Here is a 51,380-nt window from a genome sequence, read left to right as displayed (position 1 = left end):
CACACCCGTTCCCATACCGAACACGGAAGTTAAGCTCTTTAGCGCCGATGGTAGTTGGGGGCTTCCCCCTGTGAGAGTAGGACATTGCTAGGCAAAGACAGTCAACTATGTGTTGGCTGTTTTTTTGTTTTTAATGGAAAAATCTTTTCCAATCTATCAACTTTTTCAAAAAAATTGTTCAAAATACTAAATATAGCAGAGTACAAGGTAGTAATTAAATACTAAATGAAGTAGAAGAATTTAAAGATTAGAACTTACCATCATCATTTATTTGAAGAGCTAAGAGTAAATTTGTTGCTAAATTTACCGCCTTTAAAAATCTGAATTGTCTTTCTTTTATAAGTTTCTTGACAGTAGCTTGGCACGTTGTTAATCTTACAATTAATATTCTTTTAACTATAGGAGGACGTTACGAAAATGTGGGAAACTAAATTTGCCAAAGAAGGTTTAACTTTTGATGATGTATTATTAGTACCAGCTCATTCCGAAGTATTACCGAAAGATGTTGATTTATCAGTTCAACTAACACCAAAAATTAAATTAAACATTCCAATGGTTAGTGCTGGCATGGATACAGTTACAGAGTCTAAAATGGCAATTGCTATGGCACGTCAAGGTGGTATCGGTATTATCCATAAAAACATGGGAATTGATGAGCAAGCTGAACAAGTAGAAAAAGTAAAACGTTCTGAAAATGGTGTTATTACAAACCCATTCTTCTTAACTCCGACTCACCAAGTTTTCGATGCTGAGCACTTAATGGGCAAATACCGAATTTCTGGTGTACCAATTGTTGATAGTATGGAAAATCAAAAATTGGTAGGAATAATTACAAACCGAGACTTACGTTTTATCTCTGACTATTCATTAAAAATCGAAGATGTTATGACAAAAGAAGATTTAATTACAGCTCCTGTTGGAACGACTTTAGAGGATGCTGAAAAAATTCTTCAGCAATATAAGATCGAAAAGCTGCCAATTGTAGATGAAGAAGGTAAATTAACAGGGTTAATTACGATTAAGGATATCGAAAAAGTAATTGAATTCCCTAACGCTGCAAAAGACATACATGGTCGCTTATTAGTAGGTGCTGCAGTTGGTGTCTCAAAAGATACGATGGTACGTATCGAGAAGCTTGTAGAGGCTCAAGTTGACATCGTAGTAATTGATACAGCTCATGGGCATTCTGAGGGCGTATTACAAACAATTCGTTCAATCCGTGAAGCATATCCAGAGCTAGAGATTATCGCTGGTAACGTAGCGACAGGTGAAGGTGCACGTGCATTATTTGAAGCTGGTGCGGATGTAGTTAAGGTTGGTATTGGTCCAGGCTCTATTTGTACTACTCGTGTTGTAGCTGGTGTAGGTGTACCACAAATTACAGCTGTTTACGATTGCGCTACAGTGGCTCGTGAGGTTGGCAGAACAATTATTGCCGATGGAGGTATTAAATACTCTGGAGACATCGTAAAGGCTCTTGCAGCGGGTGGTAATGTTGTAATGCTTGGTTCACTTCTAGCAGGTACTTCAGAATCTCCTGGTGAAACAGAAATCTTCCAAGGACGTCGCTTCAAAGTTTACCGTGGTATGGGTTCAATTGGAGCTATGGAAAAAGGATCTAAGGATCGTTATTTCCAAGAAGATGCGAAAAAATTAGTACCAGAAGGAATTGAAGGTCGACTTCCTTATAAAGGACCTCTAGCAGATACAATTTATCAACTTATCGGTGGTATTCGAGCAGGTATGGGCTATTGTGGATCACCAAGCCTAGAGTTCTTACGAGAAAATGCTCAATTCATTCGAATGACAGGTGCAGGTTTACGTGAGTCGCATCCACATGATGTACAAATCACAAAAGAATCACCGAATTATTCGATGTAATATATTACTAGCAACTTTTATGCTCTCGAATCGTCTACAAAGATGGCGCGAGAGCTTTTTTTATGTTAGAGAAGTACCCACGTAAGTTACTATCTGTGATAAAATGTCGTGGACAAGATTATTTTTTTTGGAGGGTTTTAAAGGTGAAAAAGACAATGAATACTGTCATTCGCTTGCTCCTAATCCCTGTTTTGTTATTTAGTGTGTTTGCAGGTATTCCTGTGAAGGCAAAAGCAGAAACAGATTTAGGACTACACGTGGATGCTGCGATTTTAATTGACGCAGATTCAGGAAAAATTTTATATGAACAAAATGCAGATACTTCACTAGGTATTGCAAGTATGACAAAAATGATGACAGAATACCTGTTATTGGACGCAATTGATGCAGGTACAGTTAAGTGGGATCAGGAATATCATGTAACTGATTATACGTATCGTATGTCACAAAACCGTGCGTTAAGTAATGTACCATTACGTAGGGATGGAACTTACACAATTCGTGAATTATATGAGGCAATGGCGATTTATTCAGCAAATGCTGCTACAGTAGGTATTGCAGAAACAATTGCTGGAACTGAAGCTGAGTTTTTAAAACTGATGAATAAAAAAGCTGAAGAGCTTGGTCTTAAAAACTATAAATTCGTGAACTCTACTGGACTTAACAATGCAGATTTATTTGGAATGCATCCAGCTGGTACTGGGCCAGAAGATGAAAACGTGATGCCTGCTAAATCTGTAGCCAAATTAGCATATCATTTACTTAAAGATCATCCAACCGTATTAGAAACTTCTAAAATTGCAGAAAAGACGTTCCGCGAAGGTACAGATGATAGAATTGAAATGAGGAACTGGAACTTAATGTTGCCTGGGTTAGTGCACCAATATGAAGGCGTCGACGGATTAAAAACTGGTACAACAAATTTTGCTGGACATTGCTTTACAGGTACTGCAGAGCGTAATGGTACACGTTTAATTTCTGTTGTTATGAAGGCTGTAGATGCAAAAGGGCAGGAATCAAAGAAAGCTCGATTCGACGAAACAGCTAAATTATTTAACTACGGCTTTTCACAATTCTCAAAACAAGAAATTATTCCAGCGAAGTATACGTTTAAAGATCAAAAAACAGTAAAAGTTACGAAAGGTAAAGAAAAGAAAGTAGCAATTGCTGTAAAAGAACCTGTATCATTTATGATGAAGTCATCTGATAAAGATCTATATAAACCAAAACTAGTATTAGATAAAAAGAGTCTAGAAGCAGAGGTTAAAAAGGATACAGTTGTCGGAAAGGTAGTTATTGAGCGCTCAGAGGGTACCGATTACGGTTTCATTGATGGTAAGGAACTAACAGCTGATGTTGTCACTACAGAGGCTGTGGAGCGTGCTAGTGGCATCTCATTATTCTTCCAAGGTATAGGTAACTTCTTTGGCAACTTATGGGGTGGTATCTCCGACTTTGTTGGTGGCTTATTTTAATAATCAATCATTCAAGAACACGTAAATCATTACGTGTTCTTTTTCACGTTTTAGTACATTACTGCATACGCTAATAGGCGAAAGGATGTGGCTAAATGTGTGGAATTACAGGATGGGCTAGCTTTCAAAAAGATTTAAGAACAAGTGAAAAAATCATAAAGTTGATGACGCAAACTTTAAATAAGCGCGGTCCTGATGATGATAATATTTGGTGTAATGAGCATATAGCATTTGGCCATCGAAGGTTAGCCGTTATTGATTTAATCGGCGGCAAGCAACCAATGATGAAAAGTCATGAAGGTGCAAATTATGTCATTACATACAATGGCGAGCTTTATAATACAGAGGAATTACGTAAGGAGCTTCAAAATCGAGGATATACTTTTACTACACATTCAGATACGGAAGTTTTGCTAACGGCTTATATCGAATGGAAAGAGCAATGTGTAAATTTTTTAAATGGTATCTTTGCTTTTGGGGTGTGGGATGAACAATTACAATCACTATTTTTATGTAGAGATCGACTTGGGGTAAAACCTTTGTATTATACAGAGCAACAAGGTAGTTTGCTTTTTGCATCTGAGGTAAAAGCATTATTAGCACATCCTATGGTGAAAGCAACTGTAAATGCAGAGGGATTGGCCAATATTATGGCTGTAGGGCCTTCTAGAACACCAGGGAAGGCGCTTTTTCAAAATATTAACGAATTGCGTCCTGGATATGCAATACGTTTCTCAAGGGAAGGTATACGAATTTGGCAATATTGGCGTTTGCAGAGCGAGCGTCATAATGAATCTTTAGAAGATACAGTAGATCATGTCCGTTTTTTATTGACTGATGCAATTGAACGTCAACTTGTTTCGGATGTACCAATTTGTACCTTTCTTTCAGGTGGCTTAGATTCTAGTATTATTACAGGCATTGCAGCGAACAGTTTTCAGCAACAGGGGAAAGATAAGCTTCATACGTACTCTATTGATTATGAGGATAATGAGCGTTTTTTTAATCCACATGCATTTCAAACATCGACAGACACTTATTGGATTGAACAAATGAGAAATACATTTAAAACAGATCATCATGCTGAGGAAATCTCGCAACAGCAATTAATTGATTTGTTAGTGGAGTCTGTGCTTGTTAGAGATTCACCAGGAATGGCAGATGTAGATTCATCACTATTATGGTTATGCCGAGAAATTAAAAAGGACTTTACAGTTGCATTATCAGGTGAATGTGCAGATGAAATCTTTGGTGGATATCCATGGTTTACTGAGACGACAACAGGTTTCCCTTGGATTCGTTCACTTGGTGAAAGAGCAACAATGCTACAAGATCGATGGCGTAAGAAATTAGCAGTTGAATCATATACACAGCATGTTTATACACAAACAATTGCAGAAGTACCATATTTCGAAGGAGAAAGTATAGAGGAAGCAAGGCATCGTGAAATGTTTTATTTAAATATGGTGTGGTTTATGCAAACGTTGTTAGAACGAAAAGATCGTATGAGTATGGGAGCAAGTCTTGAGGTTCGAGTTCCATTTGCTGATCATCGTCTTGTGGAATATACATGGAATATTCCTTGGGAAATGAAAAATTTAGGCGGAATGGAAAAGGGATTACTTCGAAAAGCAATGGACCACTTATTGCCCAAAGAAGTATTGTATCGTAAAAAGAATCCGTATCCTAAAACCTATCATCCGCTTTATACGATGGGTGTTCAAAAATGGCTAGGAGAAATAATGAAGGATAAAAATTCGATTCTTCATGAGTTATTTGAAAGGCAGAAGCTGATTGAGCTAATTGATTCTGGTGGTAGCTCTTTTAAAGTTCCTTGGTACGGGCAATTAATGGCAGGGCCTCAACTTTTGGCATATCTAGGGCAAATTCATACATGGTTTGAACATTATAATATTCAATTAATTGAGCCCTAATTGAAAAGAAACACCAATCAGCCCGCATTTTAACGTGAGGGTGATTGGTGCTTTTTTATATCCCAACAATCCATAAGTTTCTCAATGGATTGTTCAATTTCATGTACAGGTATACCTCCAAAGCCTAGTAAAAATTGAGCCTGCGATGTTACAGTGCGATCTAGTCGGTAGTCCGATAATGGATAAATACCAATCTCTGCATTAGAGGCGAGCTGTTGTAAATGTTTTTCAGATAGTGCATGCTGTACCTCTAATAATATATGCATTCCCGCTTGCTCCCCAGTAATTTTAATTTGATTAGAATAGTTTTCTAAAATAGAAGTAAGCTTATCGTGTTTTTTACGGTAAATTTTCCTCATCCGGTTTAAATGTTTAGCAAAATGACCATCCCGCATGAAATTAGCAACAATATGTTGATCGAATCTAGGTACTGTTGATGAGTAGTAATTAAATACTTCATTATAGGTCGCGAGCAATTTTGGCGGGAGAACAAAATAAGCAACACGTAAGGATGGCATTAATGATTTTGTAAAGGTACTCATATAAATGACTTTATCGTTTCGATCAAGTGCATGTAGTGCAGGAATTGGTTTTCCAGTATAACGAAATTCAGAATCATAGTCATCCTCAATTATATAGCGAGAGGTGCTCTGTGTAGCCCAATTTAATGCCTGTGCACGTCTTGTAGCTGACAATACTGCACCTGTTGGAAACTGATGGGATGGTGTGATATACACAACGTCAGCGCTCGTTTTTTCGAGTTCATGAATTAAGATGCCTTCTTCATCGACAGTAATTGGATAGACCTTTCGTTTATGCTGAGAAAACATACGATGGACAGCTGGATAACCAGGATTTTCAAGAGCAAAGTAAGTGTCGTCACTAAAGAGGCGTAAAATCATTGGAAGTAGCTGCTCCGTCCCTGAACCCACAACTATTTGCTCAGGGCTACAAACAACTCCACGCGATTGATATAAATAATTAGCAATCTCAGTACGTAAAGATAGCTCTCCCTGAGGTTCTCCAGTTAATAATAATTCCTTTGAAGTATCATCAAAAAGCTCTTTTGCATATTTACGCCATGTTTGAAAGGGAAATGCATGAATATCGATAGAAGCAGGATTAAAATCTATTTTGTATGTTTTTTTCCTAGGCAGATCACTTAAGGTAGCTACCGTGTCTTGATGAATATAGGGAAGCTCGTCAATCTCCTCTACAAAATATCCAACGCGTGCTTTAGACATTATATAGCCCTCAGCTAGTAGTTGTGCATATGCAATTTCAATTGTTGTTTGAGAAATATTCAAAAAATCGGATAATTTTCTTTTTGATGGTAATTTTTCTCCTACTGTAATTTTCTTTGTAATGATAGCTTCTTTAATGCCGCTATAAAGCTGATCATAGAGCGGTTTTCCGCCATCTTTTTCTAGCTGAAATAATAGCATGTCCACGTTTACGTTTCCTCCTGACCTTATAGATATTAATAAAACTGGATATTTCGATATAGTCAATTTCCATTATACTAGACTTCATCATAAAGATGGAGGTTAGAAACATGAAACAAACAGGCACAGAGCTAGTAAAAAGAGGAATGGCAGAAATGCAAAAGGGTGGCGTCATTATGGACGTAATAAATGCAGAGCAGGCAAAAATTGCTGAAGCAGCAGGAGCTGTAGCTGTCATGGCATTAGAAAGGGTACCATCAGATATTCGTAAGGCGGGCGGCGTTGCACGTATGGCTGATCCTAGAATTGTTGAGGAGGTTATGGGGGCAGTCTCTATACCTGTGATGGCTAAGGCACGTATAGGGCATATAGTCGAAGCAAGAATCTTAGAGGCAATGGGTGTTGATTATATTGATGAAAGTGAAGTATTGACACCTGCAGATGAAGAGTTTCATTTATTAAAAAGTGATTACACTGTACCATTTGTTTGCGGCTGCCGTGATTTAGGAGAAGCCGCTCGACGCATTGGTGAGGGAGCTTCAATGCTGCGAACAAAGGGTGAACCAGGAACAGGGAATATTGTAGAGGCTGTACGCCATATTCGTAAAGTGAATGCGCAAGTTCGTAAGGTGGTCGGTATGACAGAGGATGAGCTAATGACAGAGGCTAAATTACTTGGAGCTCCGTTTGAATTATTAAGAGAAATTAAACGAAATGGGCGTTTACCAGTGGTGAATTTTGCAGCTGGTGGTGTCGCTACGCCTGCTGATGCAGCTTTAATGATGGAGCTTGGGGCTGACGGGGTGTTCGTTGGTTCAGGTATTTTTAAATCAGAAAACCCAGAGAAGTTTGCAAAGGCAATTGTAGAGGCTACGACACATTATAAGGACTATAAGCTTTTAGCCGAAATATCAAAAGAGCTAGGGGTTCCAATGAAAGGCATTGATATTGCACAGCTTGGTCAAAATGAGCGTATGCAGGAGCGAGGCTGGTAACATGAAACGAATTGGTGTATTAGCATTGCAAGGAGCGGTACGAGAGCATATGCAAATGTTAGAGTCACTAGACTGTGAGGTTGTTTTGGTAAAACAGCACAATAACTTGCAGCAACTAGATGGACTTGTGCTACCTGGTGGGGAGAGTACTACAATGCGAAAGTTGCTGAATCGATACGAGCTGTTAGAGCCAATTCGCACACTTGCAAAGACTGGATTGCCAATGTTTGGAACATGCGCAGGCTTAATTTTATTGGCAAATGAAGTAGTGGATTATGAGCCGCATTTAGCAGTTATGAATGTAGTAGTAGCAAGAAATTCTTATGGGCGTCAGGTAGATAGCTTCGAAGTAGACCTTAATATACCTAAAATAGGTGACTCAATTCCTGCTGTTTTTATACGTGCACCTCATATTGTATCAGTTGGTGAAGGTGTTGAAGTCCTAGCAGAGCATGAAGGGAAAATTGTTTTGGCGCAGGATGATCATTTATTAGGCTGTTCTTTTCACCCTGAATTAACAACAGATACACGTATTCTCAAATATTTTGTATCGTCTATGGTTTGACTTGCAAAATGTCGTTTCGTATAGTACAGTATGGATAAAATTTAAATAACTGAACACGATGATGGGAAGTAGTAGCAGGATCGTTTTTTTTAGAGAGTCAGCGGTTGGTGGAAGCTGATAAAAACACTTGTGAATCCGTCCTGGAGTTGCGCAGTCGAAGTTAATGAAGTAGGCTGTCGCCGGCTGAAATGCCGTTATGAAATAAGTGGATTAGACATGGTGTCTAGTCAATTAGGGTGGCAACGCGGGTAGCTCTCGTCCCTTTTATGGGATGAGGGCTTTTTTGTGTTCACCTGACTTATTATTTCCCATCATTTAGAATCTATTGGAGGTATGAACGATGTTAGATATTAAACGCGTGCGCGATAATTTCGCTGAAGTTAAAGAAATGCTATTAACACGTAATGAGGATTTAGGAAACTTAGACGATTTTGAAGTATTAGATGCTAAACGTCGTGAATTAATTGCAAAAACAGAAGAGCTTAAAGCTGAGCGTAATAAAGTATCTGAACAAATTTCTGTGATGAAGCGTAATAAAGAAAACGCCGATGAAGTAATTGCTCGTATGCGTCAGGTTGGCGATGAAATTAAGGAGCTAGATGTCCAATTAAATGATGTAGAAGACCGTTTTAAAGATATGATGATGCGTTTACCAAACATCCCGCATGAATCTGTACCAGTGGGCACAACAGAGGATGACAACGTTGTGGAATATACTTGGGGTGAGGTACCGACATTTGATTTTGATATTAAAGCACACTGGGATATTGCAACAGATTTAAAAATTGTAGACTTCGAGCGTGGAGCAAAAGTGACAGGTAGCAGATTTTTATTCTATCGTGGTCTTGGAGCTCGCTTAGAACGTGCATTAATGACATTTATGATGGATTTACATGCAGAAGAGCATGGTTATGAGGAAATGCTGCCACCTGTGATTGTTAATCGTGATAGCTTAACAGGTACTGGTCAGCTTCCGAAGTTTGAAGAAGATGTATTTAAATTAGAAGAAACAGATTATTTCCTAATTCCAACTGCAGAGGTACCTGTAACAAATTTCTATCGTGATGAAATTTTATCTGTAGAAGCATTACCACAGGGCTTTGCTGCATATAGTGCATGTTTCCGTTCAGAGGCAGGCTCTGCGGGACGTGATACACGTGGTTTAATTCGCCAGCATCAATTTAACAAAGTAGAATTAGTACGCTTTGTAAAGCCAGAGGAATCATATGAACAGCTAGAGCTATTAACTGGTCATGCTGAAAAGGTACTACAATTACTTGGCCTACCTTACCGTAAATTAAAGATGTGTACAGCAGATTTAGGCTTTACGGCAGCAAAAAAATATGATTTAGAGGTTTGGATTCCAGCACAAAACATGTATCGTGAAATCTCTTCTTGCTCTAATTTCGAGGATTTCCAAGCACGTCGTGCAAATATTCGCTTCCGTCGTGAAGCAAATGCAAAACCAGAGTATGTGCACACATTAAACGGCTCAGGTCTTGCTATTGGACGTACAGTAGCGGCTATCCTAGAAAACTATCAGCAAGCTGATGGAAGCGTAATAATTCCTGAGGTATTAAGACCTTATATGGGCGGGAAAGAAGTAATAGCCCCAAAATAATCTGGGTCGAAGCGGCAAGTGCAGAGAATTAAAGAAGTAAATAGAAAAATAAGCTACCGTTGGAGATATTCGATGGTAGCTTTTCTTTGTAAATATATTTTAAAGGAGACGCATGCGATGCTTTATAGAGATCGTTATGTCTGAGTAAATATAAGTATGAGATATAAAATAGATTTATTACCCAAATGAAATTTCAAAACAATTGCTTTCCTTTTTAAAATGTTCATTCTATGGAGTTTTGGTCTGTTATTTCTACGGGGCAAGCAAAGATCACGTTCCTAGAAGCACATTTTTTATATAGGTAAATTTGATTAATTGCCATTTTTAGTAAACAATTCTAAAAAATTCAGTGCATATTTTGCTAAATATCGTTCTTTTGGCCAAACTATCGTCGCCTTTGACTGGATATAACAATTAGAAAATTCAATAATTTTAATGCCATCAATAGAAAACTTATCTAGACTTGTTTTCGGCAAAATGGTCACACCTACTCCTTCTCTAATTAAGGAAGAGACCATGGCAATATTAGTACACTCACAAATAATATTTGGTTCAAATCCATGAGTTTTAAATTCATCTAAAATAATACGAAGTGTATTACAGTTATGATGACGATAAAAAGAAAGAAATGGTATATTCTTTAAATCTTCCATATGAATCGGGCTCTGTAAATTCCATTTCGATGGTGTAGCAAGTACAAATTCCTCAACACCTAAGCCTAACGAAAAAAATTTTTCATCTTCAATGGGCTGCTGTAAAATAGCTACGTCGATTTCTTTACTTAAAAGGCTCTCTGTTAAGAATAATGTATCACCTTCGATAATTTTAAAGCATAAATCGGGGTATCGGTCGAGCATAATCTTGATTTTTTCAGGTATATAGGATAAACAAGTTTGATCTGCGCCTATGGATAAAACACCTTTTAAGCCTTCTCCTACTTCCTTTATTTCAGAAATAGTATCCTCGAAATTAGATAATAAAGTTTTCCCTTTTTCATATAACACTTTTCCGGGACCCGTCATATCAAGTGTCCTACCATTTCGATCTAGTAGTTTACAATTCAATTCTTCTTCCATCATTTTTAACTGCTGGCTAAGTGGAGGCTGTGCCATATGAAGTTTTTTTGCAGCTTTCGTAATTTGTCCTTCCTCGACAATTGTTATGAAGTAATTTAATTGCCTAAGATCCATAAAATTTCCCACCTTTATACTTAAAATGCAGTATTTTGTCGAATAAGTATATTTATTATGTATAATAACATATTTTCAGATTTTTTAGAATATAACGTTTTTTATATTTAATATGTTTCTTTCCTTTATATTTGCAAGGAAAATGCAATTTTACTAGAGGTGGCAAGGGTTTTATAAGTCAAATTATATGATTTAATTTGATTAAAAATATAACAAAATAAAAACGGATATATAAAAAACGTATATATAATGATTTGATGTGTATATTTTTAGTATTTATCATTTATTACAATACATGTTATTCTTTGGACTAATAAAAGCAGATTTTTTCTACTTTATAGTTATTAAAATCTAGAATGTGTGATTTTTTTCTTGGAAAATAAAATTAGTTGTTATCTTAAGAAACCTTTGTATTACAAAAAAAATGTAATTAAATAATTTTCGTTATGTTTTTTATTCATGAGGAGCTATACATACCGTCATTTTTAATAGGGATGCGGTTTATATAGGTATAAAAATAATTAAGGGGTGTAGTATTTTATGAAAAAGACTTTACTATCACTTTTCCTATTGGTGAGTGCGTTATTTTTGATAGCGTGTGGTTCATCATCTGATTCAGGAAAAAACAATTCATCATCATCAGCAGGATCTTCTAGCTCAGAATCTGGTACAGGAGCAACAGCGGATTCAATAAAAATTGCAGGGATTTTTTCAGCATCTGGTGGAGCAGCTGCTCTTGGGGAACCAGAAATGCAAACACTTAAAATGTTAGTAGATCAAAAAAATGCAGAAGGCGGAATTAACGGTCAACAAATTGAATTAGTAACTTATGATGATAAATCAGACCAAAATGAAGCAATTCTTGCAATGAAAAAAGCATTAACTCAAGACAAAGTATCACTTGTAATAGGCGGTACAACTAGTGGTAACTCATTAGCTATGTTGCCTTTAGCAGAACAAAATCAAGTACCTTATATCTCGGTTGCTGCAAGTAAACAAATTTATGTAGGTGAAGATGGCAAAGCGCGTAAATGGGTATTTAAGATGCCACAAGACGACCAACAAGCAGTAGAACGTATTTTACAATATTTAAAAGATCATAACTTATCAAAAGTAGCATGGTTAAATGTTGCGAATTCTTATGGTACAGGTGGTCATGACGAATTCGTTAAACATGCCCCTAAATACGGTGTAGAGTCAGTGATTGAAGATGAATTCGAAACAACAGTCACAGATGCAAAACCATTATTAACACGTGTGAAAAAAGCAAATCCAGATGCAATTATCGTTTGGGGAACTGTACAGGAATCTGCAGTTGTTATTAAAAACATTCGTGAATTAGCACTAGATATGCCTGTGCTTGCAAGTCATGGAATTGCAACAAATCAATTTATTGAAGTCGCAGGCGAAGCAGCGAATGATGTAATTTTACCAACAGGAAAATTATTAGTTGCAAATAGTTTAGAAGATTCAAATCCACAAAAAGAACTATTAATAACGTACAACGAATCTTACACAGCGAAATACAATAAATCGGCAAGTACGTTCGGTGCATATGCAGCAGACGCTTTCACTATTGCAACAAAAGCAATTGAAGCGAAAGGTACTGATAGCGCCGCTCTTCGGGATTTCATTGAGCAAGAACTGGGGGAATTTGTAGGCCTAACAGGTACATTTAACATCAATGCTGAAAACCATATGGGATTAAGTCCAGATAGTTTTGCAATAGTACGTATTGTAGACGGAAAATGGACTTTAGAAAACTGATAAAAATAATACAAATTCAATGAACAGTGGTGTCTCCCCATCACTGTTCATTCATTATCAATTTAGTTACATCGAAATGAAATGGAGTGAATGATATCATGGAAACATTTTCTCAAATGTTGCAATTATTATTTTCAGGTTTAACAATAGGAGCAATTTATGCACTGATTGCAGTGGGATTCGTTATTATCTATAACGTGACAGGTATTCTTAACTTCGCACAGGGTGAATTTGCTATGTTTGGTGCTTTAATCAGTATTTCACTTGTAAAAGCAAATCTACCCTTATGGTTAGCCATTATTTTAAGTATCGCCATTGTAGCGGCTATTGGCGGAATATTTGAACGAACAGCCATTCATACCGCTCGTAAATCATCCATGACAACACTAATTATCATTACAATTGGGGTTTCGATAGCATTCCGTGGGATTGCGATTTTAATTTGGGGGACACAAGCCCAAACATTACCGCCATTTATGGATAATACACCAATTCAATTTTTAGATGCCGTATTACTTCCGCAAAACCTCTGGGCAATTGGTCTTTCTATCATAATTTTAATCGTCATGATGTACTTTTTTAACTACACATTTACAGGAAAATCATTAACAGCTTGTGTGGTCAATCCTTTTGCTGCTCGTTTAATGGGAATAAACCCAAATAAAATGTCATTACTTGCGGTTGTTGTAAGTGCTGCAGTAGGAGCCTTAGCGGGTACAGTAATCGCTCCAATATCCGGTGCATCCTATGATATGGGAATGATGCTTGGCATAAAAGCATTTGTAGCAGCGGTTGTAGGTGGATTGACAAATGCCCCAGCTGCAATTGCAGGTGCCTTTTTAATCGGAATTATTGAAGCGTTTACAGAAGGATTGTGGTCTTCAGGTTTAAAAGATGTAGTGAGTTTCTCTTTATTGCTATTAATTTTATTTGTAAAACCTGAAGGTCTATTTGCTAAAGCTTCAGGAAAACGCGTATAAGGGGTACAAAAGCTATGACAAAAAAAAATTTAAAACTAATTTATAATAACAGCTTGGTTGGACCTTGTATTTTCTTTGCACTGCTATTTTGTATCCCGCTTGTGGGATCTACTTATACACTTGCCATTTTTACAATGATTGGATTTTATGCATTAGTATGTATCGGGTTAACAATGCTAACGGGATACGCAGGACAAATTTCTTTAGGTCACGCAGCCTTTTATGGAATCGGTGCCTACACATCCGCTTTTATGACAGGTACACATGGTTTATCTCCTTGGTTAGCAATTATTGTAGGTGCACTAATTTCTGCGCTTGTTGCTTTACTAATTGGTATTCCAACATTTAAATTGAAGGGCTATTATTTAGCATTAGCAACATTAGGGTTTGGTATTATTGTCTATACCGCATTCAAGGAGTTAACACAGATTACTGGAGGCTCAAACGGCTTTTTTGGTATTCCGTCTATTAGCTTATTTGGCTTTGAATTCGTCACAGATCGTAGTTACTTCTATCTTATTTGGGTATTTGTTTTTGTCGCACTGTTTATTGCACGTAACATTATTCACTCACGTATTGGCCGTGGTTTACGTTCCATTGAGGGAAGTGAAATTGCAGCAGATGCAGTTGGTGTTAATTTAATGAAATATAAACTACAAATCTTCATGACGAGTGCTATTTTCACATCTATCTCTGGCTCCTTATTAGCCCATTATGTATCATTTATTAATCCAGATTTGTTTACAGCAAATACGTCGATTTATTTTTTAATAATGGTCATTATCGGGGGATTAAGTAATATTTGGGGTGCCATTATTGGCTCTGCAACGTATGTTTTACTGGGAGAAATATTAAAGCACTATGTACCATTGATTTTACCGAATGTTGGGGGAGAATTTGAAATCGTATTCTTCGGTTTATTACTTGTTTTAACATTAATTTATATGCCGAATGGTTTAGTACCACAATTCGAGAAAATTTTCTCCAAATTTAAAAAGAAGGGTAACACTACTCACATGACTTTAACTATCAATACCCAAGCAACAGGAGGGAAAACTAATGACTAACAAAGAACTTATATTAAGCGTAGAAAACTTAACAAAGATTTTTGGCGGTGTTGTTGCTGTAGACAATGTATCCTTCACAATTAATAAAGGTGAAATTTTCGCTGTTATTGGTCCGAATGGAGCTGGTAAAACGACTCTTTTCAATATGATTACTGGAGTATTGCCTAGTTCATCTGGAAATGTGTACTTCCAAGGTAAGCGATTAACACGTAAAAAACCATATCAAATAGCACAAGCTGGTGTGACAAGAACATTTCAAAATTTAGAAGTCTTTGATAATATGACCGTCATCGAAAATGTGATGACTGGGGCACATATTACGATGAAAACAAACATTTTAACGGCAGGTTTACGATTACCGGCTGTCGTCAATGAAGAAGTTCAAACAATGGAAAGGGCATTGCAATGTTTAAAGGACGTAGGAATTGCCGAATTCGCCTATGAAATGTCAGATAAATTGCCTTATGGTAATCAGAGGTTGCTTGAAATTGCGCGTGCAGCAATTTCAAAACCACAACTAATATTATTAGATGAGCCAATGGCAGGTCTGAACGCTGAAGAATCTAGACAATTAGTCGACGTAATTTTGAAAATGCGGGCGGATGGTATGACATTTTTATTTGTTGAACACGACATGGAAACGGTTATGTCCATTTCAGATCGTTTAGTAGTTTTGGATAATGGTGTAAAAATCGGAGAAGGCACTCCTGAAGAGATTTATCAAAATCCACAAGTCCTGGCAGCATACTTGGGCGATGATGAGGAAGAAGGTGTGGAGTATGCTTAAAGTCGAAAATCTACATACCCACCATGGGTATTTACACGTCCTTGAAGGTATAAATTTTGAGCTATTAGAAGGAGAATTACTGTCAATTGTCGGATCAAATGGTGCAGGGAAAAGTACGCTACTTGGTACTCTAGCTGGTGTATATACGCCAACTGAGGGGAAAATCGAATACAAGGGGTTTGATATTACTAGAGATGGTGTACAAAGGACAGTTGCCAAAGGAATCTGTTTAGTACCTGAACGAAGACAAATTTTTTCTTCGTTATCTGTAAAAGACAATCTTATGCTTGGTTCTTATCATCGTTATAAGAAAGATAAGAAAACGATTCATCGTGACTACGAGGAAATCGTAGAATTATTTCCACGCTTAAAGCAAATGCTCAATCGTCCTGGTGGCTTACTTTCAGGAGGGGAACAACAAATGGTAGCTATTGGAAGAGGTTTGATGGCCAATCCTAAAGTATTAATGCTAGATGAGCCCTCATTAGGACTCGCGCCTTTAATTGTGAAAGATATCATGAATATTTTACGTAAACTGTGTGATGAACGAGGTGCAACGATTATTTTGGTAGAACAGAACGTAAAAGCGGCCTTAAAGGTTGCTGACCGTGCCTGTGTATTAGCGCATGGTCAAATGACAATTTCAGGTACAGCCCAAGAGTTATTAAATGATTCAAAAGTACAAGAGGCGTACTTTGGTATACCGCAGAAAAAACCAACTGCGCTAGCAAAAGTAAAGGGATAAGAAGACAACTTCAAGATCCCTCCTTGTCACTAAACTAGAGATGGATTTAAGCGTAATAAAAGATGTGTATGAAACCTATTCATCACTCAAAAAGGTTTCATACACATCTACTATAACAAGCAACCGGTGGATATTTGATAGATTGCTCCTTCAATCACATCAGCATTGCCATTTCACTTTTGATTACTTTATCTTCATTCAGCAGAAGACTCCCATCTCTACAGGTGGAGAGATGAATGCGGTTTTGGTTCCTTTTCAGTAGTTGTCCAAACACCTACTGAATGAAGATACAGCCTCCGGCGGATGTCACGGATTTTCAAAGGAATGAATTGTGCGGGCACAATTCAAAATCCAGACGCAATTACGCCAAGGCGAAATTGATTACTCTTATCCAATAAAACTTTCATTTTTACGATAAACCATCGCTTCCATTGTTGCGCATAATTCATCGTTACTTAACACATCGATGCGATACCAAGCTAAGCGGCGTGTCTTTTTCACTTCCTGAGCGATAGCTGTTAGTTTGTGATCAGCAAAACTCGCGCTCATGTAGTTAATCGTATTTGTCACACCAACAGCAGTTGTTCCATAAGAATTACTTGCCACTGCAAAGGCATAATCAGCTAGTGAAAAAATAATGCCCCCGTGTACAGTACCATGTGTGTTCAGCATATGAGTAGCTGGTGAAAGTGTCACTTTCGCAAATCCTGCTTTCAATTCTATTAATTCCATCCCTAAATAATTAGCGTAAGGTTCGTTTTTTAAAGCGTCAAAAATGTCGTCGTAATATTGTTCGTGTTGTTGTGTTTCAGATAACGTCAATACAAATTCCCTCCTTTTAATTGTAAATATATTCCTTATTCGAACAGAATGTACCCAACGATTGTATTGCACATATTAATACATAATAATAACGACTGTAATAAAAGTGAAATATAAAATCAATTTAACATTGGTTATTTAAAAAGTAAATAAGGAATTAGGTAATATGTGTGCTATGTAGAATTATATTGATTTTCCGCATGTATTTTCGGTAAAAATTATTTAGGAATGCTATTACTGTTATACGGACTATTAGAAATATAATTAACATAACTAAAAGAAAATAGCTTGAGAATTAGAAATAAGTAACTTTAAAGAGATAAAACAAAATATATTGACAATTCAGATTAATTTGTTTATCTTATAAATAGATTACAGTATAAATACTGTCGTTATTAAAATGTTATATAAAGTTTTGTATTGTAATGAACTGTAAAAGCTAAAAGGGGGATTAGGGAATGTATCATCCAGAAATTGAAACAGCATCAAGGGGAGAAATGGAAAAGATTCAACTGACACGTTTAAAAAAAACAGTCGAACGAGTATACAATAATACATCTTTTTACAAGGAACAATTCGATCTGCTAGGAGTAACGCCTGCTGATATTCAAAGTTTAGCGGATATCCGAAAATTACCATTCACAAAAAAAGTAAATTTGCGTGAACAATATCCATTTGGACTTTTCTCAGTTCCTATGGATGAGGTAGTCCGTATTCACGGCTCCTCAGGTACTAGTGGAAAACCAACAATTGTCGGCTATACAAAAAATGATATCGATATGTGGTCGGGACTTTTAGCTCGTGCTATTGTTGCCGCAGGGGGACGCAAATCAGATATTTTCCATAATGCTTACGGATACGGCCTATTTACAGGTGGAATTGGTTTACACTACGGGGCTGAAGCATTAGGCGCAGCAGTTGTACCGATTTCAGGAGGCAATACAGAACGACAAATTACATTACTTGAAGACTTCAAACCACGTGGCATTGCAGGTACACCATCCTATATTTTGACCATCGCTGAGAAGATGGAAGAAATGGGGATTGATCCAGAAACAAATGGCATTGAGTACGGGATATTTGGTGCAGAACCTTGGTCAGAGGAAATGCGCCGTGCTATAGAGAACAAATTAAAAATTCGTGCTTTAGATATTTACGGTTTAAGTGAAGTCATGGGGCCTGGTGTATCAATAGAATGTTATGAAGGTCAAAATGGCTTACATATCGCAGAGGATCATTTCTTTGTGGAAATTATCGATCCTGAGACATTAGAACCTGTAGAGGCTGGCAAAGATGGTGAACTGGTTATTACAACCTTAACAAAGGAAGCGCTACCAATTATTCGCTATCGAACTGGTGATATTACTTCAATTACACATGAAAAGTGTAAATGTGGACGTACAACAATACGCATGGCTCGTGTTAAAGGACGTACGGATGACATGTTGATTATTAGAGGAGTGAATGTTTTCCCGTCAGAAATTGAGCGTGAATTGCTACAAGTTGAAGGTTTAGCCCCACACTATCAAATTCATATATTGAAGAAAGGGAATATGGATGAGCTAGAGCTACATGTGGAGTTGACACCAAAATTATATAAAGAAATTGGCGGAAACTTAAACCATCCGCTGATTCAAATGTTATCAAGAAAAGTCAAACATGATTTAAAAAATGCGTGTTTAGTTTCTGTTAGTCTTGTGATTGAAAACATCGGTTCTATTCCTCGATCAGAAGGAAAGGCAATTCGTGTTATTGATCGGAGAAATGAGAGGCGGGAGGTTATTCAATGATTGAAAAAGAACAAATAAAAGATGTGACGATTATTGGGGGAGGACCTATTGGCATGTTTGCCGCCTTTTATGGCGGTATGCGTGGCATGAGCGTAAAAATTATTGAAAGTCTCCCCCAATTGGGGGGCCAGCTAGCAGCGCTTTATCCAGAGAAATATATTTATGATATTGCTGGTTTCCCTAAAATACGTGCTCAAGATCTTATCTACAACCTAAAAGAGCAAATGGATACATTTCCAGTAGATGTCTGTACAAAAGAATCTGTACTAACCATTAAAAAAGATGAAGATGGTATTTTCACACTTGTTACGACAAGTGGAATTCATTACTCTCGTACAATTCTTATCACTGCAGGAAATGGTGCTTTCAAAGTTCGTACACTTGAGTTCGACGGGGAAGAGAAGTATGCAGAACATAATTTACATTACTTCATCAATGATCTTAATGCTTTCAAAGATCGTAACGTCATGGTATTCGGAGGTGGAGATTCGGCAGTGGATTGGGCTATGATGCTAGAACCAATCGCTAAAAAAGTAACAATCGTACACAGACGCGACAAATTCCGTGCACATGAACATAGTATAGAAAATTTGATGAAATCTTCTGTCGAGGTGATTACACCTTATGTCCCTGAAGAGCTAATTGGGGAAAAAATCATTACTCATGTCAAATTAAAACATGCGAAAGATGAAACAATAGAACCAATCTATGGGGTAGATGATGTGATCGTAAACTTTGGCTTTGTCTCATCATTAGGTGCAATTAAAGACTGGGGCTTAGAAATTAGCAAAAACTCCATTGTAGTCAATTCTCGCATGGAAACGAACATCCCTGGTATTTACGCTGCTGGTGATATTTGTACGTATGATGGAAAAGTAAAGTTAATTGTCAGTGGTTTCGGGGAAGCACCAACAGCTATTAGTAATGCGAAAGTTTATATTGACCCAACATCTAAAGTACAGCCGTTGCATAGTACGAGTTTAATGGAAGAAAAGACCTGATGCAGAAGGTTTTTGAAAGGAACAAATAAGTATGGCTAAATTCACAAGAGTAGATCAGACTACATGCATTGCATGTGGCGCTTGCGGTGCATCAGCTCCGGAAATCTTTGATTATAATGATGAGGGTATTGCATATGTTATTTTAGATGATAACGAAGGCTGTCAAGAAGTACCTGAAGATTTATATGATGATTTAGAGGATGCAATGGAAGGTTGCCCTACAGAATCCATTAAAGTAGCAAGTAACTCTGAAAGACTGCTAGACGAATAATTTTTTTGGTTTTTAATATAACGAAATAAGAACGGGTAATTAAAATTAGTTATAAGGAGGCTTTTACAATGAGTGTAGCAACACAATTATCTGAACAAAAATTACAAGAGCAGTTTGAGGCACGTATTGCTGCAGGAGACAAAATCGAAGTAGATGATTGGATGCCAGAAGAATACCGATTAGCGTTAATCAAGTTGATTTCTATGCATGGTATCAGTGAAATCATGGGTGCTCTTCCTGAAAAAGAGTGGGTTCCTAAAGCCCCTACTTTATATCGAAAGCTAGGTATTATGGCAAAAGTACAAGATGAAATGGGTCATGGCCAATTATTATTGCGCGTAGCAGAAGACTTACTAAAACCATATGGGAAAAACCGTGGCGATTTGATGATTGATTTATTCGAGGGCCGTCTTAAATTTCATAATGTATTTCATATGGAAACAAAATCCTGGGGTGATGCAGGATTAATCGGATGGCTTGTAGATGGTTCAGCTATCATCTCACAAACAAATATGTTAGGTGCTTCTTACGGACCATATGCACGTGCTTTACAACGAATTTGTGCAGAAGAAGTGTTCCACGCACAGCATGGTGAAGCCATCATAATGGCGTTAGCAGAAGGAACACCTGAACAACGTGAACTAGTGCAAGATGCATTAAATCGCTGGTGGGAATCATTGTTATTCTTCTTTGGTCCAGAAACAAAGGATACAACAGGCACAAGCAAACAGGATGTAACAATTAAATACAAAATTCGCGTGTTATCAAACGAAGAATTACGTCAAAGTTTCTTAACAAAGTACATTCCGCGTATTCAATCGTTAGGTTTAACAGTTCCAGATCCAACTTTACACTTTGATGAGGCACAACAAAAATGGATTTACGAACAACCAAACTGGGAATATTTCAAGAAAATTCAACGCAATGAAGGTCCATGTTCACAGGAACGTCTAACACTTCGTCGCTCATCGTACGAAAATAACGCTTGGGTACGTGAAGCATTAACTGCACTAGCAAATTAACTCTTAGAGGGAGGTACTATCGTGGAAAAAGAATCTTTCTATCAAGAATTTGAAGTATTTAGTAAACGAACACCAACATCCCATTTTCAGCATCAATTCAGTCTCCTAGCTCCAAACGGAGAAATAGCCCTAGTGATGGCTCAGGAAAACTTTATGCGTCGTGAACCTGTCGTAGACATTTGGGTAGTAAATCGTAAACATGTACATGGCTTAACACAAGAAAGCAAACAAGCATTGCAACGCTTAGATAATAAAGACTATCGTACAACAAAAGGCTATGGATATTTAAAGAAAAAATGGCGGCACTATGAGCAAGGCATGCTAGATGAAAAAGAAATCCTATCTTGGGCTGGAGGAGGTAAAAAAGATGAGCAAAGAAGTAACTCCTGAATTTAAAAAATCAGTAACTACGTTGCTATATCAATTAGCAGATGATGATTATTTATTCTCTTATCGCGGCTCAGAATGGCTTGGGTTAGCACCTCATATTGAAGAAGATGTGGCTTTCTCATCTATTACACAAGATACAATGGGGCACGCAAAACTATACTACACATTGTTAGAAGAACTTGGTGAAGGCAATTCAGATTCTTTAGCACAGCTTCGACCAAAAGAAGAACGTAGCAATAGTCTACTTGTTGAACGTCCAAATGGTGAAGGCTACTACAAAGAAGCACCTAATTATGATTGGGGCTATGCGGTTGCACGTAATTATATCTATTCAACTGCAAAAAAAGCAAAAATTGAAGCCTTAAAAGCAAGCAGCTATAGTCCAATCCAAGAAATCGTTACAAAGATTAGTGCCGAACTATACTACCACCAAATGCACTGGACAGCTTGGTTTACTCAATTATTTACAGCAACAGAAGAATCACGTTCACGTATGATTGCAGCATTAGAAGAAGTCATCAAAGATGCAGGCGATTTATTCTCATACGGGGATGTAGCACCTCGCCTAGCAACATTTGATTTAATCGAATCTGAAGAAGCCTTAAAAGAACGCTGGTCAGCGATTATTAAACCAATATTTGAATCAATAAAAATTGCCGTACCTGTATTACCAACACCTACAATCAATGGTCGTAACGGTCAGCATACAGATGATTTAACATCAGCGATTGAGACAATGTCAGAGGTTTATCGTTCTGATTTAGCAGCAAGTTGGTAATGTCAATTTACAAAGGAGGGTGACTATGCCGACTATTGAATTGCACGAGACACACATCTATAAAGTACTTGATACAGTAAAAGATCCTGAAATCGATACGGTAAGCATAATTGATCTTGGCATGATTGAGCGTGTTCAAATTAATGATGGTCATATTCGTATTGAAGTGCTACCAACATTTTCAGGTTGTCCTGCACTGACAATCATTCAACAAAATATCGAAAAAGCGATTTCTCAATTAGAAAACGTTCGTGAAGTAGCTGTCGTTTTTATTAATAATCCTACTTGGACTTCCGATCGTGTAACAGCAAAAGGTCGAGAGGGCTTAAAGCAATTCGGCATAGCCCCTCCACCTCGGTTTTTAAATGAAGACGGTTCTTGGCATGTCGATTGCCCATACTGTGGTTCTACGTATGTCACGCTTGAAAATATATTTGGTCCCACAGCATGCCGCAGTATTTTATATTGCAAGAGCTGTAAAAACCCGTTTGAGGCAATGAAATTAATTTCTACTTCAATGTAGACAAAGGAGCGTATTCAACTATGGCTAAATTAGTCGCATTATATAAACACCCTGCAGATAAGGCAGCATTTGACGAGCACTATGAAAACGTACACACACCAATTACAGCAAAAATTCCAGGCTTACGTGAAATGAAAATCACAAAGTTCAGTTCAACACCGATGGGCACAGATTCACCTTATTATTTAATGTGCGAAATGACATATGATAGCGCAGAAGATTTAAAAAATGGACTACGTTCCCCAGAGGGCAAAGCATCAGGAAAAGATTTAATGAGCTTTGCGAGCGACATTGTCACACTTATTATCGGTGAAGATGCGTAATGACAGCATTCACATTTATTGAAGTAACGATTGAAAACGGGGTTGGGTATATCTATTTGAACCGTCCTCGCCAATACAATTCATTAAATCGTGCAATGATACGCGAAATTATGTATGCGATGGAACAATTTGACCATGACAACTACGTACAAGTGATTGTCGTAGCAGGGCATGGAAAAGCTTTTTCATCGGGTGCAGATATCGACGAAATGGCTACAGACAATACTGTTCATTTAGAGTTACTAAATCAATTCGCTGACTGGGATCGTATCGCGCAAGTTAAAAAACCTATTATCGGTAGTGTCAAGGGGTTCGTGTTCGGTGGTGGCTTTGAATTAGCACTTTGTTGTGATTTATTAATTGCAGCGGAAGGCACTGAATTTAGTTTCCCAGAAATTAACCTCGGTGTTATGCCTGGTGCAGGTGGTACACAACGTCTAACAAAATTAGTAGGACGTACAAAAGCATTGGAGTGGATTTGGAGTGCCGCCCGCATTACGGCCGAAGAAGCACTCACACATGGCATTATCAACAAAATTGTACAACCAGAAATATTAATGGAAGAAACACAGAAAGTAGCGATAATGCTCACGAAAAAACCAGCACTCGCTGTCCGCCTCATTAAAGAGTCCGTCAACAAAGCTGTTGACTACTCACTTTATGAAGGTATGCAATTTGAACGGAAAAATTTCTATCTATTATTCTCTTCAGAAGATCAAAAAGAAGGCATGCAAGCATTCGTTGAAAAACGTCAACCGAACTTTAAGGGGAGATAATTATGTTTGAAACTATTCGATATGAGCTAAGAGAATCTGTGGCGTATATTTCGTTAAATCGCCCTGACACATTAAATGCATTTACAGTACAAATGAATCATGAAATTCGCACTGCTGTTAAGCAAGCCTCTGCAGATGCTACCATACGATGCATTGTATTACGTGGTGAAGGACGCGCATTTTGTTCAGGTCAAGATTTGTCCGCCATCGATAAAGGTACGAAACTTGGTGATATTTTAACAGATCACTATGGCCCTATGGTGCAACAAATACATAGCTGTGAAAAACCGATTATCGCAGCTGTGAAAGGTGCCGCAGCAGGTGCTGGCTTTAGTCTAGCACTTGCCGCAGATTTTCGTGTAATGGCAGAAAAATCCTTCTTTATGAATGCCTTCATTCATGTAGGTCTTATTCCAGATTCAGGGAATTTATACTACTTAAAACAATTAGTAGGTGATGCCAAAGCACTTGAAATTTCTATACTTGGGCAACGTATTAAACCAGATGAAGCCAAACAATTAGGATTAGCAACCGCTATCTATAGCGATGACACATTTGAAGATGAAGTCCATACGTTTGCCCAACAGATTGGACAGCTACCTACTAAAGCAATTGGCTTAATTAAACGAAATATGAAGGCAGCAGAACACCTAAAGTTTGAAGACTTCCTTAAGTATGAAGCACAAAGTCAAAGTATTGCAGGCACTACAGATGATTATCAAGAAGGTATGAAAGCTTTTACAGAAAAAAGACAGCCTCAATTTAGCGGACAATAAGAAGGAGTGAATGGCAATGACACAACAAGTACAAGAGCAAGTATCAGTGAAGCGTGATTTTTACCATTTAATTATTAATGGTGAAAAAGTTGAAAGCAGTAATGGTGGGACATTCCAAACGATTAACCCTGCAACAGGTGAAGTCGTTGCAACCGTCGCAAAAGCATCACAAGAAGATGCCGAGCGTGCAGTACAAGCGGCTCGCGAGGCTTTTGATCACGGCAAATGGAAACAATATCCTATTAATCGCCGTGCACAAGTACTCAACAAGATTGCTGCCATTATGCGTTCACGCTTCAATGAAATTGTAGAACTTGAAATGCTTGATACAGGAAAATCACTTGGCACAGCACAAGGTCAAGTACACCAAGCAATCGAAGATTTTGAGTTTTATGCAGGTGCAATCGTTGGTCACCGTGGTACAGTGAACAACTTGCCAGGTCAATTCCATAACTATACGGAGAAAGAGCCTGTCGGTGTATGCGCTCAAATTGTTCCTTGGAACTATCCACTAATGATGACTGCATGGAAAATTGCCCCGGCTATTGCTGTTGGCTGTTCCGTTATTGTCAAACCAGCTTCTTTAACACCTTTAACTGCAATTATTTTAGGAGAAATTTGCTTAGAAGCAGGCGTTCCAAATGGTGTTGTGAATGTTATTCCTGGATCAGGCAAAGATGTAGGGAATTACTTAGTGGAACATAAACAAGTCGACAAAGTAGCATTTACAGGATCTACACCAGTCGGTAAAGGCATTATGGAAAAAGCATCTCAAACGTTAAAACGTGTCACATTAGAACTCGGTGGTAAATCACCTAATTTAGTATTCGAAGATGCAGATATTGATGCTGCAGTAGATGGTTCACTATACGGTATTTTCTATAACTCCGGTCAATCATGTGAAGCACGTTCTCGCTTATATGTACACAAAGACATTTATGAAGAGTTTTTAGAAAAATTTGTTACAAAAACAAAAGCGATTAAACTAGGTGATCCCTTTGATAAGGGCACACATATGGGTGCGATTATCGACTTAGATCAATTAAACGTCATCGATGGCTATGTACAATCTGCCATTGAAGAAGGCGCTACAATTTTAACAGGTGGAAAAGTTGCGACAATACAAGGCTTTGAAAATGGCTTTTGGTATGAGCCAACTGTTATTACAGATGTGAATCAATCTATGAAAGTTGTACGTGAGGAAATATTCGGTCCAGTGGTAGTGGTGATGCCATTTGGTGATGAGAAAGAAGCGATTCGCTTAGCAAATGATTCTGAATTTGGTCTAGGCTCAGCGGTTTGGTCAAAAGATGGTGCACGTGCTACACGTGTCGCAAATCAAATCCAAGCAGGTATAGTAATGGTTAACTGCCCATTCTCTGCAATGCCAGGTACACCATTTGGAGGTTATAAGCAATCTGGTTTCGGTCGCGAGTTATGTATTGAAACATTAGATTTATATACAGAAACTAAAAGTATCATTTCATATTATGGTAGCCGCCCACTAAACCCACTGGGCGTTTAACCACCACAAAAACCATATGCGATGAGCTATCCCCACTCTTCGTATATGGTTTTCACAACAAGGAGGTAGCTTTCATGAAAAAAGTCATTGTCATCGGATCAGGCGTTATGGGTCGTGGAATTGCGTACGTAAGCGCAGTCGGTGGTTTTGAAACAGCTATTATCGATATTAATGAACAAGCGTTGGAAAATGCCCAAAATGAACTTACATCTATTTTTGAAAAATCCGTTACACGTGGAAAATTAACAGTTCAACAAGCTCAAGAAGCTAGATTACGTCTTGCTTATGTGACAGACTTAGCGGCTGTTGCAAAAAATGCAGATTTAATCATTGAAGCTGTGCCAGAGAAAAAAGACATTAAAAAAGCTGTGTTTGAACAAATGGAACAGTTTGCATCCCCCTACTGTTTATTTGCGACAAATACCTCAACAATGAGTCCAACAGAAATCGCTTCTTATGCGAAACGACCCGAACAAACAATCGCTATGCACTTCTTTAATCCCGTACATAAAATGGAGCTAGTCGAGATTATAAGAGGTCTTGAAACAAGCGATGAGACTGCACAAACAATTCGAGAAATCGCTGAACAAATGGGTAAACAAACTGTTATCATTAACGAATTCCCAGGTTTTGTTACTAGTCGTATCAGTGCACTCGTTGGTAATGAAGCATTTTACATGTTACAAGAGGGTTTAGGTACACCCGAAGATATTGATAAAGCAATTAAACTTGGCTTAAATTACCCAATGGGTCCATTTGAGTTGGTAGATTTAGTTGGTCTTGATGCACGCCTAAATAATTTGCGTTATTTACATGAAAAACTCGGTGAAAAATACCGTCCAGCACCACTACTTGAACAATATGTACAAGCTGGGCGTTTAGGACGTAAAAGTGGAAAAGGTGTTTATGACTATACCGAGCAAAAAGAGGTGATAAGAAAATGAGGGAAGTCGTTATCGTAGATGCTGTACGTACACCAATTGGACGATATAAAGGCGTATTAAAATCTGTACGCCCTGACGATTTAGCTGCCATAGTGATTAAAGCACTTGTGGAACGAAATCCCAAAGTGCCCGCTGAACAAATAGAAGATGTGATTTTCGGAAACGCTAACCAAGCTGGTGAAGATAATCGAAATGTTGCACGTATGGCCGCTTTACTTGCAGAGCTACCAATTGGGGTTGGTGGAACAACCATAAATCGATTATGTGGTTCAGGAATGGATGCTGTACACTTCGCAGCCCGTGCTATCAAAAGTGGTGAAGGTGATATTTTTATAGCGGGTGGTACAGAAAGCATGACACGAGCACCATTTGTCATGGGTAAACCTGAAGTAGACTATCCGCGTGGCGATCAAAAATTATTCGATACAACGATTGGTTGGCGTTTTACAAACCCAAAGCTACAAGCCATGTATGGAGCTGATACAATGCCACAAACAGCTGAAAATGTGGCACAACGCTTTAACATTAGCCGTGAAGAACAAGATGCCTTTGCCTTTGAAAGCCAACAACGTGCGAAAAAGGCGGTTGAAGAAAATCGTTTCGCAGATGAAATCGTACCCGTGCGCATTAAAGATAAAAAAGGCAATGAAACGATTATTGATACAGACGAACATCCGCGTCCAGAAACGACACTTGAAGCACTGGCCAAATTACGTCCCATTTTCGAAAACGGCACAGTAACAGCTGGTAATGCTTCTGGTGTCAATGACGGCGCATCTGCTCTATTGTTAATGAGTGCTGACAAAGCAAAGGAACTGAATATCATACCTTTAGCACGTTATGTAACAGGAGCTATTGCGGGATTAGAGCCTGCTGTTATGGGATTAGGACCGATTTATGCTTCTAAAAAAGCGCTACATCGTGCAGGGCTAACAACAAAGGATATCGGGCTTTATGAACTAAACGAGGCATTCGCTTCACAAGCATTAGAATCCATGAAACAGCTTGAACTAGACCCAGCCACGGTGAACGTAAACGGTGGTGCGATTGCATTCGGCCATCCACTAGGTGCAAGTGGTGCTCGTATTTTAACAACGTTACTTTACGAAATGAAGAAACAAAACGTACATTACGGACTGGCTTCTATGTGTATCGGTGTTGGTCAAGGAATCGCAACAATTATAGCAAATATAGAATCTTAGAGAGGAACCGGCACATTCAATGTGCCGGTTTTTACTAAAATAGGATTAAAAAAAGAGGGGTTTGCATATGAATACAATTTCATTTAAAATAAACAATTATATTGCTTATATAACAATAAATCGACCAGAGACGTTAAATTGTTTCAATTATACAACGTTATCTCAATTACAACAAGTTGTTGATGAGATACATATAGCTGATAACGTCCATACCGTCATCTTTACAGGTGCGGGTGAGAAGGCATTTAGTGCAGGTGCAGATTTAAAAGAGCGAAAAACATTAACACCACAGGAAGTACGTCGGAATGTACGAGCGATTCGAGACGTGTTTAATAGTATCGCAGGTTTACCACAACCCACTATTGCAGCGGTTAATGGACATGCACTAGGTGGTGGCTTTGAATGGTTATTAGCCTGTGATTTTGCGATTGCTGTTGAAGAGGCATTGCTTGGTTTAACTGAAACGAGTTGGGCAATTATTCCTGGCGCAGGTGGAACACAACGACTGCCGCGACTAGTTGGTGAAATGAAGGCAAAAGAAATGATTTTAACAGCGGCAAAAATTACAGCTATAGAAGCTGTACAGCTAGGTATCATTTTAAAAACGGTGCCACGTGAATTGTTATTATCTGAATGTGAGGCACTTGCAGCACGTATTATGCAAAATGGTCCAGTAGCCGTTCGTCAAGCAAAATACGCCATTTCACAAGGAATGAACACAGATTTACAAACAGGTCTTGCCATCGAATCAAAGGCGTATGAGTTAGTCATTCCGACAGAGGATCGCCTTGAAGCATTGCAGGCATTCAGTGAAAAACGTCAACCTGTATTTCAAGGGAAATAAGTAAGAAAGTTGGGGGATAAGATGGGCGCTAATACACAGTCAATGATTTTTACACTCTATGGTGATTATATTATGCGCTACGGTTCTAAAATTTGGATTGGTAGCTTAATTCGTTTATTGAAGGAATTTGGTCATACAGAGCAAAATGTACGTGTATCCGTATCTAGAATGGTCAAACAAGGGTGGTTACAATCTGAAAAACAAGGGAACCGTAGTTATTATTTTTTAACAAAACGAGGTAAAAAACGAATGGAAGAAGCGGCCAATCGTATTTTTAAACTGAAACCCAACAAATGGGACCAAAAATGGCGACTTCTGATGTATACTATTCCAGAAGACAAACGTCAGATTCGAGACGAATTACGTAAAGAACTCTTATGGAGCGGATTTGGTTCTTTTTCAAATGGCTGCTGGATATCGCCCAACAACTTAGAAGAAGAAGTTAAATTGCTTATTCAAAAATATGATATTGCTGATTACGTAGATTTCTTTTCAGCCGAATATATTGGGCCGCATAATCATGAAGCACTTATTGAAAAAAGCTGGTCATTGACAGAAATTGAAGCGCGATATGAGGAATTTATGAATCAATATAGCAAGCAATATATCGTGCATCAAAGTGCCATCTCTAAAGAAGAAATGTCAGATGCTGAATGTTTTGTAGAGCGTACAAATCTTGTTCATGAATATCGTAAATTTCTATTTATCGATCCAGGTCTTCCACAAGAATTATTACCTCCTATGTGGAGTGGAAATCACGCAGCATTATTGTTTCAACAATACTATAAATTACTGGAAGAGCCATCCTATCGTTTCTTTGAGGAGATTTTCCACGCTGATAATTAAAAACACAAAAGAGCTCATCCAATATAAGGGGAGCTCTTTTAATTTTAAAGAATCATTATAGAAGACGTTACTTTAGCGACATATTTTTCATTTTGTGAAACTATCGCCTCCACATAACAAGTTTTCCGTCCTTTTTTTATGATCCTTGAATCAACAGTGGCAATACCTACGTGAAGAGGTCGTAAAAATGTTGTTTGTAAATTAATGGTTGAAAATACTTGATTTTCTTCTAGTACAGAAGCCATCGAATATGCCATCGTAATGTCAGCCGCAGAAGCTATATATCCACCCATTACTATTTGATGACCGTTTAAAAAATTTTCGTTAATCTCCCATGAGCAAATAGCATCTCCAGCAATAGCCGAGATTAATTTAATACATAACGTTTGATCACATGCGGGTGGTTCAACTGCCCCGTTAATAACTTGTTTTAAGTCAATCATGGTAGCTTATGTCCTTCCTTTTATTGAGACTGAAAATTAGTAAGCAATGCGCGATTTAAACATTTCTGTGCATCGGTCATCATATTGTTGATAAGCGTGGAAACAGTCGGTAAGTCTTGGATCATCCCTGCAATTTGTCCACTATTCATAAAACCACCCTTTTCGTTTCCTTCAATGGCTCCTTTGATATGATACGTTTCAGATGTACGTTCTTGATAATCAGCAAGCGTTATGCCTATTCCTTCATCTGACAGAAGTTCAGCTGTGTAAGGTGATTTTAATACACGACGTATTTGCCCAACTGATCTGCCAAGAATAGCCGTTTCTACATCGGTTGCATCCAGTAGCCTTTGTTTATAGGTCTTATGTACAGGCATTTCCTGTGTAGCAATAAAACGTGTTCCCATTTGTACACCCGCTGCCCCAAGCATGAATGAAGCTGCCAATCCTCGCCCATCACCAATACCACCTGCTGCCACAACGGGAATCGAAACCGCATCAACAACTTGTGGAATCAGAGTAAATGTTGTCAGCTCTAAATTTGAATTAATCCCTGCCGCTTCAAATCCTTCTACAACAAGCACATCAGCACCGCCTTGTTCGGCCTTGATAGCGTGTTTGACGGCTGCTATAACCACCATTACACAAATATTATGGGCATGTAGCTTCTTGATAAATGGTTCGGGGTTTCCTGCTGATAAAGAAACGACCGGTACTTTAAGTGTTATAGCCATTTGTAATAATTCTTTTGCATAAGGATTAACATTAATTGGGATATTAATAGCAAATGGTTTTTCCGTCAGTTGTTTTGTAGCTTCTATGCGCTTCTCTACTTCTGCCGGTGTCATTGTCCCACAGCCGATTGTTCCTAATCCTCCTGCATTTGACACAGAAGCTACGAGTTCAGGGCTGCTGATATTTCCCATTCCTCCTTGTATAATTGGGTATTGAATCTTTAAAATCGAACATAATTGATTCAATAAGTACACCTCCCGTTTAAAATGTGTTATATTAAATTTAACAAAATAATCAGACAAATGGAAGGGTGAATTTTATGGAGATTACATACGCCACTAAAAAACCAGTTGTACACGAATCTGTATTTCAAGCTCCAGGAACATATATCATTGGGGATGTATCAATAGATGAAGAATCTTCAATTTGGTTTAATGCAGTATTACGAGGAGATGAAGATACGATCAGCATTGGAAAACGCTGTAGTATTCAGGATAATGTAACAATTCATTTATTTGAAGGGGCGCCTGTTATTGTAGAAGACGAAGTAACAGTTGGTCACCAGGTGGTCTTACATGGCTGTAAAATAGGTCGTCGTACAATTGTCGGCATGGGGTCGGTTATTTTAGATTATGCTGAAATTGGAGAGGAATGTATTATTGGCGCAAATACGCTTATTACACAAGGTACAAAGATTCCTCCACGTTCATTAGTTGTTGGATCACCAGGTAAGGTTATTCGCTCCTTACAAGATAAAGACTTTGAGCTAATTCAATTATCGATTGACACATATGTCCAAAAAGGAAGAGAGTTCAAACTGATTCTCGAGGGCTAATTAGTTGCTGGTAAACTGTGAATATTACTGAATTACGATTATGTATTGGAGCAATGTAAAATGGTTTGGATACCTATAAAGATTTTATGGTTAAATATTGATCTTTTTTGAAGTAGGGTACAATATGAAGCAGCCGAATGATTAGAACTTATATATTGATTACTATAACAAAAAAAGCCAAACATCCTTCTGCCACTGTCCCCTTGCTTTCACACAGGGACATATTGCTACTTCGGTTGTTTGGCTTTTTTATTTATTGTTGTTCAGCTAATTTACGAGCCTCTTTCTCTGCCTTTTTCCTTTCACGTAAAGCTCTGAAAAAATCAGTTAATATTTGTCCGCATTCCTCGGCTAATATACCTTCAGTTACTTCACATTCATGATTAAAGCGTGCATCATTTAACAGATGATAGAGGGAATCAACACAGCCAGCCTTTAGATCTCGTGCACCATATACAACACGAGGCACACGAGACTGTAAAATAGCACCTGCGCACATAGGGCAAGGTTCAAGCGTTACATAAAGTGTTGTATTTTCTAAACGCCAGCTACCAATTTTTTCACAAGCCTCCTGTATAACCTCCAGCTCAGCGTGTGTGGTTGCATTTTGTGTTGTTTCTCGTAAATTATGGGCTCTTGCAATAATTTCTCCATTGTAAACAAGTATAGCCCCGATAGGTACTTCTCCAAGTGCGGCGGCTTTCTGTGCTTCTTTTAATGCCTGTTTCATAAATAAACGATCTGTTTCGAAAATATTCACTAAATATCTCTCCTTAAAAGTAGTGTATCCTGCTTAATTGGTAAATGCTACTTTAAATGTTGACATTCCTAAAAGTACAATTTATATTTGTATATGAACACATGCTCATATACAAATATAAAAGATTGGGGATAAACTAAATGGATGAAAAATTAACAGAGGCTCAATTAAACAACGATCAGCATTTAGACGAGGAGACACTATTTGTTGTATCGCAAACCTTTAAGGCATTAAGTGATCCTACAAGAATTCGTATACTAAATTTATTGTGTACAGATGAACATTCCGTCAATGACATCGCGGAAATCTTAGATTTAGGCCAATCAACCGTTTCGCATCAATTACGTTTTTTAAAAAATTTACGTTTAGTGAAATTTCGAAGAGAGGGCACAACATTATACTATTCGAAGGATGATGACCACATTATGAATTTACTGAAGCAAGCGATTGAACATGCTGCACATAATTAAATATAACGGAGGGGAAAAAACATGGGACATAATCATGATCACGGCCATGATCATACACATGGCGCTAATAAAAAAGTGTTAATATTATCATTTATTATAATTACAGGATATATGGTGGTTGAAGCAATTGGTGGCTTTTTAACAAATAGTTTGGCTCTTTTATCAGATGCAGGACATATGTTAAGTGACTCAATTTCTTTAGCAATAGCATTACTTGCATTTATGTTTGGAGAGAAGGCAGCAAATTACAGTAAAACATATGGTTACAAACGATTTGAAATTTTAGCTGCGGTGCTAAATGGTGTGACATTACTCTTAATAGCATTATTTATTTTCTATGAGGCAATAGAGCGCTTTGCAAATCCACCAGAAGTGGCAACTAAAGGTATGCTCATTATTAGTACGATTGGTCTTCTTATTAATATTTTGGTGGCTTGGATAATGATGAGGGGCAGTGACACAAAGGATAATTTAAATATGCGAGGTGCATTTTTACATGTACTAAGTGATATGCTGGGATCTGTAGGAGCCATTGTTGCTGCTCTACTAATTATGTTTTTTGGTTGGGGCTGGGCTGATCCGCTGGCAAGTGTAATTGTCGCATTACTGGTATTAAGAAGTGGCTACTATGTAACGAAGGCGGCAGTCCATGTTTTAATGGAGGGAACTCCTTCAAACGTCGATATTCAAGAAATTATTCAAACAATTGAGCAAACAAAAGGTGTTCATAGTTTACATGATCTACACGTTTGGACAATAACAAGTGGAACGAATGCACTTTCATGTCACGCGGTGGTTGATGATCAGTTGAAAATTACGGATAGTGAGAATATATTACGAGAAATTGAACATAATCTTGAGCATAAGGGCATTAAGCATGTAACAATTCAATTAGAGACTGCAGCACATCAGCATGACAATTCAATTTTATGCCAATTAAAAGCAGAATCGTCTCATCATGATCATCAACATTAATAAAATTTTTTACTTTACATACCCTTCGTAGGTATAGTATGATGAAAGTGAAATAGGAGGTGTATGGAATGGAAGACATAACGAAAGAGGTTACTTGTCATACGGAGGAAACTACATCTTGTCGAAAAAGCCATCATCCTGAACGTGTAAAAAAGGATTTAACGACTCGTTTAAATCGCATAGAGGGTCAGATTCGTGGTATTAAGGGAATGATCGAAAAAGATGTTTATTGTGATGATATTATTACGCAGTTATCTGCCACACAGTCTGCTTTAAATAGTGTAGCAAAAATATTATTGGAAGGTCATTTAAAGGGTTGTGTTGTGGACCGCCTATCTGAGGGTGATGAAGCAGTATTGGATGAATTAGTAGTGACCATTCAAAAGCTAATGAAAAAATAATATTTGTAAATATATACCCCTATTTAATATAAACAAAGAGGAGAGATATTTTATGCAAAATGTAACTTTAAATGTACAAGGAATGTCATGTGGACACTGTGTAAATGCAGTTGAAAAAAGTGTGGGAACATTAACTGGTGTTGACCAAGTGAAAGTGAACCTAACAGAAGGCTTAGTAGATGTTGCATTTGACGAAGCAAAAGTATCTTTAGATCAAATTAAAGAAACAATTGATGACCAAGGCTATGATGTAAAATAAAATATGTAGGGTGCTCAAGTAGCACTCTATTATTTTAAGTGATATATACCCCCTATTGGTATAAGGAGAGGTGAAAGAAATGAGTACAGAAGTAAAAGAGGCCAACCTGCAAATAACGGGTATGACCTGTGCAGCCTGCGCCACTCGTATAGAAAAAGGATTAAATAAAATGGATGGTGTTGAACAGGCCACTGTTAATTTAGCGCTTGAAAAATCAACGATTAAGTACGATTCATCCAAACTAAGTGAAGTAGATTTTGAAAAGAAAATAGAGGCACTTGGTTATGGCGTTGTTAAACAGAAAACTGAATTTGACATTACGGGCATGACCTGTGCAGCCTGTGCTACGCGTATAGAAAAAGGATTAAATAAGCTAGTAGGTGTCTCATCCGCAAATGTAAACTTAGCGCTTGAGAAGGCAACAATTGAATTTAACCCATCTGAAGTGTCCATTGCAGATATCATTGCAAAGGTTGAAAAATTAGGTTATGAGGCCCATCAAAAAGCTGAAGAACAAGAAGCCGTAGACCATCGTCAAAAGGCCATCAAACAACAGCAGCATAAATTTATTTTATCAGCTATTCTTTCACTACCATTGCTCTGGACGATGGTTGGTCATTTTTCATTTACTTCGTTTTTATATGTTCCAGATATACTAATGAATCCATGGGTACAAATGTTATTAGCTACGCCCGTTCAATTTATAATAGGGAAACAATTTTATATGGGTGCCTACAAAGCCTTGCGAAATGGTAGTGCCAATATGGATGTACTAGTAGTAATGGGTACATCAGCAGCCTACTTTTATAGTGTCTATCAAGCAATTGTTACAGCTGGTTCACATCATGGCCCGCACCTTTATTTTGAAACAAGCGCGGTGTTAATTACTTTAATTCTATTAGGAAAATTATTTGAAGCAAAAGCGAAAGGTCGTTCATCTGAAGCAATCAAAAAATTAATGGGCCTTCAAGCAAAAACGGCAGTCATTGTTCGAGATGGTGTTGAGAAAGAAGTACCATTAGCAGAAGTAGCTATTGGTGATATTATTTTAGTAAAACCAGGTGAAAAAATTCCAGTTGATGGTGAAGTTTTAGAAGGAACAACCGCTGTTGATGAGTCAATGCTGACAGGGGAAAGTCTTCCTGTTGATAAAAAGCAAGGTGATGTATTATTTGGATCAACAATAAATAAAAATGGCTTTATTAAAATGACAGCAACAAAAGTAGGCCGAGATACAGCTTTAGCACAGATTATTAAAGTGGTAGAAGATGCACAAGGCTCAAAGGCTCCAATCCAGCGTTTAGCAGATCATATTTCCGGCATATTTGTACCAATTGTTGTTGGAATTGCAATTATTACGTTTTTAGTTTGGATTCTTTGGGTACAACCGGGTGAGTTTACGCCTGCATTAGAAGTATTAATCGCAGTTCTTGTCATTGCATGTCCATGCGCGCTCGGATTAGCAACACCAACATCTATTATGGCAGGCTCTGGTCGTGCAGCAGAGTTTGGGATTTTATTTAAAGGTGGCGAGCATTTAGAGCAGACGCAAAGTATCGATACGGTTGTTGTAGATAAAACAGGTACAGTAACACACGGAAAACCTGTATTAACTGATGTTATACTAGCGGCAGAGCAAGGCGAAGCACAATTTTTATCGTTAATAGGTGCAGCGGAGAAGCAATCAGAGCATCCATTAGCAGAAGCAATTGTTCAAGGCATTACAGATCGTGGTATTCAGCTAGGTGATGTTCAATTCTTTGAAGCGATACCAGGTTATGGTGTGCAAGCGACAGTGTCTGGTCAAGGAGTCGTTATCGGTACACGTAAGTTGATGCAACAATATGGTATTCCTATTGATGACATTCTACTGAAAATGGAGCAGTTAGAGGAAAACGGTAAAACAGCGATGTTAGCTGCTATCAACGGTCAATATGCTGGTCTAGTAGCAGTAGCAGATACTGTTAAAGAAACTTCTAAGGAGGCGATTCGTCGTCTACAAGATATGGGTATTACAGTTATTATGATGACTGGTGATAATGAACGTACAGCCCAAGCTATCGGAGCAGAAGTTGGGGTGAATCATGTTATTGCTGAGGTTCTACCAGAAGGGAAAGCAGATGAAGTAAAAAAACTGCAAGCTACAGGCAAGAAAGTGGCGATGGTAGGCGATGGCATTAATGATGCACCAGCACTTGCTACAGCTAATATTGGGATGGCAATCGGTACCGGCACTGACGTAGCTATGGAAGCAGCAGATATTACGCTGATTCGTGGTGATTTAAACAGTATCGCGGATGCCATCATTATGAGCCGTAAAACAATGCGCAACATTAAACAAAACTTATTTTGGGCATTTGCTTACAATACATTAGGTATACCAATTGCTGCAATTGGTTTACTTGCTCCTTGGGTAGCAGGGGCAGCAATGGCCTTTAGTTCAGTCTCAGTTGTTTTAAACGCACTTCGATTACAGCGTGTTAAATTATAATGATCGATAACGGCCTACCTTGGTGGGTCGTTTTTTAATATGTAAATTTAATAGAGAGATTAGCTTGATTCTGTCTTTCATTTTCGCACTATGATACAATGAAAAGCACTGATTTATATAATATCCTCAGGCGAAGAGGGAATTGATAATAGAATCCATAGAACATAAAGGAGGAGCTTCTGGTGACGGTTCCATTTGTTACGGTAGAAGGTCCGATTGGTGTTGGTAAAACCTCTTTATCGAAAGAGATTGCAGCGACATTAAATTACCATCTATTAAAGGAAATAGTAGACGAAAACCCTTTTCTAAATAAGTTTTATGAAAACATTGAGGAGTGGAGCTTCCAAACTGAAATGTTTTTCTTATGTAATCGCTATAAACAATTATCGGATATTAAAAAATTTCGCTTAGCACATCAAAAGCCTGTAGTAGCAGACTATCATATTTTTAAAAATCTAATATTTGCAAAGCGTACATTGGCACCAACCGAGTATGATAAGTATGAAGAAATTTATAAAATACTAACGAAGGATATGCCTGTACCTAATGTTGTTGTTTATTTACATGCCAGTGTTGAAACATTGATGAAGCGTATTGCAATGCGTGGACGTGAATTTGAAAAGATGATTGCATGGGATTATATGGAGCAACTTGTGGCAGATTATCACTCTTTTATCGAGCATTTTGAGAAAATGCACCCTGAAATCCCTGTCATTCGATTTAATGGAGATCAGATTGACTTTGTTAAGAACACGGATGATTTAAACTATGTTTTGCAAATCATAAAGGATACGTTACAACAAAGGAGCTTGCAACAATGAATTTAAGAGAGAAGTACGATATTCCTCCGCAGACCGTTATTACTATTGCTGGTACTGTAGGTGTAGGGAAATCAACGATGACAAAAGCTTTAGCAGAGGCACTAAGTTTCCGTACATCATTTGAAAAAGTAGATACTAACCCATATTTGGATAAATTTTATGAGGACTTTGAAAAATGGAGCTTCCATTTGCAGGTCTATTTTTTAGCGGAACGCTTTAAGGAGCAAAAGCGTATTTTTGAATATGGCGGTGGATTTATTCAGGATCGTTCTATTTACGAAGATACAGGAATTTTTGCAAAAATGCACTATGATAAAGGAACAATGAGTCCAACAGATTACGAGACTTATAAAAATTTATTTGATGCAATGGTAATGACACCTTACTTCCCACATCCAGATTTACTAATTTATCTCGAGGGACCAATTGATGCGGTCATAGGACGTATTCAAGAGCGTGGCCGTGCAATGGAGCAGCAGACACCAAATGATTATTGGATTGAAATGCATGAACGTTATGAGAACTGGATTAATAATTTTAATTCATGCCCAGTTTTACGTTTAGATATTAATGATTATGATTTATTAAAAAATCCTGAAGCAATTGAATCAATTGTGAGCCGTATCAGTCATATGCTAAAACAAACAAGCCATTTACGCAAATAGAAATTTACAAGAACCTTAACTAAAAATATCTAAATAAGCAATTAAAGAAAATAAATGATTAAAGGACGTGAGACAATATAAATAGCTATTGTTTCACGTCTTTTAAGTAGGAGGGATTATTATAAGAATAGCGGTGTATTGTGGTTCTGGTTTAGGCAAAAACCCAGTTTATGCGGAAAAGGCAGCAGAATTAGGTGCAGTGTTGGCTCAAAATGGTCATGGTGTAGTCTATGGTGGTTCAAAAAGCGGGTTGATGGGAAAGGTGGCAGATGCTGTTTTAACCGCTGGTGGAGAGGTAATTGGTGTGATGCCAACGCATTTACAGAAGCGGGAATTAGCCCATGCTTCATTAACAGAAATTCATTTTGTTGAGTCTATGCATGTACGCAAGGCAAAAATGGTAGAGCTTGCAGATGCCTTTATAGCGCTACCAGGTGGTGGTGGCACAATGGATGAGTATTTTGAGGTTTTTACGTGGGCACAAATTGGACTACATGAAAAGCCAGTAATTTTATATAATGTAAATAGTTTTTATGATGCACTTTTACAGCATTTTAAGAAAATGCTTGAAGAAGGATTTATTCGTGCGGAACAAAAGTCACTAATTCATGTAGCTACTACATCAGAAGAAGTATTACAGTTATTAAAACATGGGTAATGATTGCCCATGTTTTTTCTGCAAAGATTAATGAGGAGCTAAAATGGAAAAAATTAAATTTTTAGTTAAAATAAATCTTTTTTTATAAAATTGAATAAAGAGGTGTAGATTATGCAGAAAATCGATACACAAGTAACAGATGATTTAGTGGTGCAGGCAATTGAACGAAATATTGCTATTGTTCGTTTTGATATGGAGCGTAAAGTAGCCTTTGTAAATGCACATTTTGCCAAAACATTAGGCTATACAGTAGCAGAAATGATAGGAAAAGATCATAAAGATTTGTGTTTACCTAAATTTAGTAATAGTGTGGAGTACGAAAAATTTTGGCGGAACTTAGCCGCTGGTAATAGCTATCAAGATAAAATTGAAAGATTGGATGCGAACGGAAATAGAGTTTGGCTTGAAGCCACCTATATGCCGGTCTTTGCAAATAATTCTAGAAAGGTGATTGGTGTTTCAAAAATTGCTACTAATATTACAGACCGTCAAAATGAGATCGTAAGTGTAGCTGAGACATTAAAGGAGATGTCAAAAGAACTTCATAGCCGTTCAGAGGCTGGTATTCAAAATAGTGAAGGTTTACTAGAGACTATTAGGGAAGTATCAAAAGAGTCTGCCGATAATGTAATAAATCTTGCACAGCTGCAAAAGCAAGCTGAATCTATTAAAGGCATTGTGAAAACTATTCAAGAAATTGCTTCTCAGACAAATTTACTGGCATTAAACGCAGCTATTGAAGCAGCTAGGGCAGGAGAATATGGGAGAGGTTTTGATGTTGTAGCAAAAGAGGTGAGAAAGCTATCCATAAGAGTTGAGCAATCTATCTCTGAAGTAAAGGATAATATTGAGGGCATAGAGCGAGAAATAGGACAAGTAACGGAAAGTATTACACGTATAGCTGAAAAAGTTGAAAAAACAAATGGACAAATATCTGTGACAACCAATGATTTTGCTGAAATCGCCAGTGCAGCAGAGGCGTTAGACGAACAATCAAAGCATTTTATCGAAATAGTTTAATGATAGTTAGCGCCATTTGATAGAAAGGTGAGTTCATTCCTAATGAATGGCGCATTTTTGGCTTTATTTATTCTCTTGTACACGTTTCATAAAGAATGATATAACGAATGCGAGAATCGCCAGTATAAGTGAGAAGGTTAAAGCGTGTTGTACACCAATAATGGATCCTGCAAATTCATTTGTAGTAGAGGCTCCATTTTGGGAAACGAAATTTGTTTTACTAATGGACATGATCGTTATCGAGACAGCAGTACCGATTGCACCTGCAACCTGCTGTAATGTATTCATAAATGCCGTACCATCCGGATAAAGTCGACGGGGTAGCTGATTTAATCCATTTGTTTGCGCAGGCATACTTGCAAGAGAGATGCCAACAAACATAAGGATATGGAAGCTTACGATGAAATAAACAGAAGTTTCAGCATCAATTGTTCGTAAGAAAAGTAATGCAATTATTTCTAAAAATAGTCCAACAGGAACCATGATACGAGGTCCAAAGCGATCAAAAATATGTCCTGAGGCAACAGCCATAAAGGCATTTATGACACCACCAGGAAGTAGTGTAAGGCCAGCAATCATAGGTGCTAGCATTAAAATGTTTTGTAAGTAAATGGGTAATAATACCATTGTTGCTAAAATGGTCATATGTACGATAATAACCAGGAGCATTCCAATATTGTACATCGGAAATGAGAATACCTTTAAATTCAGCATAGGTTGTTCCATTTTAACTTGTCGCAAACAAAAAAGAATGATTCCTAGTGCTCCAACCATGAGAGAGGAGATTACCTCTATTGTCATAAAAGTACCTAGCTTACCAGAAATACTAAAACCGTAAACAATCCCTCCAAAGCCAATCGTTGATAAGACGATTGAAACACCATCAAATTTAACCATCCTAACTTCACTAACATTTTGAATAAATTTTAAACCAAGCACAAATGATATGAGTAAAAACGGAAGACTCATCCAGAAGATAGAATGCCATGAGAAATGCTCCATGACAAAGCCTGCAATAGTTGGTCCAATTGCTGGAGCAAAGATAATAACTAATCCGATTTTCCCCATTGCAGCGCCACGTTGATTAATTGGGTAAATCATGAGTACAACCTGCATCATAAGCGGCAGAATAATAGCTGTTCCAACAGCTTGAATAATGCGTCCAGCTAGTAACAGTGCAAAGGTTGGAGAGATAGCTGAAACACAGGTACCTATAATAGAAAAGAACAACGATACAATAAATAATTGCCTCGTTGTAAAACGTTGCATAAGGATGCTAGAGAGCGGTACTAAAATACCTAAGGTCAACAAATAACCAGTTGTTAGCCATTGAATGGTAGATGCATCGGTTTTAAAGTCAACAATCAATTGTGCAAAGGCCATATTGAGGGCTGTTTCATTGAATAAACCGATAAAAGCTGCTACCAAAAAAGCTGCGATAATTTGATTGCGTTGTTCATATAATTTTTGATTAGCCATAGTACCCACTTTTTCTTTTATTTTCTCCTAACAGTACCATATTTAAATATTTTATTTCCATAATTTTCTGAGATATATTGAAATAGTAGATGATTTTTATTTACAATAATTATGTAAGTCTTTCATAAATCATAATAGGGGTGTTATGTATGACAAAGGTGGAAATAAGTTTTAAGCATTTACCAACAACAGCTATTTCAGATGCAACTGGCGGACACACCAATTTACGCAGTGATATTAAGCCTTTAGCAGATCACTTTAAAGTGGCTGGGCGCGTGGTAACTGTGCGTTTACCAGATGGTGAAAATGGTGCGGTATTAGAAGCTATTCGAGCTGCTAATGAAGGTGATATTTTGGTAATCGATGCGAAGGGCAATACGAATCGAGCTGTTGCTGGAGATTTTGTGATTTCCTTAGCAAAGGGCATAGGTGTACAAGGGTTTGTTGTGGATGGTGTTATCCGAGATATCGCAGCCATTCGAGAGCTGGATTTCCCTGTATTCTCTTTAGGGACAACGGTAGCTGCTGGTAATAAAAATGGTGGCGGTAAAGTAAATATCCCCATCTCTATTGGAGGAGTTACTGTTCATCCTGGAGATTATATTATTGGGGATGTGGATGGAGTTGTTGTCGTGCCGCAGGAAGATGCAGAACGTATTGTGATGGCAGCGGAGGCAAAGCTAGAAAAAGATGAAGCTCGTGCACATGAGGCACATGTAAATGGTAAAGAATCAATCATTGCTTATTTAGATAAAGTTTTAACTTCTTTCAGCAGAAGCTGAAAAAAGTTAAAGCCTCCGGCGGATGTCACGGAATCGGAAAGGAGTTCAATTTAGGATGTTAGCCTAAAATCATCGCATCCATGCGATAACGGCTAACTGACCTGCATCGGTAAAAACGCCACGTCCTGTGGCATTACCGAAATGACCGACATCGTGTCGGCCCTCGTGCAGGCCTAAGCACAAAGCCGATTCCGGATGCAATTATGCCGAGGCATAATTGATCAAATTAAAAAAATCCTCACGATGCCATCCATACATCGTGAGGATTTTTTTAACTTTTTACGCTAAGTTTTCGTTATCTTTAAAATAATTTTTCATTTTCTCTGTATCGAAACGGCCTTCCCATTTTGCCATTACTAATGACGCTAATGAGTTACCAATTACGTTAACAACTGTACGTCCCATATCAAGGATACGGTCAATACCTGCGATAAATGCCAAGCCTTCAAGCGGAATGCCGACAGTACCTAAAGTTGCTAGAAGTACTACGAATGACACCCCCGGAACACCTGCGATTCCTTTTGATGTAACCATTAATACAAGCATTAACGTAATTTGTTCTCCAATGCTTAGATGAATACCGTACATTTGAGCAATAAATAATGCAGCAATAGCTTGGTACAATGTTGAACCATCTAAGTTAAAGGAATAACCGGTTGGAATAACAAAGGAAACGATATCCTTTGGAGCACCTAATTTCTCCATTTTCATCATAATACGTGGTAGAACAGCCTCAGAGCTTGCAGTTGAGAACGCTAAGATTAGCTCATCTTTTAACACTTTGATTAAGTAGAAGATGTTGATACCTGCAAATTTTGCCACAAGTCCAAGAACGACAAAGATAAAGAATAGCATTGTAGCATAAACAAGTATTGCAAGTTTACCTAGTGGTATTAGTGAAGCAAATCCATATTTGGAAACGGTTACACCAATTAAGCCAAATACCCCAAATGGAGCGAATTTCATTACGAGGTTTGTTACCCAGAACATAGCGTCTGCTACCCCTTGGAAGAAGTCTAAGACTGGTTTTCCTCGGTCACCGATAGCGGCAACCCCTAAGCCGAAAATAACAGAGAAGAAGATAATGGCAAGCATATTACCTTCAGCCATAGACTGAATGATATTTGTTGGGACAATGCCTACAATAATATCAAAAGGTCCCTCATGCTGTACTTCTTCTGTAGTTGTAACGTATTTTGAAATATCCCCTTGAGAAAGCTCATTCATATTTAGGCCAGCGCCTGGTTGGAACAAGTTTGCAGAAAGTAAACCAACTATAATTGCTACAGTTGTAATAATTTCAAAATAAATAATTGATTTCCCGCCTAATCGTCCAAGCTGCTTCATGTCTCCGGTACCAGCAACACCAACGATTAAAGTAGAAATAATAATCGGTACAACAATCATCTTAATTAGATGTAAAAAGATATCCCCTAAAGGCTGTAAATATGTTTCAATTTTGGGGTTTCCATAAAAGATACCACCAACAATGATCCCTAAAATCAAACCGATTAAAATTTGAGTGGCTAAACTGATTTTAAATTTCTTCTTCAAACCCTTTGTACCCCCTGATATTAAATTTTTAGGACTCGCCTTACTTTAATAATACGGAGGACTTATGGAATCCGACAAAATCCGAGAAAATTAATTTACTTTTGTTAAAATGTCTGAATATAATACCTGAATAAACTTCTTGATATTTACCTTTGCTTTACGATTTTCATGATCTTCTATCTGTGTCATTAGCTGACGAATTTCTTTAAAATCAAAGTATCGAGGCGCATAATATTCAAATTCAGAGTTTGTGTAATCAACGACACCTAAATTGGCAAGGTTAATCATGGCTGCTAATATTGTACGACGTACACGCTGTTCAATCGCTTTACTTTCTTTCAAAATTTCATCAGGTGTAGTCTTTGTAACAGCTACAATTTCCTCATATAGCTCTTTCAATGGAGGTAGGGGTGCTATCTTATGTTGATGAGCAAGTAAGGTTTCGATGATAGCTATAATATCCTCACTTCCAATCTCACCAACAATGCCCATATCGTTTAAGATTGATTGAATATGATCACGAGAAGTGGCTTTTTGATTTATTTGCTCACTTAAATCAATGTTTGTCAGCGATTGACGAATTACTAATAGTGAATTTTTCAGGCGAAATTGTTCTGTTGTTTTACGTAAAACATTTTCAACCTCAATACGGTTTATTGGTTTATGAATAAAGAATTCAATCCCTTGTTCATAGGCCTCACCCACCATTTCCTTATTGACAACCTGAGAAATCATGATAAATTGCCCCTCAAAGCGATTTTGAGTAAGTTGCTCGACTGTTGCGATTCCATCGAGCTTTGGCATCAGTAAATCAATAAGCACAAACTCTGGCTGTGTCATTAAAATTTGTGGGATAGCATCTTCACCATTACGGGCTTCACCAATAACGGTGCCTAGCCCGCTATCTTCAATAATTTTTTTTAACATGACCCGACTTGCACGATCATCATCTACAATAAAATACCTCATTTAAGTCTCTCCTGTTTGAATAGTTTGCGTAGGAATTGTAATTTTAAACATTGTGTTTTGATTGTTTGATTCAACGGATATGAAGCCATTTAATTTATTTACTAATTCAGCAACATGTGAAAGTCCAATACCAGTTGCAGCGACACCGTCCATATTGTATTTTGTGGTGTATCCAGGTTCGAAAATAATAGTGATATCATTTTGTGAAATGCCTTTTCCGTTATCACATACTGTAATTACAGTATCATCCAGCTGCTGTTGAATGGCAATAGAAATAACACCTTGATCTTCAATGGCTTCAATAGCATTTGCAGTTAGATTATTCAATAGTGCGAGCAATGCAATATGTTCTTTTGTTTGAAAGTCAGTAGTATCCAAACTTACTTTAAAGTGAATTTCTTTTCCCAGTAGTTCACCGTACTTTCTGTTACCATCTTCAATATAATGTAATAATTCTGACATTCTAAAGGGACCAAAGCTCTTTTCGCCTACAATTTTAGAAATTCCTGCATAGATACGTTGCGAATCTTTTTTTACTTCATGAATTTCCTGGGCAATATGCAAAGCCTGTAAGCTTTCAGTCCGATAGCCTTGCGATTTTAACTGTCGATATAAATCAAACCCACTAGCTGTGATAGTCTCAATATGATTCATAGATTTTTTTAAATAGAGAGTTTCAACATATAGATCTGACCCAATAGTAAGCATTTCTTGCACGCGTTTTTTTTGTTCAGCAATTAAAATAGAGCTATAAACACCAACTACAAAGAAACTACGTAATAAAGCAACAGCTAACAATATAAGTAAATCATGAACGAGTAAAAAAGTATAAGAATTAACAAGAAAACGAAATAATTGTTCTGCTAAATTGCTTATTACTTCACTAAATGCAACTAATAATCCAAGCATTAGTGGTTTTTCTCGATAGCGATGAATATTTAAAATTTGTAGGCATAACGCAAAAAGTAAATAAAATGCTGTAGCTGGTAAATGTAAAAAGATGCTATCCATTAAAGCTACATTGGGAGTAGTAGAAGTTACGAAAACTCGAAAAGCTGTTGTCACAATGCTTGTAACGATACCGGCTAATATAATAGGGGTTGACCTAAGAAGGGTACAAAGAAAGAAAACAATAGTTCCTAATCCAAAACGAAAAGTTGTATTAGCAAATGGCATTATTTTAATTTCACTACCAATCGCAGTTAATATAGCGATTAACAAGATCCAAGTGAGGGAAGCACGAGAGATTAAATATTTTGGGTGCACATAAATCCTCCCTTATTATATAAATGTAGATATTTAATTTATTTTCTCCTATCAATAAAAAAATACCACAACCTTTGTGGAAGTGGTATCTGCATGTATTATGTACAATTATTTAGGCAAAAAAAAACGGCTACAGATGTAGTCGGAATTTAAAAACTGGAGGAGGTAGAGGGATTCGAACCCCCGCGCGGTGTTACCCGCCTGTCGGTTTTCAAGACCGATCCCTTCAGCCAGACTTGGGTATACCTCCATATTAACCTGATGTCTTATCGACAAAAATTAATTTATCATATTTTGTATTTCACGTCAACTGATTTTAGAAATTTTTATAATTATATTGTTGATAAATGTTTCCACATAAATATTATGTGCATTAAGTTGCAATTTATGAAAACAGTCAGTATACTAGTTATTGCCGTGCTAGGTGGGAAGGTAGCGGTGTCCTGTAACTCGCAATCCGCTCTAGCGAGACTGAATTCCTTTTTCGAGGCTGTCCGTATTGTTTGGTCTGCCTTTTGCACGTAGTGTTGACGATTGGGTCCTGCGCAATGGATACCCATGAACCATGTCAGGTCCGGAAGGAAGCAGCATTAAGTGGTCTTATTCATGTGCCGCGGGGTTGCCTAATCTGAGCTAACGACAAGAGTAACGCTTATGTGCGGCTGTCAAAGAAAGGTGCACGGCATTAAATTGCCAATTCAAACGCATCCGTCTACATTAGGCGGGATGCGTTTTTTTATATTTATATATCTTACATAATAGAAATGAACTTGAGACAAAGTATATTGTCTCAATTTTTTGGAATTGATAACACTATTATTAGACAAATGTTATAATAGAACTATTCTATATAAATGAGGAAAAGGAGAGGAAATCATTGACGTATCAAGCATTTTATCGTGTGTATAGACCGCAATCATTTCGAGAAATGTCTGGTCAGGCACATGTCAAAAGAACGCTACAAAATGCTCTCCTAGCAAATAAAACCACACATGCTTATTTGTTTTCTGGGCCAAGAGGAACCGGGAAAACAAGTACAGCTAAGATTTTTGCAAAAGCTTTGAATTGTGAGCGAGCACCATCGAACGAGCCGTGTAACGAATGTGCCACTTGTTTAAGTATTACAGATGGGTCACACCCTGATGTGATTGAATTTGACGCAGCATCTAATTCTCGAGTTGAAGAAATACGTGATATTATCGAGAAAGTTCGATTTGCTCCTGCTAGTAGCAGATATAAAGTGTATATTATCGATGAAGTGCATATGCTTTCTACAAGTGCTTTCAATGCACTTTTAAAAACATTAGAAGAACCACCTCCACATGCTGTTTTTATTTTGGCGACAACAGAGCCTCATAAATTGCCTGCAACCATTATCTCTCGTTGCCAACGCTTTGATTTCAAGCGACTTTCAACTAACGATATTATCGAACGAATGAAGGTTGTATTAGAGGACATCGAACTACCGTATGAGGAACAAGGTTTGAAGGTTATTGCACAATCTGCTGCTGGTGGTATGCGTGATGCATTAAGTTTATTAGATCAGGTTGTCTCTTTCAGTGGGGAGGAGCTAAAGCTTGAGGATACATTACTTGTAACAGGTTCAATCAGTCAGGAAGTTTTTTATGACTTAGCAGAAGCCTTAAAAGTAAAAGATGTTGCTCAAATGCTTGCGTTATTAGAACAGCTTATCTCAGATGGCAAGGATCCACTTCGTCTTTCAGAGGACTTGATTACATTTTTCCGTGACTTATTATTGCTGCAAACAAGTGATGATTTGGCTGAACTATTAGAGCTAGTTTCGCCGGAAGAACGAGTATTTACATTAGCGCATGATTTTGCACCTGATTTGCTATATGGCTACATAGATATTTTAGCGAAAACACAGCAAGAAATGCGATTCTCCCACCACACAAAAATCTATTTAGAAACAGCACTACTTAAAATGGTACAGTTTTCGAGTGGGCTAGTTAGTCAAACAACCACTTCAGTTGAAGCAGCTTTGAGCCCAGAACTTGCTCAAAAGATAGTAGCACTTGAGCAAATGGTACAACAATTGTCAGCGCAATTACAGGCTGGAGCTCCTGGGCAGCAGATGCAAGCACCTAAAGAACAACGGCCACGAGCTAAAAGTCCAAATGGCTATAAAGCGCCAACTGGGCGGATACAAGAGGTGCTAAAGGATGCCACGAAACAAGATGTTCACCGAATTAAATCAGTCTGGGCACAAGCGTTAAACCAAATGCAAAAGTCGCAATCTGCTCTTTTAGCAGAAGCTGAACCCGTTGCGGCATCTTCGAGTGCTTTTGTGTTAAAATTCAAGTATGATATTCATTGTCAAATGGTTGCTGATAATCAGTCTCTAAAAGCTCACTTCACACAATTAATTGCAGGGCAAACTGGTACAACGTATGAAATGCTTTGTACCCCTGAAGAAACTTGGTTAAAATTACGTGAAGAGTTTATTCGTGATCACGGTTTGCAACAGCAGAAAAAATCTCAAACAGTGACTGATCATGAGGTGGAATTATTAGAGCCACCACCGGCAGAAATGCCTGATGAGCCGTTTATCGATGATGCTCAACCACTTGCCTCACAAGATCCACTTGTGACAGAGGCGGAAAAGTTGTTTGGTAAAGATTTTATAGAAATTGTTGACGATTAATCATTTAGGAGGAATATGTTTATGCGTGGAATGGGAAATATGCAAGGTATGATGAAAAAAATGCAAAAAATGCAAAAGGAAATGATGGAAGCTCAAGAGGCCTTAAATGCAGAGCAATTTGAAGGTGTTGCTGGCGGTGGTATGGTAAAAGTAATTGTTACTGGCCAACGTGAGGTTGTAGAAGTGAATCTTGATACTTCAGTAGTAGACCCTGATGATATCGAAATGCTTCAAGATTTAATCGTTGTTGCTACAAATGAAGCACTTAAAAAAGTAGACGAAAAAACAAATGCAACAATGGGTAAATTTACTCAAGGCATAAACCTTCCATTCTAGGAGGTAAATAAATGTACTACCCAGAACCAATATCAAAACTAATAGATAGTTTTATGAAATTGCCAGGTATCGGGCCGAAAACCGCGGCTCGTCTGGCGTTTTTTGTGTTAACAATGAAAGAAGATGATGTTTTATCCTTTTCTAAGTCACTTATTGATGCTAAACGAAATTTAAGTTATTGCTCTGTATGTGGCAACATTACTGATGTTGACCCATGTCACATTTGTACAGATAAGCAACGAGATCATTCGATTATCTGTGTTGTACAAGATACAAAAGACGTAATAGCGATGGAGAAAATGCGTGACTACAACGGGATGTATCATGTACTACAAGGGGCTATATCACCAATGGATGGTATTGGTCCAGAGGATATTAATGTTGCCTCATTGTTAGTTCGTTTGCAGGATGAAACAGTTCAGGAGTTAATCTTAGCTACGAATTCAACTATCGAAGGTGAAGCAACAGCCATGTATATCTCCCGTCTAGTGAAACCTTCTGGTATTCGAACAACTCGTATTGCCCACGGACTACCGGTAGGCGGAGATTTAGAATACGCAGATGAAGTTACGTTATCGAAGGCAATGGAAGGTCGCCGAGAATTATGAGTGAGGGATTAATATGTTCTTCCGGAGTAAGAGAAAGTTAAAAAAAGAATTCGATGACAGGCTTGTGAGTCTAATTAAAGGAACAAAAGAAGATTTACAGCAGGCAAAATTAATTGAAGAATTGTTAGATGATTATGATTTAGAATTAATTGCTCAACGAAAAGCAACAGAGAGCATTCATTTCTATTTATTTAAAGAAGCTAGAATACGAAGAGTATTAATTAAATAACAGTCTTTTAAACTCATAGAAGCAAAACAGGAATCATAAACTTTCATAATTATATCATTAAGGGGGAAACCTGATGTCGTGGTTAGTAATTATGAGTTTTGGTGTACCTGTAGTGCTTCTTTTTCTTTATGTAATAATTAGACATGCTAAAATGGGTAAGATTTTAGAAGGAATGTCCGTTTTTTGGTTTAGATTTGCCTTCGCTTTTCTTCTATTGTTTATTATTCATTTGAGTATAGGGTATGTAGGCTATAATATACCTATCAATCTTTTTTCTGTCTTAACTATTGCTATACTAGGTATACCGGGCGTCTTAGGAATAACAGCTTTAATATTTTTCTTATAAAAAGCTTGCATAATAAAAATATTATGGTATAGTAATAGAAGTCGCCAAGATAACTGTTGAAAAACAAATAAATTAAATTTGAATTTAATTGTTGACAAATAGTTGTGAGCGCGGTATGATGTAAGAGTTGCTGTTGAGAAATGGCGACAAAATGAACCTTGAAAACTGAACAAGCAAAACGTAATCAATCAAGTTTTTAGTAGCTAGCTTCTGCTGGTGAACAAAGCAAAAAATTTGGACATCAAAATTGATGCCAGCAAAACAATTTGAGCTAATCAAATTTCTTTTATGGAGAGTTTGATCCTGGCTCAGGACGAACGCTGGCGGC

Annotated in this window: 52 protein-coding genes, 1 tRNA gene, 1 rRNA gene, 1 other RNA gene and 1 other annotated feature; of the genes, 44 read left to right on the top strand and 11 right to left on the bottom strand. The window is 37.6% G+C overall.

What is annotated here, in order from left to right; all coding sequences use genetic code 11:
• The 4 genes from rrf to asnB form a co-directional block, all read left to right on the top strand.
• A 5S ribosomal RNA gene (rrf, locus tag ACQKIM_RS16355) occupies window positions 1-93 on the top strand; the annotation flags it as partial.
• Window positions 94-417: 324 nt separating this feature from the next.
• Window positions 418-1,881, top strand: a complete 1,464-nt coding sequence (guaB, locus tag ACQKIM_RS16350; RefSeq protein ID WP_427545754.1) for an IMP dehydrogenase — start codon at window positions 418-420, stop codon at window positions 1,879-1,881.
• A 143-nt stretch (window positions 1,882-2,024) separates the two neighbouring features.
• Window positions 2,025-3,356 (top strand): D-alanyl-D-alanine carboxypeptidase family protein, encoded by a 1,332-nt coding sequence (locus ACQKIM_RS16345; RefSeq protein WP_427545752.1) that lies wholly within the window; start codon window positions 2,025-2,027, stop codon window positions 3,354-3,356.
• Window positions 3,357-3,451: 95 nt separating this feature from the next.
• Window positions 3,452-5,290 (top strand): asparagine synthase (glutamine-hydrolyzing), encoded by a 1,839-nt coding sequence (asnB, locus tag ACQKIM_RS16340; protein ID WP_427545750.1) that lies wholly within the window; start codon window positions 3,452-3,454, stop codon window positions 5,288-5,290.
• A 29-nt stretch (window positions 5,291-5,319) separates the two neighbouring features.
• Here the strand turns inward: asnB and ACQKIM_RS16335 are convergent, their stop codons facing one another.
• On the bottom strand, window positions 5,320-6,741 hold the full coding sequence (locus tag ACQKIM_RS16335; protein ID WP_427545748.1) for a PLP-dependent aminotransferase family protein: 1,422 nt from the start codon (window positions 6,739-6,741) through the stop codon (window positions 5,320-5,322).
• Window positions 6,742-6,845: 104 nt separating this feature from the next.
• On the opposite strand from ACQKIM_RS16335, the gene pdxS reads away from it, so the two are divergent.
• The 3 genes from pdxS (at window position 6,846) to serS (ending at window position 9,916) form a co-directional block, all read left to right on the top strand.
• Window positions 6,846-7,730 (top strand): pyridoxal 5'-phosphate synthase lyase subunit PdxS, encoded by an 885-nt coding sequence (pdxS, locus tag ACQKIM_RS16330; RefSeq protein ID WP_427545746.1) that lies wholly within the window; start codon window positions 6,846-6,848, stop codon window positions 7,728-7,730.
• 1 nt (window position 7,731) lies between these two features.
• Window positions 7,732-8,295, top strand: a complete 564-nt coding sequence (pdxT, locus tag ACQKIM_RS16325; RefSeq protein WP_427545744.1) for a pyridoxal 5'-phosphate synthase glutaminase subunit PdxT — start codon at window positions 7,732-7,734, stop codon at window positions 8,293-8,295.
• Between the two features lie 49 nt (window positions 8,296-8,344).
• Window positions 8,345-8,561: a binding site (T-box leader), on the top strand.
• 74 nt (window positions 8,562-8,635) lie between these two features.
• Entirely contained in the window at window positions 8,636-9,916 is a 1,281-nt protein-coding gene (gene serS / locus ACQKIM_RS16320; RefSeq protein WP_427545742.1) for a serine--tRNA ligase, read from the top strand.
• Window positions 9,917-10,227: 311 nt separating this feature from the next.
• Here the strand turns inward: serS and ACQKIM_RS16315 are convergent, their stop codons facing one another.
• On the bottom strand, window positions 10,228-11,106 hold the full coding sequence (locus tag ACQKIM_RS16315) for a LysR family transcriptional regulator (RefSeq protein ID WP_427545740.1): 879 nt from the start codon (window positions 11,104-11,106) through the stop codon (window positions 10,228-10,230).
• 540 nt (window positions 11,107-11,646) lie between these two features.
• Here ACQKIM_RS16315 and ACQKIM_RS16310 point away from each other — a divergent pair.
• The 5 genes from ACQKIM_RS16310 to ACQKIM_RS16290 all read left to right on the top strand — a co-directional run bounded on the left by ACQKIM_RS16310 (window position 11,647) and on the right by ACQKIM_RS16290 (window position 16,452).
• On the top strand, window positions 11,647-12,873 hold the full coding sequence (locus ACQKIM_RS16310; protein WP_427545738.1) for an ABC transporter substrate-binding protein: 1,227 nt from the start codon (window positions 11,647-11,649) through the stop codon (window positions 12,871-12,873).
• Between the two features lie 98 nt (window positions 12,874-12,971).
• Window positions 12,972-13,853, top strand: a complete 882-nt coding sequence (locus tag ACQKIM_RS16305; protein WP_427545736.1) for a branched-chain amino acid ABC transporter permease — start codon at window positions 12,972-12,974, stop codon at window positions 13,851-13,853.
• Between the two features lie 14 nt (window positions 13,854-13,867).
• Complete coding sequence (locus ACQKIM_RS16300) at window positions 13,868-14,920, top strand: branched-chain amino acid ABC transporter permease (protein WP_427545734.1); 1,053 nt, start codon at window positions 13,868-13,870, stop codon at window positions 14,918-14,920.
• Window positions 14,913-15,707, top strand: coding sequence for an ABC transporter ATP-binding protein (locus tag ACQKIM_RS16295; RefSeq protein WP_427545732.1), 795 nt, complete (start codon window positions 14,913-14,915; stop codon window positions 15,705-15,707). Before ACQKIM_RS16300 ends, ACQKIM_RS16295 begins: the two co-directional genes overlap by 8 nt.
• Window positions 15,700-16,452, top strand: coding sequence for an ABC transporter ATP-binding protein (locus tag ACQKIM_RS16290; RefSeq protein WP_427545730.1), 753 nt, complete (start codon window positions 15,700-15,702; stop codon window positions 16,450-16,452). The genes ACQKIM_RS16295 and ACQKIM_RS16290 overlap by 8 nt, the downstream gene beginning before the upstream one ends.
• A gap of 387 nt (window positions 16,453-16,839) precedes the next feature.
• On the opposite strand, the gene ACQKIM_RS16285 is transcribed toward ACQKIM_RS16290, so the two are convergent.
• The gene (locus ACQKIM_RS16285; RefSeq protein ID WP_427545728.1) at window positions 16,840-17,274 is read right to left on the bottom strand and encodes a hotdog fold thioesterase; all 435 of its coding nucleotides are present in this window, start codon (window positions 17,272-17,274) and stop codon (window positions 16,840-16,842) included.
• A gap of 458 nt (window positions 17,275-17,732) precedes the next feature.
• Here ACQKIM_RS16285 and ACQKIM_RS16280 point away from each other — a divergent pair, with 458 nt between their 5' ends.
• From ACQKIM_RS16280 to paaX, 15 genes are all read left to right on the top strand, one after another.
• Window positions 17,733-19,064, top strand: a complete 1,332-nt coding sequence (locus tag ACQKIM_RS16280; RefSeq protein WP_427545726.1) for a phenylacetate--CoA ligase family protein — start codon at window positions 17,733-17,735, stop codon at window positions 19,062-19,064.
• Window positions 19,061-20,065, top strand: a complete 1,005-nt coding sequence (locus tag ACQKIM_RS16275) for an NAD(P)/FAD-dependent oxidoreductase (RefSeq protein WP_427545724.1) — start codon at window positions 19,061-19,063, stop codon at window positions 20,063-20,065. Before ACQKIM_RS16280 ends, ACQKIM_RS16275 begins: the two co-directional genes overlap by 4 nt.
• Before the next feature lie 31 nt (window positions 20,066-20,096).
• Window positions 20,097-20,336, top strand: a complete 240-nt coding sequence (locus ACQKIM_RS16270; RefSeq protein WP_427545722.1) for a ferredoxin — start codon at window positions 20,097-20,099, stop codon at window positions 20,334-20,336.
• Between the two features lie 68 nt (window positions 20,337-20,404).
• Complete coding sequence (gene paaA / locus ACQKIM_RS16265) at window positions 20,405-21,358, top strand: 1,2-phenylacetyl-CoA epoxidase subunit PaaA (protein ID WP_427545720.1); 954 nt, start codon at window positions 20,405-20,407, stop codon at window positions 21,356-21,358.
• A gap of 21 nt (window positions 21,359-21,379) precedes the next feature.
• Window positions 21,380-21,748 carry a 1,2-phenylacetyl-CoA epoxidase subunit PaaB gene (gene paaB / locus ACQKIM_RS16260; RefSeq protein ID WP_427545718.1) on the top strand — a complete coding sequence of 123 codons (369 nt, stop codon included), beginning with the start codon at window positions 21,380-21,382 and terminating at the stop codon, window positions 21,746-21,748.
• Window positions 21,726-22,526: a 1,2-phenylacetyl-CoA epoxidase subunit PaaC gene (gene paaC / locus ACQKIM_RS16255; RefSeq protein WP_427545716.1), complete on the top strand. Its 801-nt coding sequence runs from the start codon at window positions 21,726-21,728 to the stop codon at window positions 22,524-22,526. The genes paaB and paaC overlap by 23 nt, the downstream gene beginning before the upstream one ends.
• 25 nt (window positions 22,527-22,551) lie before the next feature.
• Window positions 22,552-23,049: a 1,2-phenylacetyl-CoA epoxidase subunit PaaD gene (gene paaD / locus ACQKIM_RS16250; RefSeq protein ID WP_427545715.1), complete on the top strand. Its 498-nt coding sequence runs from the start codon at window positions 22,552-22,554 to the stop codon at window positions 23,047-23,049.
• Window positions 23,050-23,069: 20 nt separating this feature from the next.
• Window positions 23,070-23,372: an EthD family reductase gene (locus ACQKIM_RS16245; RefSeq protein WP_427545713.1), complete on the top strand. Its 303-nt coding sequence runs from the start codon at window positions 23,070-23,072 to the stop codon at window positions 23,370-23,372.
• Window positions 23,372-24,148, top strand: coding sequence for an enoyl-CoA hydratase/isomerase family protein (locus ACQKIM_RS16240; RefSeq protein ID WP_427545711.1), 777 nt, complete (start codon window positions 23,372-23,374; stop codon window positions 24,146-24,148). Before ACQKIM_RS16245 ends, ACQKIM_RS16240 begins: the two co-directional genes overlap by 1 nt.
• A 2-nt stretch (window positions 24,149-24,150) precedes the next feature.
• On the top strand, window positions 24,151-24,924 hold the full coding sequence (locus ACQKIM_RS16235) for an enoyl-CoA hydratase-related protein (RefSeq protein WP_427545709.1): 774 nt from the start codon (window positions 24,151-24,153) through the stop codon (window positions 24,922-24,924).
• 16 nt (window positions 24,925-24,940) lie between these two features.
• Window positions 24,941-26,449: an aldehyde dehydrogenase family protein gene (locus ACQKIM_RS16230; protein WP_427545708.1), complete on the top strand. Its 1,509-nt coding sequence runs from the start codon at window positions 24,941-24,943 to the stop codon at window positions 26,447-26,449.
• A 74-nt stretch (window positions 26,450-26,523) separates the two neighbouring features.
• Window positions 26,524-27,393, top strand: a complete 870-nt coding sequence (locus ACQKIM_RS16225; protein ID WP_427545706.1) for a 3-hydroxyacyl-CoA dehydrogenase — start codon at window positions 26,524-26,526, stop codon at window positions 27,391-27,393.
• Window positions 27,390-28,595, top strand: coding sequence for an acetyl-CoA C-acyltransferase (locus ACQKIM_RS16220; protein ID WP_427545704.1), 1,206 nt, complete (start codon window positions 27,390-27,392; stop codon window positions 28,593-28,595). Before ACQKIM_RS16225 ends, ACQKIM_RS16220 begins: the two co-directional genes overlap by 4 nt.
• A 67-nt stretch (window positions 28,596-28,662) precedes the next feature.
• Complete coding sequence (locus ACQKIM_RS16215; protein WP_427545702.1) at window positions 28,663-29,439, top strand: enoyl-CoA hydratase-related protein; 777 nt, start codon at window positions 28,663-28,665, stop codon at window positions 29,437-29,439.
• Between the two features lie 21 nt (window positions 29,440-29,460).
• Entirely contained in the window at window positions 29,461-30,285 is an 825-nt protein-coding gene (paaX, locus tag ACQKIM_RS16210; RefSeq protein WP_427545700.1) for a phenylacetic acid degradation operon negative regulatory protein PaaX, read from the top strand.
• 44 nt (window positions 30,286-30,329) lie between these two features.
• Here paaX and ACQKIM_RS16205 read toward each other — a convergent pair whose 3' ends face one another.
• Both ACQKIM_RS16205 and ACQKIM_RS16200 read right to left on the bottom strand, forming a co-directional pair.
• Window positions 30,330-30,728: a PaaI family thioesterase gene (locus ACQKIM_RS16205; protein WP_427545698.1), complete on the bottom strand. Its 399-nt coding sequence runs from the start codon at window positions 30,726-30,728 to the stop codon at window positions 30,330-30,332.
• A gap of 20 nt (window positions 30,729-30,748) precedes the next feature.
• Complete coding sequence (locus ACQKIM_RS16200; protein WP_427545696.1) at window positions 30,749-31,708, bottom strand: NAD(P)H-dependent flavin oxidoreductase; 960 nt, start codon at window positions 31,706-31,708, stop codon at window positions 30,749-30,751.
• 74 nt (window positions 31,709-31,782) lie between these two features.
• Here ACQKIM_RS16200 and ACQKIM_RS16195 point away from each other — a divergent pair, with 74 nt between their 5' ends.
• The gene (locus ACQKIM_RS16195) at window positions 31,783-32,298 is read left to right on the top strand and encodes a gamma carbonic anhydrase family protein (RefSeq protein ID WP_427545694.1); all 516 of its coding nucleotides are present in this window, start codon (window positions 31,783-31,785) and stop codon (window positions 32,296-32,298) included.
• Between the two features lie 253 nt (window positions 32,299-32,551).
• On the opposite strand, the gene tadA is transcribed toward ACQKIM_RS16195, so the two are convergent.
• On the bottom strand, window positions 32,552-33,058 hold the full coding sequence (gene tadA / locus ACQKIM_RS16190; protein WP_427545692.1) for a tRNA adenosine(34) deaminase TadA: 507 nt from the start codon (window positions 33,056-33,058) through the stop codon (window positions 32,552-32,554).
• Window positions 33,059-33,198: 140 nt separating this feature from the next.
• On the opposite strand from tadA, the gene ACQKIM_RS16185 reads away from it, so the two are divergent.
• The 9 genes from ACQKIM_RS16185 (at window position 33,199) to ACQKIM_RS16145 (ending at window position 40,818) form a co-directional block, all read left to right on the top strand.
• Window positions 33,199-33,528: an ArsR/SmtB family transcription factor gene (locus ACQKIM_RS16185; RefSeq protein ID WP_427545690.1), complete on the top strand. Its 330-nt coding sequence runs from the start codon at window positions 33,199-33,201 to the stop codon at window positions 33,526-33,528.
• Window positions 33,529-33,549: 21 nt separating this feature from the next.
• Entirely contained in the window at window positions 33,550-34,503 is a 954-nt protein-coding gene (locus ACQKIM_RS16180; RefSeq protein WP_427545688.1) for a cation diffusion facilitator family transporter, read from the top strand.
• A 68-nt stretch (window positions 34,504-34,571) separates the two neighbouring features.
• Window positions 34,572-34,904, top strand: coding sequence for a metal-sensitive transcriptional regulator (locus ACQKIM_RS16175; protein ID WP_427545686.1), 333 nt, complete (start codon window positions 34,572-34,574; stop codon window positions 34,902-34,904).
• 52 nt (window positions 34,905-34,956) lie between these two features.
• Window positions 34,957-35,163, top strand: coding sequence for a copper chaperone CopZ (gene copZ / locus ACQKIM_RS16170; RefSeq protein WP_427545684.1), 207 nt, complete (start codon window positions 34,957-34,959; stop codon window positions 35,161-35,163).
• 79 nt (window positions 35,164-35,242) lie between these two features.
• The gene (locus tag ACQKIM_RS16165) at window positions 35,243-37,654 is read left to right on the top strand and encodes a heavy metal translocating P-type ATPase (protein ID WP_427545682.1); all 2,412 of its coding nucleotides are present in this window, start codon (window positions 35,243-35,245) and stop codon (window positions 37,652-37,654) included.
• A gap of 182 nt (window positions 37,655-37,836) precedes the next feature.
• Entirely contained in the window at window positions 37,837-38,475 is a 639-nt protein-coding gene (locus ACQKIM_RS16160; protein ID WP_427545680.1) for a deoxynucleoside kinase, read from the top strand.
• A complete protein-coding gene (locus ACQKIM_RS16155) occupies window positions 38,472-39,140 on the top strand; it encodes a deoxynucleoside kinase (protein WP_427545678.1) in 669 nt (222 codons plus the stop codon). The genes ACQKIM_RS16160 and ACQKIM_RS16155 overlap by 4 nt, the downstream gene beginning before the upstream one ends.
• A 133-nt stretch (window positions 39,141-39,273) precedes the next feature.
• A complete protein-coding gene (locus ACQKIM_RS16150; protein WP_427545676.1) occupies window positions 39,274-39,798 on the top strand; it encodes a TIGR00730 family Rossman fold protein in 525 nt (174 codons plus the stop codon).
• Between the two features lie 111 nt (window positions 39,799-39,909).
• The gene (locus tag ACQKIM_RS16145; protein ID WP_427545674.1) at window positions 39,910-40,818 is read left to right on the top strand and encodes a methyl-accepting chemotaxis protein; all 909 of its coding nucleotides are present in this window, start codon (window positions 39,910-39,912) and stop codon (window positions 40,816-40,818) included.
• A gap of 63 nt (window positions 40,819-40,881) precedes the next feature.
• On the opposite strand, the gene ACQKIM_RS16140 is transcribed toward ACQKIM_RS16145, so the two are convergent.
• Window positions 40,882-42,297 (bottom strand): DHA2 family efflux MFS transporter permease subunit, encoded by a 1,416-nt coding sequence (locus ACQKIM_RS16140; RefSeq protein WP_427545672.1) that lies wholly within the window; start codon window positions 42,295-42,297, stop codon window positions 40,882-40,884.
• A 149-nt stretch (window positions 42,298-42,446) separates the two neighbouring features.
• Here ACQKIM_RS16140 and ACQKIM_RS16135 point away from each other — a divergent pair, with 149 nt between their 5' ends.
• A complete protein-coding gene (locus tag ACQKIM_RS16135) occupies window positions 42,447-43,079 on the top strand; it encodes an RraA family protein (RefSeq protein ID WP_427545670.1) in 633 nt (210 codons plus the stop codon).
• A gap of 279 nt (window positions 43,080-43,358) precedes the next feature.
• Here ACQKIM_RS16135 and ACQKIM_RS16130 read toward each other — a convergent pair whose 3' ends face one another.
• The 4 genes from ACQKIM_RS16130 to ACQKIM_RS16115 all read right to left on the bottom strand — a co-directional run bounded on the left by ACQKIM_RS16130 (window position 43,359) and on the right by ACQKIM_RS16115 (window position 47,118).
• Window positions 43,359-44,633 (bottom strand): cation:dicarboxylate symporter family transporter, encoded by a 1,275-nt coding sequence (locus tag ACQKIM_RS16130; protein WP_427545668.1) that lies wholly within the window; start codon window positions 44,631-44,633, stop codon window positions 43,359-43,361.
• 90 nt (window positions 44,634-44,723) lie between these two features.
• Window positions 44,724-45,602 carry a response regulator gene (locus tag ACQKIM_RS16125; protein ID WP_427545666.1) on the bottom strand — a complete coding sequence of 293 codons (879 nt, stop codon included), beginning with the start codon at window positions 45,600-45,602 and terminating at the stop codon, window positions 44,724-44,726.
• On the bottom strand, window positions 45,603-46,868 hold the full coding sequence (locus tag ACQKIM_RS16120; RefSeq protein ID WP_427545664.1) for an ATP-binding protein: 1,266 nt from the start codon (window positions 46,866-46,868) through the stop codon (window positions 45,603-45,605).
• A gap of 157 nt (window positions 46,869-47,025) precedes the next feature.
• A tRNA-Ser gene (locus tag ACQKIM_RS16115) sits at window positions 47,026-47,118 on the bottom strand.
• Window positions 47,119-47,283: 165 nt separating this feature from the next.
• Between ACQKIM_RS16115 and ffs the strand changes: the two genes are divergently transcribed.
• The 6 genes from ffs (at window position 47,284) to ACQKIM_RS16085 (ending at window position 51,052) form a co-directional block, all read left to right on the top strand.
• An RNA gene (gene ffs / locus ACQKIM_RS16110) (signal recognition particle sRNA large type) lies at window positions 47,284-47,551 on the top strand.
• Between the two features lie 194 nt (window positions 47,552-47,745).
• A complete protein-coding gene (gene dnaX / locus ACQKIM_RS16105; RefSeq protein WP_427545662.1) occupies window positions 47,746-49,533 on the top strand; it encodes a DNA polymerase III subunit gamma/tau in 1,788 nt (595 codons plus the stop codon).
• Window positions 49,534-49,554: 21 nt separating this feature from the next.
• Window positions 49,555-49,869 carry a YbaB/EbfC family nucleoid-associated protein gene (locus ACQKIM_RS16100; RefSeq protein WP_427545660.1) on the top strand — a complete coding sequence of 105 codons (315 nt, stop codon included), beginning with the start codon at window positions 49,555-49,557 and terminating at the stop codon, window positions 49,867-49,869.
• Between the two features lie 11 nt (window positions 49,870-49,880).
• Window positions 49,881-50,477: a recombination mediator RecR gene (gene recR / locus ACQKIM_RS16095; protein ID WP_427545658.1), complete on the top strand. Its 597-nt coding sequence runs from the start codon at window positions 49,881-49,883 to the stop codon at window positions 50,475-50,477.
• Between the two features lie 13 nt (window positions 50,478-50,490).
• The gene (locus ACQKIM_RS16090) at window positions 50,491-50,706 is read left to right on the top strand and encodes a YaaL family protein (protein ID WP_427545656.1); all 216 of its coding nucleotides are present in this window, start codon (window positions 50,491-50,493) and stop codon (window positions 50,704-50,706) included.
• A 73-nt stretch (window positions 50,707-50,779) separates the two neighbouring features.
• On the top strand, window positions 50,780-51,052 hold the full coding sequence (locus ACQKIM_RS16085; RefSeq protein ID WP_427545654.1) for a pro-sigmaK processing inhibitor BofA family protein: 273 nt from the start codon (window positions 50,780-50,782) through the stop codon (window positions 51,050-51,052).
• Window positions 51,053-51,380 lie beyond the last annotated feature (328 nt).

Origin of the sequence: Lysinibacillus sp. NPDC047702 (genome assembly GCF_050272555.1) — a bacterium.
Lineage (GTDB): Bacteria > Bacillota > Bacilli > Bacillales_A > Planococcaceae > Lysinibacillus.
The sequence above is the reverse complement of the archived record's forward strand: the minus strand, read 5'-3'. Positions and strand labels throughout refer to the sequence as shown.

What these genes read in the sequence shown, in the direction of transcription:
- ACQKIM_RS16195 (WP_427545694.1), top strand. Translation starts at nt 31,783, where the DNA reads ATGGAGATTACATACGCCACTAAAAAACCAGTTGTACACGAATCTGTA.
- asnB (WP_427545750.1), top strand. Translation starts at nt 3,452, where the DNA reads ATGTGTGGAATTACAGGATGGGCTAGCTTTCAAAAAGATTTAAGAACA.
- ACQKIM_RS16295 (WP_427545732.1), top strand. Translation starts at nt 14,913, where the DNA reads ATGACTAACAAAGAACTTATATTAAGCGTAGAAAACTTAACAAAGATT.
- ACQKIM_RS16100 (WP_427545660.1), top strand. Translation starts at nt 49,555, where the DNA reads ATGCGTGGAATGGGAAATATGCAAGGTATGATGAAAAAAATGCAAAAA.
- ACQKIM_RS16310 (WP_427545738.1), top strand. Translation starts at nt 11,647, where the DNA reads ATGAAAAAGACTTTACTATCACTTTTCCTATTGGTGAGTGCGTTATTT.
- ACQKIM_RS16165 (WP_427545682.1), top strand. Translation starts at nt 35,243, where the DNA reads ATGAGTACAGAAGTAAAAGAGGCCAACCTGCAAATAACGGGTATGACC.
- ACQKIM_RS16215 (WP_427545702.1), top strand. Translation starts at nt 28,663, where the DNA reads ATGAATACAATTTCATTTAAAATAAACAATTATATTGCTTATATAACA.
- ACQKIM_RS16280 (WP_427545726.1), top strand. Translation starts at nt 17,733, where the DNA reads ATGTATCATCCAGAAATTGAAACAGCATCAAGGGGAGAAATGGAAAAG.
- ACQKIM_RS16125 (WP_427545666.1), bottom strand. Translation starts at nt 45,602, where the DNA reads ATGAGGTATTTTATTGTAGATGATGATCGTGCAAGTCGGGTCATGTTA.
- ACQKIM_RS16220 (WP_427545704.1), top strand. Translation starts at nt 27,390, where the DNA reads ATGAGGGAAGTCGTTATCGTAGATGCTGTACGTACACCAATTGGACGA.
- ACQKIM_RS16205 (WP_427545698.1), bottom strand. Translation starts at nt 30,728, where the DNA reads ATGATTGACTTAAAACAAGTTATTAACGGGGCAGTTGAACCACCCGCA.
- ACQKIM_RS16270 (WP_427545722.1), top strand. Translation starts at nt 20,097, where the DNA reads ATGGCTAAATTCACAAGAGTAGATCAGACTACATGCATTGCATGTGGC.
- ACQKIM_RS16275 (WP_427545724.1), top strand. Translation starts at nt 19,061, where the DNA reads ATGATTGAAAAAGAACAAATAAAAGATGTGACGATTATTGGGGGAGGA.
- ACQKIM_RS16245 (WP_427545713.1), top strand. Translation starts at nt 23,070, where the DNA reads ATGGCTAAATTAGTCGCATTATATAAACACCCTGCAGATAAGGCAGCA.
- ACQKIM_RS16305 (WP_427545736.1), top strand. Translation starts at nt 12,972, where the DNA reads ATGGAAACATTTTCTCAAATGTTGCAATTATTATTTTCAGGTTTAACA.
- guaB (WP_427545754.1), top strand. Translation starts at nt 418, where the DNA reads ATGTGGGAAACTAAATTTGCCAAAGAAGGTTTAACTTTTGATGATGTA.
- ACQKIM_RS16085 (WP_427545654.1), top strand. Translation starts at nt 50,780, where the DNA reads ATGTCGTGGTTAGTAATTATGAGTTTTGGTGTACCTGTAGTGCTTCTT.
- pdxT (WP_427545744.1), top strand. Translation starts at nt 7,732, where the DNA reads ATGAAACGAATTGGTGTATTAGCATTGCAAGGAGCGGTACGAGAGCAT.
- ACQKIM_RS16300 (WP_427545734.1), top strand. Translation starts at nt 13,868, where the DNA reads ATGACAAAAAAAAATTTAAAACTAATTTATAATAACAGCTTGGTTGGA.
- serS (WP_427545742.1), top strand. Translation starts at nt 8,636, where the DNA reads ATGTTAGATATTAAACGCGTGCGCGATAATTTCGCTGAAGTTAAAGAA.
- ACQKIM_RS16175 (WP_427545686.1), top strand. Translation starts at nt 34,572, where the DNA reads ATGGAAGACATAACGAAAGAGGTTACTTGTCATACGGAGGAAACTACA.
- ACQKIM_RS16225 (WP_427545706.1), top strand. Translation starts at nt 26,524, where the DNA reads ATGAAAAAAGTCATTGTCATCGGATCAGGCGTTATGGGTCGTGGAATT.
- paaX (WP_427545700.1), top strand. Translation starts at nt 29,461, where the DNA reads ATGGGCGCTAATACACAGTCAATGATTTTTACACTCTATGGTGATTAT.
- ACQKIM_RS16240 (WP_427545711.1), top strand. Translation starts at nt 23,372, where the DNA reads ATGACAGCATTCACATTTATTGAAGTAACGATTGAAAACGGGGTTGGG.
- copZ (WP_427545684.1), top strand. Translation starts at nt 34,957, where the DNA reads ATGCAAAATGTAACTTTAAATGTACAAGGAATGTCATGTGGACACTGT.
- ACQKIM_RS16180 (WP_427545688.1), top strand. Translation starts at nt 33,550, where the DNA reads ATGGGACATAATCATGATCACGGCCATGATCATACACATGGCGCTAAT.
- ACQKIM_RS16090 (WP_427545656.1), top strand. Translation starts at nt 50,491, where the DNA reads ATGTTCTTCCGGAGTAAGAGAAAGTTAAAAAAAGAATTCGATGACAGG.
- ACQKIM_RS16185 (WP_427545690.1), top strand. Translation starts at nt 33,199, where the DNA reads ATGGATGAAAAATTAACAGAGGCTCAATTAAACAACGATCAGCATTTA.
- ACQKIM_RS16235 (WP_427545709.1), top strand. Translation starts at nt 24,151, where the DNA reads ATGTTTGAAACTATTCGATATGAGCTAAGAGAATCTGTGGCGTATATT.
- recR (WP_427545658.1), top strand. Translation starts at nt 49,881, where the DNA reads ATGTACTACCCAGAACCAATATCAAAACTAATAGATAGTTTTATGAAA.
- paaC (WP_427545716.1), top strand. Translation starts at nt 21,726, where the DNA reads ATGAGCAAAGAAGTAACTCCTGAATTTAAAAAATCAGTAACTACGTTG.
- ACQKIM_RS16135 (WP_427545670.1), top strand. Translation starts at nt 42,447, where the DNA reads ATGACAAAGGTGGAAATAAGTTTTAAGCATTTACCAACAACAGCTATT.
- ACQKIM_RS16230 (WP_427545708.1), top strand. Translation starts at nt 24,941, where the DNA reads ATGACACAACAAGTACAAGAGCAAGTATCAGTGAAGCGTGATTTTTAC.
- paaD (WP_427545715.1), top strand. Translation starts at nt 22,552, where the DNA reads ATGCCGACTATTGAATTGCACGAGACACACATCTATAAAGTACTTGAT.
- pdxS (WP_427545746.1), top strand. Translation starts at nt 6,846, where the DNA reads ATGAAACAAACAGGCACAGAGCTAGTAAAAAGAGGAATGGCAGAAATG.
- ACQKIM_RS16290 (WP_427545730.1), top strand. Translation starts at nt 15,700, where the DNA reads ATGCTTAAAGTCGAAAATCTACATACCCACCATGGGTATTTACACGTC.
- ACQKIM_RS16140 (WP_427545672.1), bottom strand. Translation starts at nt 42,297, where the DNA reads ATGGCTAATCAAAAATTATATGAACAACGCAATCAAATTATCGCAGCT.
- paaA (WP_427545720.1), top strand. Translation starts at nt 20,405, where the DNA reads ATGAGTGTAGCAACACAATTATCTGAACAAAAATTACAAGAGCAGTTT.
- ACQKIM_RS16315 (WP_427545740.1), bottom strand. Translation starts at nt 11,106, where the DNA reads ATGGATCTTAGGCAATTAAATTACTTCATAACAATTGTCGAGGAAGGA.
- ACQKIM_RS16155 (WP_427545678.1), top strand. Translation starts at nt 38,472, where the DNA reads ATGAATTTAAGAGAGAAGTACGATATTCCTCCGCAGACCGTTATTACT.
- ACQKIM_RS16145 (WP_427545674.1), top strand. Translation starts at nt 39,910, where the DNA reads ATGCAGAAAATCGATACACAAGTAACAGATGATTTAGTGGTGCAGGCA.